The 53652-nt window shown below is 60.5% G+C and carries 66 protein-coding genes (1 of these 66 only partly in view); 44 read left to right on the forward strand and 22 right to left on the reverse strand.

Annotated elements, in window-relative coordinates; translation table 11 throughout:
* The 31 genes from AC07XZ_RS06635 to bfr all read left to right on the forward strand — a co-directional run.
* On the forward strand, window positions 1-102 hold a 102-nt coding region (locus tag AC07XZ_RS06635; protein ID WP_081499938.1), incomplete at its 5' end, for an EF-Tu C-terminal domain-related protein.
* Between the two features lie 157 nt (window positions 103-259).
* On the forward strand, window positions 260-571 hold the full coding sequence (gene rpsJ, locus AC07XZ_RS06640) for a 30S ribosomal protein S10 (RefSeq protein WP_003186070.1): 312 nt from the start codon (window positions 260-262) through the stop codon (window positions 569-571).
* An 80-nt stretch (window positions 572-651) separates the two neighbouring features.
* The gene (rplC, locus tag AC07XZ_RS06645) at window positions 652-1287 is read left to right on the forward strand and encodes a 50S ribosomal protein L3 (protein WP_007955641.1); all 636 of its coding nucleotides are present in this window, start codon (window positions 652-654) and stop codon (window positions 1285-1287) included.
* A 12-nt stretch (window positions 1288-1299) separates the two neighbouring features.
* A complete protein-coding gene (gene rplD, locus AC07XZ_RS06650) occupies window positions 1300-1902 on the forward strand; it encodes a 50S ribosomal protein L4 (protein ID WP_003228735.1) in 603 nt (200 codons plus the stop codon).
* Window positions 1899-2198 carry a 50S ribosomal protein L23 gene (gene rplW / locus AC07XZ_RS06655; protein ID WP_002555488.1) on the forward strand — a complete coding sequence of 100 codons (300 nt, stop codon included), beginning with the start codon at window positions 1899-1901 and terminating at the stop codon, window positions 2196-2198. The genes rplD and rplW overlap by 4 nt, the downstream gene beginning before the upstream one ends.
* Before the next feature lie 14 nt (window positions 2199-2212).
* A complete protein-coding gene (rplB, locus tag AC07XZ_RS06660; RefSeq protein WP_008018194.1) occupies window positions 2213-3037 on the forward strand; it encodes a 50S ribosomal protein L2 in 825 nt (274 codons plus the stop codon).
* A 16-nt stretch (window positions 3038-3053) separates the two neighbouring features.
* The gene (rpsS, locus tag AC07XZ_RS06665; RefSeq protein ID WP_003228731.1) at window positions 3054-3329 is read left to right on the forward strand and encodes a 30S ribosomal protein S19; all 276 of its coding nucleotides are present in this window, start codon (window positions 3054-3056) and stop codon (window positions 3327-3329) included.
* Window positions 3330-3340: 11 nt separating this feature from the next.
* Window positions 3341-3673 (forward strand): 50S ribosomal protein L22, encoded by a 333-nt coding sequence (gene rplV / locus AC07XZ_RS06670; protein WP_003103908.1) that lies wholly within the window; start codon window positions 3341-3343, stop codon window positions 3671-3673.
* Window positions 3674-3686: 13 nt separating this feature from the next.
* Window positions 3687-4373 (forward strand): 30S ribosomal protein S3, encoded by a 687-nt coding sequence (gene rpsC / locus AC07XZ_RS06675; protein ID WP_003176422.1) that lies wholly within the window; start codon window positions 3687-3689, stop codon window positions 4371-4373.
* A gap of 12 nt (window positions 4374-4385) precedes the next feature.
* Window positions 4386-4799, forward strand: a complete 414-nt coding sequence (rplP, locus tag AC07XZ_RS06680; RefSeq protein WP_003228729.1) for a 50S ribosomal protein L16 — start codon at window positions 4386-4388, stop codon at window positions 4797-4799.
* The gene (rpmC, locus tag AC07XZ_RS06685; protein ID WP_002555481.1) at window positions 4799-4990 is read left to right on the forward strand and encodes a 50S ribosomal protein L29; all 192 of its coding nucleotides are present in this window, start codon (window positions 4799-4801) and stop codon (window positions 4988-4990) included. The genes rplP and rpmC overlap by 1 nt, the downstream gene beginning before the upstream one ends.
* Window positions 4991-4992: 2 nt before the next feature.
* Entirely contained in the window at window positions 4993-5259 is a 267-nt protein-coding gene (rpsQ, locus tag AC07XZ_RS06690; RefSeq protein WP_003194644.1) for a 30S ribosomal protein S17, read from the forward strand.
* A gap of 23 nt (window positions 5260-5282) precedes the next feature.
* A complete protein-coding gene (rplN, locus tag AC07XZ_RS06695; RefSeq protein ID WP_002555479.1) occupies window positions 5283-5651 on the forward strand; it encodes a 50S ribosomal protein L14 in 369 nt (122 codons plus the stop codon).
* Between the two features lie 11 nt (window positions 5652-5662).
* The gene (gene rplX / locus AC07XZ_RS06700; protein ID WP_003186046.1) at window positions 5663-5977 is read left to right on the forward strand and encodes a 50S ribosomal protein L24; all 315 of its coding nucleotides are present in this window, start codon (window positions 5663-5665) and stop codon (window positions 5975-5977) included.
* 20 nt (window positions 5978-5997) lie between these two features.
* Window positions 5998-6537 carry a 50S ribosomal protein L5 gene (rplE, locus tag AC07XZ_RS06705; RefSeq protein WP_003210069.1) on the forward strand — a complete coding sequence of 180 codons (540 nt, stop codon included), beginning with the start codon at window positions 5998-6000 and terminating at the stop codon, window positions 6535-6537.
* 13 nt (window positions 6538-6550) lie between these two features.
* Complete coding sequence (gene rpsN, locus AC07XZ_RS06710; protein ID WP_007955639.1) at window positions 6551-6856, forward strand: 30S ribosomal protein S14; 306 nt, start codon at window positions 6551-6553, stop codon at window positions 6854-6856.
* A gap of 209 nt (window positions 6857-7065) precedes the next feature.
* Window positions 7066-7458: a 30S ribosomal protein S8 gene (rpsH, locus tag AC07XZ_RS06715; protein ID WP_011336171.1), complete on the forward strand. Its 393-nt coding sequence runs from the start codon at window positions 7066-7068 to the stop codon at window positions 7456-7458.
* 12 nt (window positions 7459-7470) lie between these two features.
* A complete protein-coding gene (gene rplF / locus AC07XZ_RS06720) occupies window positions 7471-8004 on the forward strand; it encodes a 50S ribosomal protein L6 (RefSeq protein WP_011336170.1) in 534 nt (177 codons plus the stop codon).
* A 10-nt stretch (window positions 8005-8014) separates the two neighbouring features.
* Complete coding sequence (gene rplR, locus AC07XZ_RS06725; protein ID WP_003186037.1) at window positions 8015-8365, forward strand: 50S ribosomal protein L18; 351 nt, start codon at window positions 8015-8017, stop codon at window positions 8363-8365.
* A 3-nt stretch (window positions 8366-8368) separates the two neighbouring features.
* The gene (gene rpsE / locus AC07XZ_RS06730) at window positions 8369-8869 is read left to right on the forward strand and encodes a 30S ribosomal protein S5 (RefSeq protein ID WP_007955637.1); all 501 of its coding nucleotides are present in this window, start codon (window positions 8369-8371) and stop codon (window positions 8867-8869) included.
* A 2-nt stretch (window positions 8870-8871) separates the two neighbouring features.
* Window positions 8872-9048, forward strand: a complete 177-nt coding sequence (rpmD, locus tag AC07XZ_RS06735; RefSeq protein WP_003176408.1) for a 50S ribosomal protein L30 — start codon at window positions 8872-8874, stop codon at window positions 9046-9048.
* 3 nt (window positions 9049-9051) lie between these two features.
* Entirely contained in the window at window positions 9052-9489 is a 438-nt protein-coding gene (rplO, locus tag AC07XZ_RS06740) for a 50S ribosomal protein L15 (protein WP_003228720.1), read from the forward strand.
* The gene (gene secY / locus AC07XZ_RS06745) at window positions 9490-10818 is read left to right on the forward strand and encodes a preprotein translocase subunit SecY (RefSeq protein ID WP_003228718.1); all 1329 of its coding nucleotides are present in this window, start codon (window positions 9490-9492) and stop codon (window positions 10816-10818) included. It abuts the gene before it with no gap.
* A gap of 27 nt (window positions 10819-10845) precedes the next feature.
* Window positions 10846-10962 carry a 50S ribosomal protein L36 gene (gene rpmJ, locus AC07XZ_RS06750; RefSeq protein ID WP_002555468.1) on the forward strand — a complete coding sequence of 39 codons (117 nt, stop codon included), beginning with the start codon at window positions 10846-10848 and terminating at the stop codon, window positions 10960-10962.
* 130 nt (window positions 10963-11092) lie between these two features.
* Window positions 11093-11449: a 30S ribosomal protein S13 gene (gene rpsM, locus AC07XZ_RS06755; protein ID WP_009045849.1), complete on the forward strand. Its 357-nt coding sequence runs from the start codon at window positions 11093-11095 to the stop codon at window positions 11447-11449.
* Between the two features lie 30 nt (window positions 11450-11479).
* Complete coding sequence (gene rpsK, locus AC07XZ_RS06760; protein WP_002555466.1) at window positions 11480-11869, forward strand: 30S ribosomal protein S11; 390 nt, start codon at window positions 11480-11482, stop codon at window positions 11867-11869.
* Between the two features lie 18 nt (window positions 11870-11887).
* A complete protein-coding gene (gene rpsD / locus AC07XZ_RS06765; protein WP_003176404.1) occupies window positions 11888-12508 on the forward strand; it encodes a 30S ribosomal protein S4 in 621 nt (206 codons plus the stop codon).
* A 22-nt stretch (window positions 12509-12530) separates the two neighbouring features.
* Window positions 12531-13532 carry a DNA-directed RNA polymerase subunit alpha gene (locus AC07XZ_RS06770; RefSeq protein WP_003186012.1) on the forward strand — a complete coding sequence of 334 codons (1002 nt, stop codon included), beginning with the start codon at window positions 12531-12533 and terminating at the stop codon, window positions 13530-13532.
* 42 nt (window positions 13533-13574) lie between these two features.
* Window positions 13575-13961, forward strand: a complete 387-nt coding sequence (rplQ, locus tag AC07XZ_RS06775) for a 50S ribosomal protein L17 (RefSeq protein ID WP_007955635.1) — start codon at window positions 13575-13577, stop codon at window positions 13959-13961.
* A gap of 238 nt (window positions 13962-14199) precedes the next feature.
* Entirely contained in the window at window positions 14200-15654 is a 1455-nt protein-coding gene (locus tag AC07XZ_RS06780; RefSeq protein ID WP_102686411.1) for a catalase, read from the forward strand.
* 149 nt (window positions 15655-15803) lie between these two features.
* Window positions 15804-16271: a bacterioferritin gene (bfr, locus tag AC07XZ_RS06785; RefSeq protein WP_102686410.1), complete on the forward strand. Its 468-nt coding sequence runs from the start codon at window positions 15804-15806 to the stop codon at window positions 16269-16271.
* A 64-nt stretch (window positions 16272-16335) separates the two neighbouring features.
* On the opposite strand, the gene uvrA is transcribed toward bfr, so the two are convergent.
* Entirely contained in the window at window positions 16336-19170 is a 2835-nt protein-coding gene (gene uvrA / locus AC07XZ_RS06790; RefSeq protein WP_085747593.1) for an excinuclease ABC subunit UvrA, read from the reverse strand.
* A gap of 191 nt (window positions 19171-19361) precedes the next feature.
* On the opposite strand from uvrA, the gene AC07XZ_RS06795 reads away from it, so the two are divergent.
* Together AC07XZ_RS06795 and AC07XZ_RS06800 are read left to right on the forward strand one after the other, a co-directional pair.
* Window positions 19362-20759, forward strand: coding sequence for an MFS transporter (locus tag AC07XZ_RS06795; RefSeq protein WP_007955631.1), 1398 nt, complete (start codon window positions 19362-19364; stop codon window positions 20757-20759).
* Window positions 20760-20768: 9 nt separating this feature from the next.
* Window positions 20769-21287, forward strand: coding sequence for a single-stranded DNA-binding protein (locus AC07XZ_RS06800; RefSeq protein WP_003228709.1), 519 nt, complete (start codon window positions 20769-20771; stop codon window positions 21285-21287).
* A 76-nt stretch (window positions 21288-21363) separates the two neighbouring features.
* Here the strand turns inward: AC07XZ_RS06800 and AC07XZ_RS06805 are convergent, their stop codons facing one another.
* The 7 genes from AC07XZ_RS06805 to AC07XZ_RS06835 all read right to left on the reverse strand — a co-directional run bounded on the left by AC07XZ_RS06805 (window position 21364) and on the right by AC07XZ_RS06835 (window position 26541).
* Window positions 21364-22521: a glutathionylspermidine synthase family protein gene (locus AC07XZ_RS06805; RefSeq protein WP_085747595.1), complete on the reverse strand. Its 1158-nt coding sequence runs from the start codon at window positions 22519-22521 to the stop codon at window positions 21364-21366.
* A 2-nt stretch (window positions 22522-22523) separates the two neighbouring features.
* The gene (locus AC07XZ_RS06810) at window positions 22524-23216 is read right to left on the reverse strand and encodes a DUF1190 domain-containing protein (protein WP_102686409.1); all 693 of its coding nucleotides are present in this window, start codon (window positions 23214-23216) and stop codon (window positions 22524-22526) included.
* Between the two features lie 17 nt (window positions 23217-23233).
* Window positions 23234-23659 carry a DUF350 domain-containing protein gene (locus AC07XZ_RS06815; RefSeq protein WP_074691674.1) on the reverse strand — a complete coding sequence of 142 codons (426 nt, stop codon included), beginning with the start codon at window positions 23657-23659 and terminating at the stop codon, window positions 23234-23236.
* 13 nt (window positions 23660-23672) lie between these two features.
* The gene (locus AC07XZ_RS06820) at window positions 23673-24323 is read right to left on the reverse strand and encodes a DUF2491 family protein (protein WP_102686408.1); all 651 of its coding nucleotides are present in this window, start codon (window positions 24321-24323) and stop codon (window positions 23673-23675) included.
* Between the two features lie 125 nt (window positions 24324-24448).
* Window positions 24449-25147 carry a PspA/IM30 family protein gene (locus AC07XZ_RS06825; RefSeq protein WP_085747597.1) on the reverse strand — a complete coding sequence of 233 codons (699 nt, stop codon included), beginning with the start codon at window positions 25145-25147 and terminating at the stop codon, window positions 24449-24451.
* 17 nt (window positions 25148-25164) lie between these two features.
* Window positions 25165-25833 (reverse strand): YjfI family protein, encoded by a 669-nt coding sequence (locus tag AC07XZ_RS06830; protein WP_102686407.1) that lies wholly within the window; start codon window positions 25831-25833, stop codon window positions 25165-25167.
* Window positions 25834-25986: 153 nt separating this feature from the next.
* Window positions 25987-26541, reverse strand: coding sequence for a cysteine hydrolase family protein (locus tag AC07XZ_RS06835; protein ID WP_102686406.1), 555 nt, complete (start codon window positions 26539-26541; stop codon window positions 25987-25989).
* Between the two features lie 101 nt (window positions 26542-26642).
* On the opposite strand from AC07XZ_RS06835, the gene AC07XZ_RS06840 reads away from it, so the two are divergent.
* The 3 genes from AC07XZ_RS06840 (at window position 26643) to AC07XZ_RS06850 (ending at window position 29671) form a co-directional block, all read left to right on the forward strand.
* Window positions 26643-27638 (forward strand): GlxA family transcriptional regulator, encoded by a 996-nt coding sequence (locus tag AC07XZ_RS06840; RefSeq protein ID WP_102686405.1) that lies wholly within the window; start codon window positions 26643-26645, stop codon window positions 27636-27638.
* Window positions 27639-27816: 178 nt separating this feature from the next.
* Window positions 27817-28923 (forward strand): DUF3182 family protein, encoded by a 1107-nt coding sequence (locus AC07XZ_RS06845; protein ID WP_102686404.1) that lies wholly within the window; start codon window positions 27817-27819, stop codon window positions 28921-28923.
* On the forward strand, window positions 28913-29671 hold the full coding sequence (locus AC07XZ_RS06850; RefSeq protein WP_007955615.1) for an alpha/beta hydrolase family protein: 759 nt from the start codon (window positions 28913-28915) through the stop codon (window positions 29669-29671). Before AC07XZ_RS06845 ends, AC07XZ_RS06850 begins: the two co-directional genes overlap by 11 nt.
* On the opposite strand, the gene AC07XZ_RS06855 is transcribed toward AC07XZ_RS06850, so the two are convergent.
* The 5 genes from AC07XZ_RS06855 to AC07XZ_RS06875 all read right to left on the reverse strand — a co-directional run bounded on the left by AC07XZ_RS06855 (window position 29672) and on the right by AC07XZ_RS06875 (window position 34975).
* Window positions 29672-30661, reverse strand: coding sequence for a lysylphosphatidylglycerol synthase domain-containing protein (locus AC07XZ_RS06855; RefSeq protein WP_085747602.1), 990 nt, complete (start codon window positions 30659-30661; stop codon window positions 29672-29674). It abuts the gene before it with no gap.
* Window positions 30658-31944: a cardiolipin synthase ClsB gene (gene clsB, locus AC07XZ_RS06860; RefSeq protein WP_102686403.1), complete on the reverse strand. Its 1287-nt coding sequence runs from the start codon at window positions 31942-31944 to the stop codon at window positions 30658-30660. Before clsB ends, AC07XZ_RS06855 begins: the two co-directional genes overlap by 4 nt.
* The gene (locus tag AC07XZ_RS06865) at window positions 31941-32738 is read right to left on the reverse strand and encodes an endonuclease/exonuclease/phosphatase family protein (protein ID WP_102686402.1); all 798 of its coding nucleotides are present in this window, start codon (window positions 32736-32738) and stop codon (window positions 31941-31943) included. The genes clsB and AC07XZ_RS06865 overlap by 4 nt, the downstream gene beginning before the upstream one ends.
* On the reverse strand, window positions 32735-33661 hold the full coding sequence (locus tag AC07XZ_RS06870; RefSeq protein WP_102686401.1) for a DUF72 domain-containing protein: 927 nt from the start codon (window positions 33659-33661) through the stop codon (window positions 32735-32737). Before AC07XZ_RS06870 ends, AC07XZ_RS06865 begins: the two co-directional genes overlap by 4 nt.
* Window positions 33662-33763: 102 nt before the next feature.
* Window positions 33764-34975, reverse strand: a complete 1212-nt coding sequence (locus tag AC07XZ_RS06875) for an MFS transporter (RefSeq protein ID WP_102686400.1) — start codon at window positions 34973-34975, stop codon at window positions 33764-33766.
* 393 nt (window positions 34976-35368) lie between these two features.
* On the opposite strand from AC07XZ_RS06875, the gene AC07XZ_RS06880 reads away from it, so the two are divergent.
* The gene (locus AC07XZ_RS06880) at window positions 35369-37474 is read left to right on the forward strand and encodes a mechanosensitive ion channel family protein (protein WP_102686399.1); all 2106 of its coding nucleotides are present in this window, start codon (window positions 35369-35371) and stop codon (window positions 37472-37474) included.
* On the opposite strand, the gene AC07XZ_RS06885 is transcribed toward AC07XZ_RS06880, so the two are convergent.
* The gene (locus AC07XZ_RS06885) at window positions 37468-41763 is read right to left on the reverse strand and encodes a DEAD/DEAH box helicase (RefSeq protein ID WP_102686398.1); all 4296 of its coding nucleotides are present in this window, start codon (window positions 41761-41763) and stop codon (window positions 37468-37470) included. The genes AC07XZ_RS06880 and AC07XZ_RS06885 overlap by 7 nt on opposite strands.
* A gap of 178 nt (window positions 41764-41941) precedes the next feature.
* Between AC07XZ_RS06885 and AC07XZ_RS06890 the strand changes: the two genes are divergently transcribed.
* Both AC07XZ_RS06890 and AC07XZ_RS06895 read left to right on the forward strand, forming a co-directional pair.
* The gene (locus AC07XZ_RS06890) at window positions 41942-42826 is read left to right on the forward strand and encodes a sugar nucleotide-binding protein (RefSeq protein ID WP_011336149.1); all 885 of its coding nucleotides are present in this window, start codon (window positions 41942-41944) and stop codon (window positions 42824-42826) included.
* On the forward strand, window positions 42819-43748 hold the full coding sequence (locus tag AC07XZ_RS06895; protein WP_102686397.1) for an NAD-dependent epimerase/dehydratase family protein: 930 nt from the start codon (window positions 42819-42821) through the stop codon (window positions 43746-43748). Before AC07XZ_RS06890 ends, AC07XZ_RS06895 begins: the two co-directional genes overlap by 8 nt.
* A gap of 177 nt (window positions 43749-43925) precedes the next feature.
* Here the strand turns inward: AC07XZ_RS06895 and AC07XZ_RS06900 are convergent, their stop codons facing one another.
* The 5 genes from AC07XZ_RS06900 to AC07XZ_RS06920 form a co-directional block, all read right to left on the reverse strand.
* The gene (locus tag AC07XZ_RS06900; RefSeq protein ID WP_074691639.1) at window positions 43926-44624 is read right to left on the reverse strand and encodes an OmpW/AlkL family protein; all 699 of its coding nucleotides are present in this window, start codon (window positions 44622-44624) and stop codon (window positions 43926-43928) included.
* A gap of 158 nt (window positions 44625-44782) precedes the next feature.
* Window positions 44783-45301, reverse strand: a complete 519-nt coding sequence (locus AC07XZ_RS06905; protein ID WP_064384123.1) for a DUF3299 domain-containing protein — start codon at window positions 45299-45301, stop codon at window positions 44783-44785.
* Window positions 45302-45312: 11 nt separating this feature from the next.
* Window positions 45313-46578, reverse strand: coding sequence for an ABC transporter permease (locus AC07XZ_RS06910; RefSeq protein WP_102686396.1), 1266 nt, complete (start codon window positions 46576-46578; stop codon window positions 45313-45315).
* 1 nt (window position 46579) lies between these two features.
* Window positions 46580-47290, reverse strand: coding sequence for an ABC transporter ATP-binding protein (locus AC07XZ_RS06915; RefSeq protein WP_007955587.1), 711 nt, complete (start codon window positions 47288-47290; stop codon window positions 46580-46582).
* A 14-nt stretch (window positions 47291-47304) separates the two neighbouring features.
* On the reverse strand, window positions 47305-47898 hold the full coding sequence (locus tag AC07XZ_RS06920) for a DUF2796 domain-containing protein (RefSeq protein WP_007955585.1): 594 nt from the start codon (window positions 47896-47898) through the stop codon (window positions 47305-47307).
* Window positions 47899-48033: 135 nt separating this feature from the next.
* Between AC07XZ_RS06920 and AC07XZ_RS06925 the strand changes: the two genes are divergently transcribed.
* Window positions 48034-48393: a hypothetical protein gene (locus AC07XZ_RS06925; RefSeq protein ID WP_102686395.1), complete on the forward strand. Its 360-nt coding sequence runs from the start codon at window positions 48034-48036 to the stop codon at window positions 48391-48393.
* A 4-nt stretch (window positions 48394-48397) separates the two neighbouring features.
* On the opposite strand, the gene trxA is transcribed toward AC07XZ_RS06925, so the two are convergent.
* From trxA to AC07XZ_RS06940, 3 genes are read right to left on the reverse strand one after another with little or no spacing between them, the layout of a single operon-like run.
* Window positions 48398-49270, reverse strand: coding sequence for a thioredoxin (trxA, locus tag AC07XZ_RS06930; protein WP_007955581.1), 873 nt, complete (start codon window positions 49268-49270; stop codon window positions 48398-48400).
* A 39-nt stretch (window positions 49271-49309) separates the two neighbouring features.
* Window positions 49310-49966, reverse strand: a complete 657-nt coding sequence (locus AC07XZ_RS06935; protein WP_102686394.1) for a class I SAM-dependent methyltransferase — start codon at window positions 49964-49966, stop codon at window positions 49310-49312.
* On the reverse strand, window positions 49963-50427 hold the full coding sequence (locus tag AC07XZ_RS06940) for a YbaY family lipoprotein (RefSeq protein ID WP_011336139.1): 465 nt from the start codon (window positions 50425-50427) through the stop codon (window positions 49963-49965). The genes AC07XZ_RS06935 and AC07XZ_RS06940 overlap by 4 nt, the downstream gene beginning before the upstream one ends.
* 128 nt (window positions 50428-50555) lie before the next feature.
* Here AC07XZ_RS06940 and nrdR point away from each other — a divergent pair, with 128 nt between their 5' ends.
* The 4 genes in view from nrdR to ribBA are tightly spaced (at most 47 nt apart) and all read left to right on the forward strand, a layout consistent with a single transcriptional unit that may run on beyond the window.
* Window positions 50556-51020 (forward strand): transcriptional regulator NrdR, encoded by a 465-nt coding sequence (gene nrdR, locus AC07XZ_RS06945; protein ID WP_003228656.1) that lies wholly within the window; start codon window positions 50556-50558, stop codon window positions 51018-51020.
* Window positions 51017-52150 (forward strand): bifunctional diaminohydroxyphosphoribosylaminopyrimidine deaminase/5-amino-6-(5-phosphoribosylamino)uracil reductase RibD, encoded by a 1134-nt coding sequence (gene ribD / locus AC07XZ_RS06950; protein ID WP_102686393.1) that lies wholly within the window; start codon window positions 51017-51019, stop codon window positions 52148-52150. Before nrdR ends, ribD begins: the two co-directional genes overlap by 4 nt.
* Window positions 52151-52197: 47 nt before the next feature.
* The gene (locus tag AC07XZ_RS06955; protein WP_102686392.1) at window positions 52198-52875 is read left to right on the forward strand and encodes a riboflavin synthase; all 678 of its coding nucleotides are present in this window, start codon (window positions 52198-52200) and stop codon (window positions 52873-52875) included.
* Window positions 52876-52891: 16 nt separating this feature from the next.
* Window positions 52892-53652, forward strand: partial view of a bifunctional 3,4-dihydroxy-2-butanone-4-phosphate synthase/GTP cyclohydrolase II gene (gene ribBA, locus AC07XZ_RS06960; RefSeq protein WP_007955569.1) — the 5' portion only. The gene runs 331 nt beyond the window's last position; 761 of the gene's 1092 nt are visible here — the first part of the coding sequence; its start codon is at window positions 52892-52894; the stop codon falls past the right edge of the window.

Below are 53652 nucleotides of genomic sequence, written 5' to 3' on the forward strand. Positions count from 1 at the left end.
ACCCTGATCAAAACCATCGCGATGGAAGACGGCCTGCGTTTCGCAATCCGTGAAGGCGGCCGTACCGTTGGTGCTGGTGTCGTAGCTAAAATCATCGAGTGATCTCTTTATTGAGTCAGCTTTGATGAGTTGAAAAAGCCCCCGCTTAGCGGGGGCTTTTTTATTGGGTTGACACCTATCTGGGGCGTCTATAGAATTGCGCCTCCTTTTAACGGGCGTATTGCGCCCGGTGGGAATAGCAGCCGGAGTCTGAAATCCAATGCAAAATCAGCAAATCCGTATCAGGTTGAAGGCTTTTGACCATCGCCTGATCGACCAATCAACCCAGGAAATCGTGGAAACCGCGAAACGTACTGGTGCTCAAGTGCGTGGTCCAATTCCACTGCCTACCCGTAAAGAGCGGTTCACCGTTCTGGTTTCCCCGCACGTCAACAAAGACGCGCGTGACCAGTACGAGATCCGCACTCATAAGCGCGTTCTGGACATCGTCCAGCCAACGGATAAAACCGTTGATGCACTTATGAAGCTTGATCTTGCGGCCGGTGTGGAAGTGCAGATCAGCCTCGGCTAAGACTCGGTCTTGGTCGTGTAACGCTCTGAAATGGGCGGCCATAGCGGGTGAAAGCCCCGTACACTCATGAGGTTTACAACATGACTATTGGTGTAGTCGGTCGTAAAGCGGGTATGACCCGTATTTTCACCGAAGAAGGTGTCTCCATTCCGGTCACGGTCATTGAGATCGAGCCGAATCGCGTCACCCAGTTCAAAACTGAAGAAACCGATGGCTATCGTGCAGTGCAAGTCACTGTCGGCGAGCGTCGTGCTTCCCGTGTAACAGCTGCTCAGGCTGGCCACTTCGCCAAAGCGAACGTTGCCGCTGGTCGTACCGTAATGGAATTCCGCCTTGAAGAAGGCGAGTACCAGGCCGGCGATCTGATCAACGCTGAAATCTTCGCTGCTGGTCAACTGGTTGATGTAACCGGTCAGTCCAAAGGTAAAGGCTTCCAGGGTACGATCAAGCGTTGGAATTTCCGCGGGCAAGATAACACCCACGGTAACTCCGTATCCCACCGCGTCCCAGGCTCTATCGGCCAGTGCCAGACTCCTGGTCGTGTATTCAAGGGCAAAAAAATGTCCGGTCATATGGGCGCTGAGCGCGTGACCGTGCAGTCCCTGGAAGTAGTGCGCGTGGACGCTGAACGCAATCTGTTGTTGGTCAAGGGTGCTGTTCCTGGCGCTACTGGCGGCAACCTGGTTGTACGTCCAGCAGCCAAGGCTCGCGGTTAAGGGGAAGCTGACATGCAATTAAATGTAAATGACGCTCAAGCGATCGAAGTTTCCGAACTGACATTTGGCGGCGAATTCAACGAGACGCTGGTTCACCAAGCAGTCGTGGCCTACATGGCCGGCGGCCGTCAAGGTAGCAAGCAGCAAAAGACCCGTTCCGACGTTCGTGGTGGCGGTAAGCGCCCATGGCGTCAGAAAGGTACTGGCCGTGCTCGTGCCGGTACTATCCGTAGCCCAATCTGGCGCGGCGGCGGCACCACTTTCGCAGCTCGTCCACAGGATCACTCGCAGAAGCTGAACAAGAAGATGTATCGCGCAGCAATGCGTTCCATCCTTGCTGAGCTGGTGCGTACTGATCGTCTGGTCGTGGTTCAGGATTTCGCAGTTGAAACTCCGAAAACCAAAGACCTGCTGGGCAAACTGAACAATATGAGCCTGACCGACGTTCTGATCGTGTCGGACGCTGTTGATCAGAACCTGTACCTGGCTGCTCGCAACCTGCCACACGTAGATGTACGTGACGTGCAAGGTTCCGATCCAGTTAGTCTGATCGCATACGACAAGGTGTTGATCACCGTGTCGGCCGTGAAGAAATTCGAGGAGCTGCTGGGATGAACCAGGAACGCGTATTTAAAGTTCTGCTTGGCCCGCACGTTTCCGAGAAGGCTACGGTTCTGGCAGACAAGAAAGGCCAGTTCGTTTTCAAGGTTGCTACTGACGCAACCAAGCTGGAAATCAAGAAGGCCGTCGAAAGCCTGTTCAGCGTGAAAGTTGAGCGTGTTACTACCCTGAACGTTCTGGGTAAGAGCAAGCGCACCGCTCGCGGTCTGGGCAAGCGTAATGACTGGAAGAAGGCAGTTATCTCCCTTCAGCCAGGCCAAGATCTCGATTTCAGCAGCAGTGCTGAGTAAGGAAGGGGTGCATCATGGCAATCGTTAAATGCAAACCGACTTCCCCTGGCCGCCGTTTTGTGGTCAAGGTGGTCAACCAGGAGCTGCATAAAGGCGCTCCTCACGCACCGCTGCTCGAGAAAAAATCGAAGACTGGTGGTCGTAACAACAATGGCCGTATTACCACTCGTCACATCGGTGGTGGTCATAAGCAGCATTACCGTATGGTCGATTTCCGTCGCAACGACAAAGATGGCATCGTCGCCACTGTTGAGCGTATCGAATACGATCCAAACCGTACTGCTCACATCGCACTGCTCTGCTACGCAGACGGCGAGCGCCGCTACATCATCGCCCCTAAAGGCGTGAGTGCTGGCGACACGCTGATCGCAGGTGCCCTGGCTCCAATCAAGCCAGGTAACGCTCTGCAACTGCGCAACATTCCAGTCGGTTCTACCGTACACGGCATCGAACTGAAGCCAGGTAAAGGCGCACAGATCGCTCGTTCCGCTGGTGCTTCGGCTCAGCTGATCGCTCGTGAAGGCGTTTACGTGACCCTGCGTCTGCGTTCCGGTGAAATGCGTAAAGTATTGGCTGAGTGCCGTGCGACCCTGGGCGAAGTCTCGAACTCCGAGCACAGCCTGCGTTCGCTGGGTAAAGCTGGTGCCAAGCGCTGGCGTGGCGTTCGCCCAACCGTTCGTGGTGTTGCCATGAACCCGGTTGACCACCCACATGGTGGTGGTGAAGGTCGTACCTCTGGTGGTCGTCATCCGGTATCGCCATGGGGCTTCCCGACTAAGGGCGCGAAGACTCGTGGTAATAAGCGTACCGACAAAATGATCGTCCGTCGTCGCAAGTAAATAGAGGGATACGACAGTGCCACGTTCTCTGAAAAAAGGTCCTTTTATTGATCTTCACCTACTGAAGAAGATCGAAGTGGCGGCGGAAAAGAACGATCGCAAACCAATTAAGACTTGGTCGCGTCGTTCGATGATCCTGCCACAAATGGTCGGTTTGACCATCGCTGTACACAACGGTCGTCAGCACGTCCCAGTTCTCGTAAACGAAGACATGGTCGGCCACAAACTGGGCGAGTTCGCCGGTACCCGCACTTATCGCGGGCACGTGGCAGACAAGAAAGCCAAGCGTTAAGGGGTAAGGAAATGGAAGTAGCCGCTAAGTTGTCGGGCGCTCGAATCTCCGCCCAGAAAGCCCGCTTGGTCGCCGACCAGATCCGCGGGAAGAAGGTGGGCGAAGCGCTCAACCTGTTGGCTTTCAGCAGTAAGAAAGCCGCCGAGATCATGAAAAAAGTGCTGGAGTCGGCCGTAGCCAACGCCGAGCATAACGAAGGCGCAGACGTTGATGACCTGAAGGTCAGCACCGTTTTCGTCAACGAAGGGCGTTCGCTGAAGCGCATCATGCCACGTGCCAAAGGCCGTGCTGATCGCATCGTCAAGCGGTCTTGCCATATCACTGTCAAGGTTGCTGACAAGTAACGGAGTCGAAGAGATGGGTCAGAAAGTACATCCCATTGGCATTCGCCTGGGAATCGTCAAGGAGCACACCTCCGTCTGGTACGCAGACGGTCGGACTTATGCGGACTACTTGTTCGCTGATCTGAAGGTGCGTGAATACCTCCAAGACAAACTAAAAAGCGCGTCCGTAAGCCGTATCGATATCCATCGTCCGGCCCAAACTGCACGCATCACCATCCACACCGCTCGTCCAGGTATCGTTATCGGGAAGAAAGGTGAAGATGTTGAGAAGCTGCGTCAGGACCTGACCAAGCAAATGGGTGTGCCTGTGCACATCAATATCGAAGAGATCCGCAAGCCGGAACTCGACGGTATGCTGGTTGCGCAGAGCGTAGCTCAGCAGCTGGAGCGTCGTGTAATGTTCCGTCGCGCCATGAAGCGCGCTGTACAGAACGCCATGCGCATTGGTGCCAAAGGCATCAAAATCCAAGTGAGCGGTCGTCTCGGCGGTGCTGAAATCGCACGTACTGAATGGTATCGCGAAGGTCGTGTGCCACTGCACACCCTGCGTGCCGACATCGACTATGCCAACTACGAAGCTCACACCACTTACGGTGTGATCGGTGTAAAGGTTTGGATCTTCAAAGGCGAAGTAATTGGTGGTCGCCAAGAAGAGCTGAAGCCACAAGCACCAGCGCCTCGTAAAAAAGCTGCTAAGTAAGGGGTACGCCAAATGTTGCAACCTAAGCGTACGAAGTTCCGCAAGCAGATGACCGGCCACAACCGTGGTCTGGCACTGCGCGGTAGCAAAGTCAGCTTCGGCGAGTTCGCGCTGAAGTCTGTAGCTCGTGGTCGTCTCACCGCTCGTCAGATCGAGTCAGCGCGTCGTGCTCTGACCCGTCACGTAAAACGTGGCGGCAAGATCTGGATCCGTGTATTCCCGGACAAGCCGATCTCCAAGAAGCCTCTCGAGGTTCGTATGGGTAAAGGTAAGGGTAACGTGGAGTACTGGGTTGCCCAGATTCAGCCAGGCAAAGTCCTGTATGAAATCGAGGGTGTTTCTGAAGAGCTGGCGCGTGAGGCTTTCGCCCTGGCTGCTGCAAAGCTGCCGCTCGCCACCTCCTTTGTTAAACGGACGGTGATGTGATGAAAGCGAATGAACTTCGTGAAAAATCCGCACAGCAGCTGAACGAGCAACTGCTCGGCTTGCTGCGCGACCAGTTCAATCTGCGCATGCAGAAAGCAACTGGCCAGTTGGGGCAGTCTCATCTGCTCTCGCAAGTTAAGCGTGACATCGCTCGCGTGAAGACTGTGCTCAACCAGCAGGCAGGTAAGTGATCATGGCTGAAGCCGAAAAAACTGTCCGTACGCTGACTGGCCGTGTTGTCAGCGACAAGATGGACAAAACCATCACCGTTCTGATCGAGCGTCGCGTTAAGCACCCGATCTACGGTAAATACGTTAAGCGTTCGACTAAGCTGCACGCGCACGACGAAACCAATCAGTGCCACATCGGCGACAAAGTCACTATTCGTGAAACTCGTCCGATGGCCAAGACCAAGTCTTGGGCGCTGGTTGATGTTCTCGAACGCGCTGTGGAAGTCTAAGGGCTAGGGGTCGGAGAAATTATATGATTCAGACTCAATCCATGCTCGATGTGGCCGATAACAGCGGCGCTCGCCGCGTTATGTGCATCAAGGTGCTGGGTGGCTCCCATCGTCGTTACGCTGGTATCGGTGACATCATCAAAGTTACCGTGAAGGAAGCAATTCCTCGCGGTAAGGTGAAAAAAGGCCAAGTGATGACTGCTGTTGTAGTCCGCACTCGTCACGGCGTACGTCGTGCTGATGGCTCCATTATCCGCTTTGATGGCAACGCTGCTGTTCTTCTGAACAACAAGCAAGAGCCGATCGGCACCCGTATCTTTGGGCCAGTGACCCGTGAACTTCGTACTGAGAAGTTCATGAAGATCGTCTCGCTCGCCCCAGAAGTGCTGTAAGGAGATCCGACATGCAAAAGATTCGTCGTGACGACGAGATCATCGTGATCGCCGGCAAAGACAAAGGTAAGCGCGGTAAGGTGCTGAAGGTTCTTGCTGACAACCGTCTGGTTGTTGGTGGTCTGAACCTGGTCAAGCGTCATACCAAGCCTAACCCGATGTCGGGCGTACAGGGCGGTATCGTCGAGAAAGAAGCGCCACTGCACGCTTCCAACGTCGCCATCTTCAACGGCGAAACCAACAAGGCTGACCGCGTTGGTTTCAAAGTAGAAGACGGTAAGAAAATTCGTGTCTTCAAGTCGACCCAAAAAGCGGTTGATGCTTGAACACTGCTAGGTAGAAGACCATGGCACGACTAAAAGAGATTTACCGGAAGGAAATCGCTCCGAAACTTAAGGAAGAACTTAAGCTTTCGAACGTGATGGAAGTTCCGCGCGTTACCAAAATCACCCTGAACATGGGTCTGGGCGAAGCGATCGGCGACAAAAAAGTCATCGAGCACGCTGTTGCTGACCTGGAAAAGATCACCGGCCAGAAAGTCGTTGTGACCTACGCTCGCAAATCCATCGCTGGCTTTAAAGTCCGTGAAGGTTGGCCGATCGGCGTCAAAGTGACCCTGCGCCGTGAGCGTATGTACGAGTTCCTGGATCGTCTGCTGTCGATCTCCCTGCCTCGGGTTCGCGACTTCCGCGGCCTGAATGCCAAGTCCTTCGATGGTCGTGGCAACTACAGCATGGGCGTGAAAGAGCAGATCATTTTCCCGGAAATCGACTACGACAAGATCGATGCTCTCCGCGGTCTGGACATTACCCTGACCACCACTGCCAAGAACGATGATGAAGGCCGCGCTCTGCTGCGTGCTTTCAAATTCCCGTTCCGCAACTGATTGGAGTAGGAAAATGGCCAAGAAGAGCATGAAAAACCGTGAGCTGAAGCGTCAGCTCACCGTTGCCAAGTACGCCGTCAAGCGTGCAGCGCTGAAAGCTATCATCGTTGATCTGAACGCAAGTCCAGAAGCACGTTGGGAAGCTACCGTAGCTCTGCAGAAGCAGCCACGTGACGCAAGCGCCTCGCGCATGCGTAACCGTTGCCGTCTGACCGGTCGTCCGCACGGCGTTTACCGCAAGTTCGGCCTCGGCCGTAACAAATTGCGTGAAGCGGCAATGCGTGGTGACGTACCAGGTCTGGTTAAAGCCAGCTGGTAATTGCTGTCAAAGCCTTGATGGTCGGGGTCGCAAGAACCTGACCATCGGTGGCCTTGAACTTGAATCAAGCCCCTTTTGGGGCTTGATTCATTTCTGGGGTATGTCTAGAATGACCGGCTCGCCTGAGCCCGTGTTTTTTATGCCCGGAATTTCTCGGCGACAAGTAGTAGCCGCAAGGCTAATTTTTCTGTATTAGGAGCGTCTAGCCCATGAGTATGCAGGACCCGTTAGCGGACATGCTAACTCGAATCCGTAATGCCCAGATGGCTGAAAAGTCCGTCGTAAGCATGCCGTCTTCCACGTTGAAGGTGGCTGTAGCAAAAGTCCTGAAGGACGAAGGTTACATCGCGGGTTATCAGATCAGCAGCGAAACCAAACCACTGCTGTCCATCGAGCTGAAATACTTCGAAGGCCGTCCGGTCATCGAGGAAGTGAAGCGCGTTAGCCGTCCAGGCCTGCGTCAGTACAAGTCCGTCGAAGAACTGCCAAAAGTACGTGGCGGTCTCGGTGTGTCTATCGTCTCCACCAACAAAGGTGTGATGACTGATCGTGCTGCGCGCGCTGCCGGTGTCGGCGGCGAAGTTCTTTGCACTGTGTTCTAAGGGGGGATAAGCATGTCTCGCGTCGCTAAGAACCCCGTTAAGCTGCCAGCCGGTGTCGAAGTAAAATTCGCAGGCCAACAGCTTTCGGTGAAGGGTGCCAAGGGTACTCTTGAACTGAACGTCCATTCGTCCGTTGAAGTCGTTGAAGAAGCCGGTGAGCTGCGTTTTGCTGCTCGCAATGGCGATCAACAGACTCGCGCAATGGCCGGTACCACTCGTGCGTTGGTAAACAACATGGTCCAGGGCGTAAGCCAAGGCTTCGAGCGTAAGCTCCAGCTGGTCGGTGTTGGTTACAAAGCGCAAGCAAAAGGTCAGGTGCTGAACCTGGCTCTTGGCTTCTCGCACCCAGTGGATTACGAACTGCCGGAAGGCATCACCGCTGAGACTCCTAGCCAGACCGATATCCTGATCAAGGGCATCGACAAGCAGCTGGTAGGTCAAGTGGCCGCCGAGATCCGCGACTTCCGTCCACCAGAGCCGTACAAAGGCAAAGGTGTGCGCTACGCGGACGAAGTCGTCCGTCGTAAAGAAGCCAAGAAGAAGTAGGGCATAGCAAATGACCGACAAAAAAGTTACTCGACTGCGTCGCGCTCGCAAAGCACGCCTGAAAATGCACGAACTCGAAGTCGTGCGTCTCTGCGTGTTCCGCTCTTCGCAGCACATCTACGCCCAGGTCATTTCGGCCGACGGCAACAAAGTCCTGGCAAGCGCCTCGACTTTGGATAAAGAACTGCGTGATGGCGCCACTGGCAACATCGACGCGGCCACTAAGGTTGGCCAGCTGGTCGCTACGCGTGCTAAGGCCGCTGGCGTCTCGCAGGTGGCTTTCGACCGCTCTGGCTTCAAGTACCACGGCCGCGTTAAAGCGCTGGCTGATGCTGCTCGTGAAGCTGGGCTGGAGTTCTAAGTTATGTCAAATAACGACCAAAAGCGCGACGAAGGCTACATCGAGAAGCTGGTTCAAGTTAACCGCGTAGCCAAAACCGTTAAAGGCGGCCGTATCTTCACTTTCACCGCGTTGACCGTGGTTGGTGATGGTAAAGGGCGTGTTGGCTTCGGCCGTGGCAAGTCGCGTGAAGTGCCTGCTGCGATCCAGAAGGCAATGGAAGCTGCTCGCCGCAACATGATCCAGGTTGATCTGAACGGCACCACTCTGCAGTACGCAATGAAGTCCGCCCATGGCGCTTCGAAGGTGTACATGCAGCCTGCTTCTGAAGGTACCGGTATCATCGCTGGCGGCGCTATGCGTGCTGTCCTCGAAGTTGCTGGCGTTCAGAACGTTCTGGCCAAGTGCTACGGCTCGACTAACCCTGTAAACGTGGTTCACGCCACTTTCAAGGGTCTGAAGGCTATGCAGTCTCCTGAATCCATTGCAGCCAAACGTGGCCTGCGTGTTGAGGAGATCAAGTAATCATGGCTACCGTTAAAGTTACGCTGATCAAAAGCATGACCGGCCGCATCCCTAACCACAAACTGTGCGTTAAGGGTCTGGGTCTGCGTCGCATCGGTCACACTGTAGAAGTCCAGGATACTCCCGAGAATCGCGGGATGATCAACAAGGCTTACTACATGCTGCGTGTCGAGGGTTAATCGATGAAACTCAATGATCTGAGTCCAGCGCCGGGTTCCCGTCGCGAAAAGCATCGTCCGGGCCGTGGTATCGGTAGTGGTTTGGGTAAGACTGGTGGCCGTGGTCACAAAGGTCAGACTTCCCGCTCCGGTGGCACCATTGCTCCAGGCTTTGAAGGCGGTCAACAGCCGCTGCATCGTCGCCTGCCGAAGTTCGGTTTCGTTTCCCTGAAAGCCATGGACCGCGCAGAAGTGCGTCTGTCCGAGCTGGCTAAAGTGGAAGGCGACATCGTCACCGTGCAGTCCCTGAAAGATGCCAACGTGATCAACGTCAACGTACAGCGTGTGAAAATCATGCTGTCCGGTGAAGTGACTCGCGCTGTCACTATCGGCAAGGGAATCGGCGCCACCAAAGGTGCGCGTGCGGCTATCGAAGCAGCTGGCGGCAAGTTCGAGGAATAAATGGCTAAGCAAGGTGCTCTCTCTGCGCTCGGCAAAGGCGGTATGTCTGAACTCTGGGCTCGTCTGCGTTTTCTATTCCTGGCGATTATCGTCTACCGAATAGGCGCACACATCCCGGTTCCAGGTATCAACCCGGACCGACTCGCAGACCTGTTTCGACAGAATGAGGGGACCATTCTTAGCTTGTTCAACATGTTTTCCGGCGGCGCGCTGGAGCGGATGAGCATCTTTGCACTGGGGATCATGCCGTACATTTCGGCATCGATCATCATGCAGTTGATGACCGCCGTCAGCCCGCAGCTGGAGCAGTTGAAGAAGGAAGGTGAAGCTGGCCGTCGCAAGATCAGCCAGTACACCCGCTACGGCACCGTCGTCCTCGCTCTCGTTCAGGCCATTGGCATGTCCATTGGTCTGGCGGGGCAGGGCGTTGCGTTCACTGGTGACTTTGGCTTCCATTTCGTCGCGGTCTCCACGTTTGTGGCTGGCGCGATGTTCATGATGTGGCTGGGTGAGCAGATTACTGAGCGTGGTGTAGGCAACGGTATCTCGATGTTGATTTTTTCGGGTATCGTCGCCGGTCTTCCGAGAGCAATCGGGCAGTCTTTCGAGTCTGCGCGTCAGGGCGATATCAACATCTTCGCTTTGGTTGCCATCGGTTTGCTGGCAGTAGCGATTATCGGTTTCGTGGTGTTCATTGAGCGTGGTCAGCGTCGTATCGCTGTTCACTACGCCAAGCGTCAGCAGGGCCGCAAGGTTTTTGCTGCGCAGACAAGCCACTTGCCGCTGAAGGTGAACATGGCCGGTGTTATTCCGGCTATTTTCGCGAGCAGCATTTTGCTGTTCCCGGCTTCGTTGGGTGCCTGGTTTGGTCAGTCTGAAGGTATGGGCTGGTTGCAGGACATCTCGCAGTCGATCGCTCCTGGTCAGCCGTTGAATATTCTGCTGTTTAGTGCAGGGATTATTTTCTTCTGCTTCTTCTATACGGCGTTGATGTTCAATCCGAAAGATGTAGCGGAAAACCTGAAGAAGTCCGGTGCCTTTATTCCGGGCATCCGTCCAGGTGAGCAGTCCGCACGCTATATTGATGGCGTTTTGACTCGCTTGACCATGTTCGGTGCTCTTTACATGACGGCCGTGTGCTTGTTGCCCCAGTTCTTGGTGGTTGCAGCAAACGTTCCGTTCTACCTTGGCGGGACCTCGTTGCTGATCGTGGTCGTGGTTGTGATGGACTTCATGTCCCAAGTACAATCGCACCTCGTTTCGCACCAGTACGAATCCCTGATGAAGAAAGCCAACCTGAAGGGTTACGGCAGCGGCATGTTGCGCTGAGTACCCATAAGGTTCGAGGAGTTGGTGATGAAAGTTCGTGCATCGGTGAAAAAGCTGTGCCGTAACTGCAAGATTATTCGCCGCGAAGGTGTTGTTCGAGTAATTTGCAGCGCGGAACCGCGTCACAAACAGCGCCAAGGCTGAGTGTGATTGTGCTTCAAGCCCGGTAGCTAGTGCGCTACCGGGTTGATTATTTGTTATTACAGCGATATTATCTCGCGCCCTATTTCTTGGCTTCCGGGGCGTAGGTAGCTGTCAATTGGAGTCCCACTGAATGGCCCGTATTGCAGGCGTTAACATTCCAGATAACAAGCATACTGTTATCTCGCTGACCTACATCTATGGTGTTGGTCGCACTACTGCACAGAAGATCTGTGCAGAGACTGGGGTAAACCCAGCCGCAAAGATCAAGGATCTGAGCGACGAGCAGATTGAACAGCTGCGTGGCGAAGTGGCGAAGTTCACCACTGAAGGTGACCTGCGTCGCGAAATCAACATGAAAATCAAGCGCTTGATGGACCTCGGTTGCTATCGCGGTCTGCGTCATCGTCGTGGTCTGCCAGTACGCGGTCAGCGTACCAAGACCAACGCGCGTACCCGTAAAGGTCCGCGTAAGCCGATCCGCAAGTAATCGCCCCAGCGAATCGACAGGAATTTAATCATGGCAAAACCTGCTGCTCGTCCTCGTAAAAAAGTTAAAAAGACAGTGGTTGATGGCATCGCCCACATCCATGCTTCTTTTAACAACACCATCGTGACCATCACCGACCGTCAAGGTAACGCTCTTTCCTGGGCTACCTCCGGTGGTTCGGGTTTCCGCGGTTCCCGCAAGTCCACCCCGTTCGCTGCTCAAGTAGCTGCTGAGCGTGCTGGTCAAGCTGCGCTGGAATACGGCCTGAAAAACCTCGACGTGAACGTCAAGGGTCCAGGTCCAGGTCGTGAATCCGCAGTCCGCGCTTTGAACGGCTGTGGCTACAAGATCGCCAGCATCACCGACGTGACGCCAATCCCGCACAACGGGTGCCGTCCGCCGAAGAAGCGCCGCGTGTAATCCAGGAGATTGTAAAGAATGGCTCGTTACATTGGTCCAAAATGCAAACTCGCTCGTCGCGAAGGCACCGATCTCTTCCTGAAGAGCGGCGTGCGCGCGATCGAATCGAAGTGCAACATTGAAGCAGCACCTGGTATCCACGGCCAACGCCGCGGTCGCCAGTCCGACTACGGCACCCAACTGCGTGAAAAGCAGAAGGTCCGTCGTATCTACGGCGTTCTCGAGCGTCAGTTCAGCGGCTACTACAAAGAAGCTGCTGGCAAGAAAGGTGCAACTGGTGAAAACCTGCTGCAACTGCTCGAATGCCGTCTGGACAACGTTGTATACCGTATGGGCTTTGGTTCGACTCGTGCCGAATCCCGTCAGCTGGTATCGCACAAGTCGATCAGCGTTAACGGTCAGACCGTAAACGTTCCGTCCTACCAGGTTCGTGCAGGTGACGTGGTTGCTGTTCGCGAGAAAGCAAAAAACCAACTTCGCATTGTCCAAGCTCTCGATCTGTGTGCCCAACGTGGCCGCGTAGAATGGGTAGAAGTAGACACTGAGAAGAAGTCGGGCGTTTTCAAGAACGTTCCTGCTCGCAGTGATCTGTCCGCCGACATCAACGAAAGCCTGATTGTCGAGCTCTACTCCAAGTAAGGGCTAGAAAATAGGTGCATCCATGCAGATTTCGGTAAATGAGTTCCTGACACCCCGCCACATTGATGTGCAGGTTGTCAGTCCAACCCGCGCCAAGATCACTCTCGAGCCTCTCGAGCGTGGTTTTGGCCACACCCTGGGCAACGCGCTGCGCCGCATCCTGTTGTCCTCAATGCCCGGCTGCGCAGTAGTCGAGGCCGAGATTGACGGTGTGCTCCACGAGTACAGCGCCATCGAAGGTGTACAGGAAGACGTAATTGAAATCCTGTTGAACCTTAAAGGTCTGGCCATCAAGCTGCACGGTCGTGACGAAGTTACGCTGACCTTGTCGAAGAAGGGTTCGGGGGTGGTTACCGCTGCCGATATTCAGCTGGATCATGATGTCGAGATCGTTAATCCCGATCACGTAATCGCTAACCTGGCGTCTAACGGCGCCCTGAACATGAAGCTCACCGTAGCTCGTGGTCGTGGTTATGAACCAGCAGACTCGCGTCAGAGCGATGAAGACGAAAGCCGCAGCATCGGTCGCTTGCAGCTTGACTCTTCGTTCAGCCCGGTTCGCCGTATCGCATACGTGGTGGAAAACGCCCGTGTCGAGCAGCGCACCAACCTGGACAAGCTGGTTATTGATCTGGAAACCAACGGTACTCTGGATCCTGAAGAGGCTATCCGCCGCGCTGCAACCATTCTGCAACAGCAGTTGGCTGCGTTCGTCGACCTCAAAGGTGACAGTGAGCCAGTGGTTGTCGAGCAGGAAGACGAGATCGATCCGATCCTGCTTCGCCCGGTTGACGATCTGGAACTGACTGTACGTTCGGCTAACTGCCTTAAGGCGGAAAACATCTACTACATCGGTGACCTGATTCAGCGTACCGAAGTAGAGCTGTTGAAGACTCCGAACCTGGGCAAGAAATCCTTGACTGAAATCAAGGACGTTCTGGCCTCCCGCGGTCTGTCCCTCGGCATGCGCCTCGACAACTGGCCGCCTGCAAGTCTTAAGAAGGACGACAAGGCGACTGCCTGATCGTCGTAATCACCGAACGTAGTGTTTGGTAAGGAATGAACCATGCGTCATCGTAAAAGTGGGCGTCACCTGAGCCGCACCAGCTCGCACCGCAAGGCCATGTTCCAGAACATGGCGGTGTCGCTGTTCGAGCACGAGCTGATCAAAACTACTCTGCCAAAAGCCAAAGAACTGCGCCGCGTTGCCGAGCCGCTGATCACTCTGGCCAAGACAGACAGCGTTGCTAACCGTCGTCTGGCTTTCGACCGTACTCGTTCGAAAGCTATCGTTGGTAAGCTCTTCAACGACCTGGGCAAGCGTTACGCTACCCGTGAGGGTGGCTACCTGCGCATCCTCAAGTGCGGTTTCCGCGCTGGCGACAACGCGCCTATGGCGTACGTCGAACTGGTTGATCGTGCTGTCGGCGGTGAAGCTGTATCCGCTGAGTAAGACATCAGTCTGAAACAAGGAACCGGGCCTAGTGCCCGGTTTTTTGTGCCTGTAAGAAATGCGCTATTCGTACAAGCTTCTACCCTGTTTGGTTCTGCACTATGTGCCAGGATTTATCGTTAGTTTTTCTCTATTGATGGTCATGAGTTAATGAATTTGTGCCTGTCATATTGATGATCGATACTCCCTGACAAGCCGATTAGCCGGCAGTTCAAGACCGATAGAGGATGAAGATCGCATGAGCCAGAACAAGACGCTTACGACCGCCAGTGGCGCACCTGTCGCTGATAACCAGAATTCTCGCTCCGCTGGCCCTCGTGGCCCGTTGCTGCTCGATGATTTCCATCTGATCGAGAAGCTTGCTCACTTCAACCGGGAAAACATTCCTGAGCGTCGTGTACACGCCAAGGGTTCGGGCGCATACGGTACTTTCACGGTCACTCGCGACATTACGCAGTACACCAGCGCCAAGCTGTTCTCCGCTGTCGGCAAACAGACGCCGACCTTCCTGCGTTTTTCAACGGTCGGTGGCGAGCGTGGCTCGGCCGACACCGAGCGCGATCCACGTGGCTTCGCCCTCAAGTTCTATACCGAAGAAGGCAACTGGGACATCGTCGGCAACAACACGCCGGTGTTCTTCATTCGTGATCCGCTGAAATTCCCTGACTTTATCCACACCCAGAAACGCCTGCCGCAAAGCAACCTGAAAAGCGCGCAGATGATGTGGGACTTCTGGTCGCATTCTCCTGAAGCGCTGCACCAGGTCACGATCCTGTTCTCCGATCGCGGCATTCCGGACGGCTATCGCCACATGCACGGCTTCGGCAGCCACACCTACAGCCTGATCAACGCTCAAGGCGAGCGCCACTGGGTGAAGTGGCATTACAAGACCAAGCAAGGAATCAAGAACCTGGCGCCGGCAGACGCGGCACGTTTGGCAGGCACAGATCCCGACTACGCCCAGCGCGATCTGTTCGAGGCCATCGAACGTGGTGACTTCCCGAAATGGAGCGTGTGCATCCAGATCATGACCGAGGCCCAGGCCGCTGCGCACTACGAGAACCCGTTCGACGTGACCAAGACTTGGTCGCAGAAGGAGTTTCCACTGATTGAAGTGGGTGAGCTGGAACTGAACCGTAATCCGCTCAACTACTTTGCTGAAGTCGAGCAAGCTGCGTTCGGTCCCAGCAACATGGTGCCTGGCGTAGGTCTGTCGCCGGATCGCATGCTGCAAGGTCGTGTGTTCGCATACGCCGACGCTCACCGCTACCGTGTAGGCACCAACCACCAGCAACTGCCGGTGAATGCCCCACGCAGCCCGGTGAATACTTACCAGCGTGATGGTTCGATGGCTTTTGGCAGCAATGGTGGCGCAGCGCCTAACTACGAGCCGAACAGCTATGTAGAGTCGCCGAAGCAAGCGCCGCACTATGCCGAGCCTGCACTGGCCCTGAGCGGCGCGGCTGATCGCTACGATCATCGTGAAGACAGCGACTACTACAGCCACGCAGGTGCGCTGTTCCGTTTGATGAGCGACGAGCAGAAAGCATTGCTGGTCAGCAACATCGCCGGCGCGATGGCGGGTGTATCGAGTGATGTCGTCGACCGTCAGTTGCAGCATTTCCACAAGGCCGATCCGGCGTACGGAGAAGCAATCGCAAAGCTGCTCAACGTACAGCTTAACGAAGTCTAAACGAGAAGCAGAACCGCCCTCATTAGGGCGGTTTTTGCGTTATTTAGGCTGCTTTTCTCAGAATATCTTCGCTTTTATTGCGCGAAGTGAGTGACCTTCCAGTCAGGTTGGTTCAAACTACAGACTTTCAAGCAGGGAGATGTAGGGCGATGCAAGGCCACCCAGACGTTATCGATTACCTCAACACGTTGCTGACCGGCGAACTGGCCGCGCGTGACCAATATTTCGTTCACTCGCGGATGTATGAGGACTGGGGATTCACCAAGCTCTACGAACGAATCAACCACGAGATGGAAGAAGAGGCCGGTCACGCCGATGCGCTGATGCGCCGGATTCTGATGCTCGAAGGCACTCCGCGCATGCGCCCGGATGACCTGGATGTTGGGACCACGGTAGAGACCATGCTCGAAGCGGATTTGCGTCTTGAGTACAAAGTGCGCGCCGCGCTGTGCAAGGGCATCGAACTGTGCGAACAGCACGGCGACTATGTCAGCCGCGAGATCCTGCGGGTTCAGCTCAATGACACCGAAGAAGATCACACCTACTGGCTTGAAAAGCAGTTGGGCCTGATCAAACTGATCGGTATCCAGAACTACCTGCAGTCCCACGCGTCCTGATTGCAGCCGATACAAAAAAGCCCCTGTCACTGATGAAGTGCAGGGGCTTTTTCATGCCCGGCGATCAGGCCCGATCGCGGAGCAACAGCGGCTTGAGGTAATGGCCGGTGTGAGACTGTTTCATCTCGGCCACTTCCTCCGGCGTGCCGGTGGCGATGATCTGCCCACCTTTCGAGCCACCCTCGGGGCCGAGATCCACTAACCAGTCGGCGGTCTTGATCACGTCGAGGTTGTGCTCGATCACCACCACGGTGTTGCCGTGGTCGCGCAGGCGATGCAGTACGTCGAGCAGTTGCTGGATATCCGCGAAGTGCAGACCGGTGGTCGGCTCGTCGAGGATGTACAGGGTCTTGCCGGTATCGCGTTTGGACAGCTCGCGAGACAACTTGACCCGCTGAGCCTCACCACCGGACAGCGTGGTCGCCGACTGCCCGAGCTTGATGTAGGACAGGCCTACATCCATCAGCGTTTGCAGCTTGCGCGCCAGCGCTGGTACCGCATCGAAGAACTCCCGCGCTTCCTCGATGGTCATCTCGAGGGTTTCGTGGATGCTCTTGCCCTTGTATTTGATCTCCAGTGTTTCGCGGTTGTAGCGCTTGCTCTTGCACACGTCGCACGGAACGTAGATGTCCGGCAGGAAGTGCATTTCCACCTTGATCAGACCGTCGCCCTGGCAGGCTTCGCAACGACCACCCTTCACGTTGAACGAGAAACGCCCCGGGCCGTAACCACGGGAGCGGGACTCGGGCACGCCGGCGAACAGTTCGCGGATCGGCGTGAACAGCCCGGTATAGGTTGCCGGGTTGGAGCGTGGTGTACGGCCGATCGGGCTCTGGTCGATGTCGACAACCTTGTCCAGATGTTCCAGGCCTTTGATGCTGTCGTGGGCTGCGGCTTCCAGGGTGGTCGCGCCATTGAGTGCCGTTGCGCTCAGCGGGAACAGCGTGTTGTTGATCAGCGTCGATTTGCCGGAGCCGGAAACGCCGGTCACGCAGGTCAGCAGGCCGATCGGGATTTCCAGGTCAACGTTGCGCAGGTTGTTGCCACGCGCGCCCTTGAGCGCCAGCACCTGTTTCTTGTTGCGCGGCGTGCGCTTGGCCGGCACTTCAATCTTCACCCGGCCCGACAGGTATTTACCGGTCAGCGAGTCCGGGTGTGCCATGACTTCGTCCGGCGTGCCTTCGGCGACGATCTGCCCGCCATGAACCCCGGCGCCCGGGCCGATATCCACTACGTAGTCAGCGAGACGAATCGCGTCTTCGTCATGCTCGACCACGATCACCGTATTGCCGATGTCGCGCAGGTGCTTGAGGGTGCCGAGCAGGCGGTCATTGTCGCGCTGGTGCAGGCCAATGGACGGCTCGTCGAGGATGTACAGAACACCCACCAGGCCCGCGCCGATCTGGCTGGCCAGACGAATCCGCTGTGCCTCGCCGCCAGATAGCGTGTCGGCACTGCGATCCAGCGACAGATAGTCGAGACCGACATTGACCAGGAATTGCAGGCGCTCGCGGATTTCCTTGAGAATCTTGTCGGCGATCTCGCCACGGCGCCCGGTCATCTTCAGCGCGCCGAAGTAATCGCAAGCGTCGCCGATCGGCAGGTTGGTCACCGCCGGCAGGGTTTTCTCGCCGACCCACACGTGCCGCGCTTCGCGACGCAGGCGGGTGCCACGGCAATCCGGGCAGGACTGGGTGCTGAGGAACTTCGCCAGTTCTTCGCGAACGCTCGCCGATTCGGTTTCGCGGTAGCGGCGTTCGAGATTCGGCACGATGCCTTCGAACGGGTGCGAGCGCTTGACGATGTCGCCCCGGTCGTTGAGGTATTTGAAATCGACGTTCTGCGAGCCGCTGCCGTGCAGGATGTACTTCTGCTGGTCGGCCGGCAGCTCGTTGAACGGCTGTTCCAGGCTGAAGCCGTAATGCGCGGCCAGCGAGCCGAGCATCTGGAAGTAATAGACGTTGCGCCGATCCCAGCCACGAATCGCGCCCTCGGCCAGCGTGAGTTCACCGTTGACCAGTCGCTTGATGTCGAAGAACTGCTTCACGCCCAGACCGTCGCAGGTCGGGCAGGCGCCGGCCGGGTTGTTGAAGGAAAACAGCTTGGGTTCCAGCTCGCTGATCGCGTGGCCGCAGATCGGGCAGGCGAAGCGCGCGGAGAAAATCATCTCTTCGCCTGGCTCGTCGTCCATCGGCGCCACCAGCGCGATGCCGTCGGCCAGCTTCAGTGCGGTCTCGAAGGATTCCGCCAGACGCTGCTGCAGATCCGCGCGAACCTTGAAGCGGTCGACCACGACTTCAATCGTGTGCTTCTTCTGTTTATCCAGTTTCGGCAGTTCGTCCAGCTCGCAGAGCCGGCCGTTGACCCGGGCCCGGACGAAGCCCTGGGCGCGCAGTTCTTCGAACACCGACAGATGCTCGCCCTTGCGCTCGCGAATCACCGGCGCCAGCAGCATCAGCTTGCTGCCTTCCGGCTGAGCCAGCACCAGATCGACCATCTGGCTGACGGTCTGCGCTTCCAGCGGAATGTCGTGATCCGGGCAGCGCGGTGTACCGACGCGCGCATAGAGCAGGCGCAGGTAGTCGTAGATTTCGGTGATGGTGCCGACCGTGGAGCGCGGGTTGTGCGAGGTCGACTTCTGTTCTATGGAGATCGCCGGCGACAGGCCTTCGATGGTGTCGACGTCGGGTTTTTCCATCATCGACAGGAACTGTCGGGCATAGGCCGACAGGGATTCGACATAGCGGCGCTGACCTTCGGCGTACAGCGTGTCGAAGGCCAGGGACGACTTGCCGGATCCGGACAGGCCGGTGATGACGATCAGTTTGTCCCGTGGCAGGGTCAGGTCGATGTTCTTCAGGTTGTGGGTGCGGGCCCCACGAATCAGGATCTTGTCCAAAATGGCCTCGCTCGGCGGGCGTCGAAAACACAGGAGTATACGGCCAAATACTGGATGGATGCACACTATCAAGTGATGGGTTTTTTGCCTTACATGAAGAGAGTTTCATCTGTACGCGTCAAAGCGTCGCGATATACCCCGTCTCTCGATGGGACTGGTAGAATCGCCGCCGGTTCACACGAGGTTTTTCCATGCACGATCCCCACAGCGAACGCATGAGTGGCAGCGAGACCCGCGCGGCGAGCGGTCTGGCCCTGGTGTTCGCCTTCCGTATGCTTGGCATGTTCATGGTGTTGCCGGTACTGGCGACCTACGGCATGGATCTGGCGGGAGCGACCCCGGCCCTGATCGGGCTGGCGATCGGCGCTTACGGCCTGACCCAGGCGATTTTCCAGATTCCGTTCGGGATCATTTCCGACCGCATCGGTCGCCGTCCGGTGATTTACCTGGGGCTGATCGTCTTCGCCCTCGGCAGCGTGCTGGCGGCTCAGGCCGATTCGATCTGGGGCGTGATTGCCGGGCGGATCCTGCAGGGCGCCGGCGCTATTTCTGCGGCGGTCATGGCCTTGCTCTCCGACCTGACCCGCGAGCAGCACCGCACCAAGGCCATGGCCATGATCGGCATGACCATCGGCCTGTCGTTCGCCGTGGCGATGGTGGTCGGCCCGCTGCTGACCCGTGCATTCGGCTTGTCCGGCCTGTTCCTCGCCACCGGTGGCATGGCACTGGTCGGGATCGTGATTGTGATGTTCATGGTGCCGAAATCCACCGGGCCGTTGAGCCACCGCGAGTCTGGCGTTGCACGTCAGGCGTTGATGCCGACGCTCAAGCACCCGGACCTGCTGCGGCTGGACCTGGGCATTTTTGTGTTACATGCGATGTTGATGTCGAGCTTCGTCGCACTGCCCCTGGCGCTGGTCGAAAAAGCCGGTCTGCCCAAGGAACAGCACTGGTGGGTCTACCTCACCGCACTGCTGATTTCTTTCTTCGCCATGATCCCGTTCATTATCTACGGCGAGAAGAAACGCAAAATGAAACGAGTTTTGCTCGGCGCCGTGATGACGCTGATGCTCACTGAGCTATTCTTCTGGCAGTTCGGTGACAGCCTGCGGGCTCTGGTGATCGGGACGGTGGTGTTCTTCACCGCGTTCAATCTGCTGGAAGCTTCGCTGCCGTCTCTGATCAGCAAGGTTTCACCGGCAGGTGGCAAAGGCACGGCCATGGGCGTGTACTCCACCAGTCAGTTCCTCGGTTCGGCACTCGGCGGTATTCTCGGCGGCTGGATGTTCCAGCATGGCGGTCTGTCGGTTGTGTTCCTCGGATGTGCCGGGCTGGCTGCACTTTGGCTGGCCTTTGCTGTTACCATGCGCGAACCTCCCTACGTGACGAGCCTGCGCCTGCCGTTGTCGCCCGAAGCGATCCGCGAAGCGGGTCTGGTCGAGCGTCTCAAGGCCCTCGTAGGGGTAACTGATGCAGTGATAGTCGCTGATGAAGCGGCGATCTACATCAAACTGGACACCGAATTAATGGATCGCACCACTCTCGAACGCCTGGTGAACAATCCGGCGCAGACTGCGTGCGAAGCCTAGGAGAACGTTATGGCCCGTGGGGTTAACAAAGTCATTCTGGTCGGTACTTGCGGCCAGGATCCCGAAGTACGCTACCTGCCCAACGGTAACGCCGTGACCAACCTGAGTCTGGCGACCAGCGAGCAGTGGACCGACAAGCAGACCGGTCAGAAGGTCGAGAAGACCGAGTGGCACCGCGTATCGATGTTCGGCAAGGTTGCCGAAATCGCCGGCGAATACCTGCGCAAGGGTTCGCAGGTTTACATCGAAGGCAAGCTGCAGACCCGTGAGTGGGAAAAAGACGGTATCAAGCGTTATACCACTGAAATCGTGGTCGACATGCAAGGCACCATGCAACTGCTCGGCGGCCGTCCACAACAGGGCGACCAACAAGGCGGTGGCAACAACTACCAGCAGCAGGCGCCACGCCAGCAGGCTCCGCGTCCGCAGCAGTCGGCACCTCAGCAGCGTTCGGCCCCGGCTCCACAGCAGGCCGCACCGCAACCGGCTCCGGATTTCGACAGCTTCGATGACGACATTCCGTTCTGATTCGCTGCTGTATCCGCGCTAAACAAAAAAGGCCCGTCGCTGAATGCGACGGGCCTTTTTCATGCACGCAGGTTTTTCAATCAAGAATCAGATGTGGCAGAAACCGGCTCGAATCCTTGGTGATAAGGCTGTTGTCTTCGCGTACGCCAATCCCCGCCGCCTGATCACCGATTACCCACGAACCGATCAACGTGTAGCTGTCGTCGAACTTCGGCAAAGGGGCAAACTCCTGCAGGATGAAGGGCGCGTCGGTGTAGGGCCCATCCTCTTTGACGATCAGACCTTCGGCGGTCTGCAGCTCGATGTTGGCGCCTTCCCGAGAGAAGTACGGTTTGCGTACCCAACCCTTTGGCACCGCGCTGCCCGGGTTCGGGTCGAGGTGCGCGGCGAGCAGATTCGGGTGGCCCTTGTGAAACTCCCATAGCAGGGGCAGGGCGCCCTTGTTGGAGAGGATCGACTTCCACGCCGGTTCGAAAAACTGCGTGTCGCACTCGGCAATCGCCGCGCCGAACGGCTCGTGGAAGATGAATTCCCAGGCGTGCAGTTTGAACAGGTGCGGGATCCAGCGATCTTCGAGATCCACGAAGCGGCCGTCAGCGCTCAGGCCGATGTCTTCAATATCGATGTGCCGCGATTCGATGCCGACCTTCTCTGCGATCAGCCGCAGATAATCCGTGGTGCCCTTGTCTTCGACCGAGTCTTTCATCGAGGCGAAGTAAAACGGCCGCTTCAGTTTCAGTTGAGCAAAGGCTTCGTGCAGCCGGGTGTCGATGCTGTTGAACTGGTCGGCATGGCGCGGCAGCATTCCGCGCTCGATGCATTGCTCCAGCCAGCCCCACTGGAACGCCGCTGCTTCATAAAGGCTGGTGGGCGTGTCGTAGTTGAGTTCGAGCAGCTTCGCAGGGCCGTTGCCGCTGTAGGAGAAGTCCATGCGCCCGTACAGATGCGGATGACCTTCCAGCCAGGACGTTCGGATCATGTCGTAGTACGGTGCCGGAATGCTCAGACGATCCAGCAGTTCTTCGCTGTGCACGACGCGGTCGACCAGATCCATGCACATCTCGTGCAACTCGGTGGTCGGATCCTCCAGATCGTTTTCGATCTGCGCGAGCGTGAACTGGTAGTAGGCGCGCTCGTCCCAGTACGGCTCGTCGTCGATGGTATGAAACAGAAAACCGAGGCTTTCGGCGGTCTGTTTCCAGTCGTGGCGCTCGGCGCAGTGGATCTTCTTCATGGTCAGCTGCTCGAACGGCCCCAGCCGCCCCAACCGCTGCGTGCGCTGGACTGGCTGCCGAAACCGCCACGGGAAGTGGACGAGGCGACGTTGACCGGTTTGCGGTAATCGCTGTCGTAGTCCCGCTGGCTGCGGCTCGGTGCCGACTCGATTCGACGGTTCAGCGTCGAGGTGTCGTAGGTCTGGCGGGTATTGCGCTCACGATAAACCGGCCGCGAGTCGCTCGCGCGGTTGTTGCTCATGGCATTGCCGATCAGCCATCCGGTGAGCCAGCCGTTGCCTGCACCGCTGGATGAGTGCGAGGTACTTGTCTGATTGCTCTGCACGGCAGCCGCATCACCCGCCGGCATCTGTGCATTGGCGATCGCATCGAGGTTCTGCGCCGGCTCACCGTCCTGCGGCACCTTGAAGCCACCGAGTTTCGGCACGAAACGGCCGGCGGAATTTTTCTGACACCAGTCAGCAGCAAAGTCCGCGTCGCAGGCAGCTTTGTCGTCGTAGGCCGGGGAGATCCGCCGGTGTTCGGCCAGGGCCGCGACGTAGGCATTCGAGCAGACATCCGGCGCCAGTTCGGCGTCGACGCATTGTTCGACGCTCTGGAAGTTGCGTTGCTGCTCCTGGGCGGCCACTTCAGCGGAAATCGCCAGGGCCACCGAAGCGGCCAGCGACAGTTGAACGTACTTGCTTCGTTTCATCTCAGGCTTCCTGCCGATCAGTAGGACGGGGTCATGCACGCGGCGTTGAGCATGCCGACGCTGATCGCCACCGCCGCCACATAGATGCCCGCGGCGATTTCACCGTTGGCGATGCGCTGGGACGTGCCCTTGAGCACCAGCCCGGTCGCCAGGAAAGCCAGCAATTGCACCGCTGCCGCGATTACCGCCCAGAGAACGAAGTCGAGGACGTTGATCGAATGGGCGATCACGTTGCTGGCCGGAATCGCGAAGCCGATGATCGCGCCGGACAGGGCAATGGCGGCGGCGACGTTGCCGGAACGGATCAGCTCGAATTCCTTGTGCGGCGTGACGCGGGTGTAGACGAACTGAAACAGCATGAACAGCAGCACGGCGCCGATCAGGTAGGCAACGAAACCGACCAGCGCGGCTTTGTTCAGGGAAATGGACAACGCTTCCAGCATGGAAAACTTCCTTTTAGATAGTGCTCAAATCGGTGGTGTACAGCGAGATGCCCAGCGAGGTGCTCAGGCTGACGGTGCCTTCTTCGTCCTGTTCGACGGAGAACAGCAAGAGCTCGCGGCGATCGGTCAGGCCGGTCTCGCGGGCGTAGAGCATCGAGTGATGGTTGATGGTGTAGGACTCGTCGGGGTTGATCACCTGTTCGGTGAGCGGCACCAGTTCGGTCTGGCCACGTTCGGTGCCCCATTCACGAGTGTATTCGACACCTTCGTGGCGGTAGGTCGGCAGGCCGATCAGGCTGTTCGGGCCGGCCAGGCGCTGCAATTCGGCGTCACTGTTGACCGTCACATAGCTGAGGTAGTTGAACAGCGTCACCGACTCGATCTGGTCGTCGCCGGTGACATGGACTTGTACCCAGAACTCTTCATCGTTCAGATAGTAGCGATGCAGTTTGTTCGACTGACCGAGGTCGATCCAGCCGGCGCTCCAGATGGCCTGGGCGTCGGGAACACTTACCGAGGTGCTGCCGTCGAGCAACAGGCCGAGGGTCGTGTCGAAGCGGATCGCCTTGCCCTGCGCCAGTCCGAGCGGGCCACCGGCAGACTCGGAGGTCGACGCCGCCGACTGCCGGTTGCTGGTGCCGAGCAAATCTTTGAACCATCCCATGGGTACATTCCTTGAAGCGGGTGGAGGTATTCGTTGGCAAAACGCCGCTAGTGTACCGGGCCGCGCGGCGAACGAGCAGGCAAAAAAAAGAAGGGCACGCGGTGCCCTTCTTTTTCTGGCCGCCGTTACTGGGCGGACTTCTGCTTCAGACGCTCGAGGATGGCGTTGGCGCTGCCTTCGTTCGGCGTGATGCCGGCTTCGCGCAGCTTGCGGTCCAGGTCGTTGCCGGTCGTGGCATCGGCCAGTTCGTCCTGAGCATTCAGCTCGGCGGCACGTTGCTTTTGCTTTTCCTGCAGACGGTTCAGGGTGCCGACGGCGGTTTCCAGTTTGCCGTTGGCGCCGCCGCTGGCGATCGAAGCGCTGACCTGAGCCTTCTGCACGCTTTCGCGGGCCTTGGCCATGTCCACTTGCTGGCGCAGGCTCTTGATCCGCGCTTCGGCCTTGTTGATGTCCTTGCGCATGTTGTCGGCGTAGGTGCCGAACTCGTCGCTCTGGGCCTTCTCGGTGGTCAGGTCGTTGGTCAGGGTCGAAATTGCTTCGGCCACTTCCATCGCCAGATCTTCGCGGCCGGCGTTCAGGGCGGAAACAGCCTTGGCTTCCAGGTCCTTGATCTTGGCGTCGTACTCGCTCACGCGGTCGGCGGACAGCTTGTGCTTGGCCATGATGGTGACCAGTTCGCGACGGGCGTTGGACAGGGCGCTGTCGGCGTCACGGATTTCCTGATCGAGGATGCGCAGGGCCTGTTGGTCAACGATCGCTTCGCCGACTTCATTGGCACCGCCGCGCAGCGCGGTGAACAACTTGTTCCAGATGGACTGAGTCATTGGATTTTCCCTGTTGATTACTTGAAGAAGTGTTCGAAGGCTTCGCTGGCGCGCTGCACGTTGTCGACCAGGGTTTTCACCTCGGTGACTACGTTGGTCAGGCTCGAATCGGCACTCAGTGCACCGAACATGTTGTAGACGGTCTGGCCATTGGGCATGGTTTCGATGCCGATCGACGACAGCGGGAACATTTCCCGGCTGCGCAGCACGGCGTCGTTGAACGCGCGTACGTCGGTGATCGAATCAATGTCCACCAGCACGGTGTCGACGATGATCTGCTGGCCGGCGATGGCGATGTGAATCGGCAGACCGCCGAATTCGTTCATTTCCAGCTTGAGGCTGGGTTCGGAGCTCTGGATCAGAGACAGCGTGATTTCTTGCGAAGCCACCTCGTCCAGCGCCTTGAAAGCGTTGTAGAGGCTATCGATGTTCCAGTTGTTGCCTGCGCTCATGTAATTCTCCGACATGAAAGAGCCAGCCAGAATCGGTTGGCGTAGCTGTTGCTCCATTTGCTTGAGCAAGCTTCGGTTTTCCGGAAGCACCCAAGTTTCGTGTTTCACATAACCGGCGGCAGCCAGGCCCGCGCGCATCTGCTTCATGTAGAAGCTCGACGGTTTTTTCGCGGACGCTGTCGAGCGCACTCCCTTTGGGCTCTCTGACTTAGTGGCGGGGGAGCGGCTTTTCATGGCGATGACTCCGTTATGAACATCTCACGCGTGAGCAACACTACAACCAAATCAAAATGCCATCAATGGCTCACGCGTGAGATTTTCATGACACGCGAAAAAACGCCCGCAACGAGGCGGGCGCAGGTTTTTCTGGTTGTATCAGAGCAGGGCTCAGTGGCTGGCGACGAGGAACTCGTCGGTGGACACCACGCTGGCGTAGGCAAACCCCAGCGCCGACATGAACGCCGCATGCACGTGGGCGGCGGGAACGGTCAGGCCGTTGAATTCCAGATCGCGGCTGGCGCAGGCATCGTGGATCACCGTGACGGTGTAACCCAGATCTGCCGCTGCGCGGGTGATGCCGTCGACGCACATGTGGCTCATGCTGCCGACTACTACCAACTCCTTGATGCCCTGTTCGTCGAGGATCGATTGCAGTTCGGTTTCGCGGAACGAGTTGACGAAGTGCTTGAGTACCACCGGCTCGTCGGCGCGGTTGAGCACTTTCGGATGCAGCTTCGCGCCTTCGGAGCCCGGAGTGAAAAACGGTGCCTCGGGCGAGGTGAATTCGTGGCGGATGTGCACCACCGAATCACCGGCCTCGCGGAACGCCGCGATCAACCGGGCGGCGTTGTCCGCTGCGGCGTCGGCACCGGCCAGCGGCCACTTGCCTTGGGGGAAGTAGTCGTTCTGGATATCGACTACGATGAGCGCTTGCTTGGCCATGGGTGTGTCCTCGAAGTGAACGTTGGGTGTGGGCTCAGTATTGGCGCTGGCCACGTTTTCGAGGATTGGCCGCACCGACAATACACAGGGGAAAACTGACAATGGACGCGAAACCGGCAGTCGTCGAACTGGGTGTGCTGATCTATCCCGGCGCGCAGCTGGCGGCGGTGCATGGGTTGACCGACCTGTTCGCGGTGGCCAACCGGGTCGCTGCCGAGCACCAGAGTGCGCAGTTGCCGCGCTTGCGCGTCAGCCATTGGCAGGTTGAGGGCGATCAGCCGCCGGTACGGGTCCACGACAGCGACCCCGGCGCCGAAGCGGGTCTGGTGGCGGTCGTGATTCCGCCGTCCATTGGTGGTTTCTCGGCGGCCCAGGTGTCCGTCGGGTTGATTCACTGGCTGCGCGAGCAACACGCCCGCGGCGCCACCCTCGGCGGGGTGTGCGTGGGTTCTCTGCTGCTGGCCGAAAGCGGTCTGCTCGACGGTCGCAGCGCCACCACGCACTGGACGTCAGCCAAGGCGTTCGCCGAGCGTTATCCGCACATCAAACTCAAGGCCGACACACCGATTGTCGATGACGGCGACCTGATCACCACGGCCGGATTGATGGCCTGGTCGGAGCTGGGATTGCGGCTGGTCGATCGTCTGCTCGGGCCGAGCATTGCCAGCGCGACCGCGCGGTTCCTGGTGGTGGAACACAGCGACAGCGCCAGTGCCTGCGGCAGCAATTTCGCCCCGATCCTCAATCATGGCGACGCGGCGATTCTCAGGGTTCAACACTGGCTGCAAGGCAATGGCGCGACCGATGTCTCACTGACGGCGATGGCCGAGCGCGCGGGCCTGGAAGAACGTACTTTCCTGCGCCGTTTCCGCGCGGCGACCGGCCTGAAACCCACCGAATACTGCCAGCACCTGCGGGTCGGCAAGGCCCGGGAAATGCTCGAGTTCACCAATGGCACTATTGACCACATCGCGTGGACGGTGGGCTATCAGGATCCGGGAGCCTTTCGCGCGACGTTCAAGAAAATCACCGGGCTGGCGCCGAGTGAATACCGCACGCGATTCGGCGTGAGTCCGCCGCCGGCCGTGGCGAAGTAGTAAGCACCTGTCGTGCAAAATGCCGGAGCCCACAGCGCAGTCGTGCAGATTGAAACAGGCGCGGTGCCAGCACGGGTTTTTCAAGTGGCTGATTTGCAGGGCGTTTCCGGCGAACCCCGGTTGGCCTGATCTCTGCACCCTCTGACCTACATTCAACCCGCCGTTGGAAGGGGGACGCATGACCCCGACATCCCGCAGGAAAGTGGTCGTCGCCCACTCGGTTCGGCCCGGCGCGCCACAACATGAAGTGCAGACCAACAAAGCCCTCGCGCGATGGCTGGCGCAGATCCTCGGTCTCAAGTTCGGCGGCAGTTACGACGCCGAAAAACATCGCGGCCGGGATATTTATCTGCTGCCGACCCAGACCCTCGTCGGCGCCGCGGCCCGCGAACTGGGTGTGAGCGGCCCGGACGATCTGTGGGGCGGTTTCGTCGAGCACGATTTCATCTGCACCAAAGCCATCAGCCACGGTTTGCGCAGCCATCAGGCCCACGCGCCGCAAGGCTGGTCGCCATTGTTTTCCGAGCGGGTGCGCACCGTGGTGCTGGACGGGCTCAGCGTCTTTGCGCTGGAAGATGCCCGGCCTGCCGCTGAACATCTGTTGTACAGCGGACCGATCCGGATCAAGCCGATTCACGCCTGTGCCGGGCGCGGACAGGAAGTGATCAAGAGCCTGGATGCGTTCGACGAAATTCTCGCCCGACCCGAGGCCGGAGCACTGTTCAGCGATGGCGTGGTGCTGGAGCAGGATTTGAGTCAGGTGGTTACCCACAGCGTCGGTCAGTCGTTCATCGGCGGCAGGGTGCTGAGTTACTGCGGTGATCAATACTTGACCAAGGACGCCCACGGCGAAGAGGTGTACGGAGGCTCGAACCTGCTGGTGGTGCAAGGTGGTTACGAGGATCTGCTGGCGCTGGATCTGCCCGACGACGTGCGTCTGGCCATTCAGCAGGCGCAGGTGTTCGACCGGGCGGCGGACGAAGCCTATCCGCGTTTCTATGCCTCGCGGCGCAATTACGACATCGCCCAAGGCCTGGACAGCGAAGGTCGGCCGCGCAGTGGCGTACTCGAACAGTCCTGGCGCATGGGCGGCGCCAGCAGCGCTGAAGTGGCGGCGCTGCAAAGTTTCGTCAACGATCCCTCGATGCGCGCGATCCGCGTGTCGTCGGTGGAAACCTATTCCGATCAGGCCCTGCCGGCGGATGCCATCGAGGTGTATCGCGGGCCGGCCGAGAACAGCGACTTTCTCCTCAAATACGTAACGGTCAAATCCTATGACGGCTAGAAGCGAAAGCATTCAAATCGACATTGATGATGAACAGATGAGCGGGACGTTCCTCAGTCCCAAATCGAAAGTCCCCGGCGTGTTGTTCGTGCACGGCTGGGGCGGCAGTCAGGAGCGGGATCTGGAACGGGCCAAAGGCATCGCCGGCCTGGGTTGTGTGTGCCTGACGTTCGACCTGCGCGGGCACACCGGCGGCACCGGCATTCCGCTGAGCCGGGTCACCCGCGAAGACAATCTGCGTGACCTGCTGGCGGCCTATGATCGGCTGCTCGCCCATCCGGCGCTGGACACCTCGGCCATAGCGGTAGTGGGCACCAGCTACGGCGGTTATCTCGCCTCGATCCTCACCTCGCTGCGCCCGGTGCGCTGGCTGGCGCTGCGGGTGCCGGCGCTGTACCGCGACGAACAATGGCATACGCCAAAGCGCGATCTGGACAAGGCCGACCTGCGCGATTATCGCGGCACCCTGGTGCGCGCCGACAGCAACCGCGCCTTGCACGCCTGCTCGCAATTCACCGGGGACGTGCTGCTGGTGCAGTCGGAAACCGATGACTACGTGCCCCACGCGACGATCATGAGTTACCGCGCCGCATGCCAGCAGACTCACTCGCTGACGCACCGCATCATCGACGGCGCCGACCATGCCCTGAGCGATCCGACCTCGCAGCAGGCCTACACCTCGATCCTGGTCGACTGGATCACCGAGATGGTGGTGGGCGAGCGGTTGAGCATCATTCAGTCGCGCTGATCAGGACTTGGGTTTCTTCTCGATCCGCAACGCCTTGGCCTTGGCTTCCACCACCAGATACATCAGCACGGTGATCAGCAGCGGCAGCAGGAAATAGATCGCCCGATAGGCCAGCAGCCCCGCCACCAGACTGCCGCGCGAAGCCTCGTGTTGCAGCAGCGCCACGAACACCGCTTCCAGCACGCCGAGCCCAGCGGGAATGTGGGTGATGACCCCGGCAATCGCGCTGATCAACAGCACCCCGAGCACCAGCGGATAGTCGAGCTTGCTCGGCAGCAAGGTGAAAATCACCGCCGCCATCAGCGACCAGTTCAGCGCCCCGAGCAGCAATTGCAGGACCGCCATGCGCAGCGACGGCAGGTTGATCTCCACCCCGCGAATCGACCACTCGCGCCGCCGGGAAAACTGGCAGGCGACCAGATAGCCGACACTGACCAACAGCAGCAACACGCCAATGCCCTGCAACGCACCGCTGCTGATTTTCCAGCCCGGTGGCATCCGCACCAGCCCGCTGGCGAACACCACGCCGGCGATGGTCATGTAGCCGAACCAGTTGGTCGCCAGGCTCAGGCCGAGGATCTTGGCGATGTTGCTTTTGCTCACCCCGAGCCGCGAATACAGGCGATAGCGCATGGCGATTCCGCCGACCCACGCGCTGAGGTTGAGGTTGAACGCATAGCTGATGACGCCCACCGGCAGGATCTGTTTCCACGTCAGGTCCTGACGAATGTAAGTGCGACCGATCAGGTCGAAACTGGCATACACCAGAAAACTCAGCAAGGTCAGGCTGGAGGCGATGATCAGCGTGCGCACCTTGAAGTCGGCGAGGGTTTGCAGCACCTCGGCCCATTCGATACGGCTGGCGAACATCGTCAGCAAAACGATCAGCGCAAGGAAAAACAGCAGGGTCAGCGGACGTTTCCAGCGGCTCCAGCGGGACTTGCCCGCCGGTGCCGGATGCACCGCCGCGTGGGCTTCGGAATGGCTCATGACGGATCGCTCCCGGCGGCGTGGGTGAAGGGTTTGAGCCGTGGCTTGTGCGCCGGCAGCCAGCCGGCCATCGCCGGGAAATGCCGCAGGAAGTGAAACACCAGAAAGCCCACGGTCATGTGCCAGATCCGCCCGCGCGGCGACTTCGCGGCGTCCATCGCCTTGCAGTGGTTGTGGCTGAGGTCTTCGAGGCGTTCGAACAAGTGGCGATTGAAGGCGCGGTCTCGGATCAGCACGTTGGCTTCCAGGTTCAGCGACAGGCTCAGCGGGTCGAGATTGCTCGAGCCGACGGTGCTCCATTCCTCGTCCACCAGCGCCACCTTGCCGTGCAGCGGCCGCTCGCAATATTCGTGAATCTGCACCCCGGCCTTGAGCAGGTAGTCGTAGGTCATGCGCGCGGCGAGTTTGGCCACTAGCATGTCCGGCTGCCCCTGCAGAATCAGCCGCACCTCAACCCCGCGCCGGGCTGCGTTGCGAATCTCGCGCAGCAGGCGATAGCCGGGAAAGAAGTAGGCGTTGGCGATCACCACCCGCCGTTGGGCGCGGCGCAGTACCTGCAAATAAACGTCTTCGATATCCGTGTGGTGCCGGTCGTTGTCGCGGAACACCAGCCGCACCTGACCGTCGTGATCGTCGAACGCCATCTCGGCACGCCGTTGCCGGCGACGCTGCCACCAGAATCTCGCCCGTCCCGGTCGGCCGCTTTGCAGCAAAGCGAAATGATGGATGTCGGCCACCGCCGGGCCCTGAATCTCCACCGAATAATCCTGCTTCGCTTCAGGACCGAAATCGGCCAGGTGATCGCCGGAAAAATTGATCCCGCCGATGAACGCAATCAGTCCGTCGACCACCACGATCTTGCGATGCAACCGCCGGAACCAGTTGGTGCGAATCCCCAGATGCTTGGGGGCCGGATCGAAGATTTGCAGATGCACGCCGGCTTCACTCAGCGCGGCGAGATAGCCGGTGCTCAGTTCGCCACAACCGAAGCCGTCGAGGCTGACGGTGGTGCGCACGCCACGCCGGGCGGCATCAATCAGGATCTCCTGCAATTTCTTGCCGACCTTGTCTTCGAAGACGATGAAGGTCTCCAGCAGGATTTCGCTTTTCGCCGCGCGCATCGCTTCGAACACCCGGGGAAAATATTCCTCGCCGTTTTCCAGCAGCTCGAGCCGATTGTTGCCCTGCCAGCGGTACTCGACATCGACGGTGCCCGGCTCGCGCACGGGCGGGGTGATGCTGACGGGCTCCACAGCGGATTTCTCCAACGGTGCACTGCTCATAGTTCAATCTCCACCGATAGCGGTGCGTGGTCGGAAAGGTGTGACCAGGGACGGTTCGCCAGCACTTTTGGCTGACTGGCCTTGAGGTTGCGCACGTAGATCCGGTCCAGGCGCAGCAATGGCAGACGTGCGGGAAAGCTGCGCGCCGACCGGCCGTGATGCGCCGCAAACACTTCACGCAGGCCACAGGGTTCAAGCAAGGCATCGGCGCGCTGGCGCCAGTCGTTGAAATCGCCGGCGACGATCACCGGTGCATCGTCAGGCAATTCGGCCAGGCGCTCCCGCAGCAGGCGCAACTGATCGTTGCGATGGCTTTCGCGCAGGCCCAGGTGGACGCAGATCGCGTGCACTTCACGGTCGTCTCCCGGCAGGCGCAGCACGCAGTGCAACAGGCCGCGGTTTTCGTGGCCGCTGATCGAAACGTCGAGGTTGTCATGGCGCACGATCTGGAATTTCGACAGCACTGCATTGCCATGATCGCCCTCCGGGTATACCGCGTTGCGCCCGTAGGCGAACTGAGGCCAGAGACTGTCCGCGAGAAATTCGTACTGCGGCATCGTCGGCCAATTGTTGTAGCGCTTGGGATGATGTTCGTGAGTGCCGTGGACTTCCTGGAGAAACACTACATCGGCGGACACGCTGCGCACCGCTTCGCGCAATTCCGGCAGGATGAAACGCCGGTTCAGTGCGGTGAAACCCTTGTGGGTGTTGACCGTCAGCACGGTGAAACGGCGCTCGGTGGTGATGACCGTGGACTGCTCGTCGGTGAATCCGAGCGGTTCGGGAATGCTCATGCGAGTACCCCTTCGGCGGCCGGTTCACCGGGCTCGGTTTCGAGGTTTTTATCCAGATCGAAACGCTGCAGGAGACTGCGGGCATCGAAAGGCGCGCGGACCTTGATGTCGTTGTCGAAGTAGCAGAACACCTCGCGGGATTTACGGGTCCGAGGCTTCAGGCGCGGCGCGATCAAATGGGCGTCGCCCGGTTGCCGGCCGTGGTGCCAGGCGTCGATCCGCTCGGCCCAGCGTTGCAGGGCGGCACGGGTGTAACCGCTGGCGTAAAGTTCTTCGGCACCGTGCAGGCGCAGGTAGACGAAATCGCTGGTGAGGTCTTCGCGGTACGGCCATTTCCCGGCGGTGTCGGCAATCACCAGCGCGGTGTTGTAGCGTTTGAGCAGGCGCACGAAGTCGGGGTCGATGAAACTGTCGTTGCGGATTTCCACGGCATGGCGCAGTGGTTTTTTGCCGTAGGCCTTCAAGCTCGCGTGGCCGTGCAGGTGTGAGTCGTGCTGACGGGCGAGCTCGGCGGCAGCCTGGGTGTCGTGGGGCAACTGGTCGAGAAAGGCTTCGAAACGTTCGGGGTCGAACGTGAAGTTGGGCGGGAACTGCCAGAGGACCGGACCGAATTTTTCCTTCAGCTCCAGCACCCCGGAGGCGAAGAAATTGGCCAAGGGTTTTTCGATATCGCGCAGGCGGCGGATGTGGGTGATGAAGCGGGGCGCCTTGATGCTGAACACGAAGTCATCCGGCGTCTCGGCGTACCACTGGGCGTAGCGTTCCGGCCGTTGCAGGGCGTAGAACGATCCGTTGATTTCGATGCTGTTGACCGCCCGTGAGGCGAACTGCAATTCGCGTTTCTGCGCCAGCCCCTTCGGGTAAAAGTCCCCGCGCCACGGGGCGTAACGCCAGCCTGAAATACCGATGTGAATCGTTGCCATGCCGCCCTCCCGTCGAAAGTCCCCGTACGGCCTCTGTCTGTGGATGACTGCGGGCGGTCGCGGAAAGTTTCGACGGGATTACGGACGGTCGGGCTGGCTTGATCAATGCCCGGTGACGATCCGGGCCGAGCCTTCGGCGGGTTCGGCGTACACCGGGCCCAGGCGATCGAGGCGACCGCTCAAGGCTGTCAGGGCCAATGCCACCAGTACCACCAGGCCGCCGATCCACGCGGTGTGAATCAGGCCGATGTGCTCGACGATCAAACCGCCACCCCACGCACCGCCGGCAATCCCGAGGTTGAACGCGGCAATGTTCAGGCCCGATGCGACGTCCACGGCTTGTGGTGTGTGATGTTCAGCCTGACGCACCACATACACCTGCAAGCCCGGCACGTTGCCGAAGGCGACTGCGCCCCAGACCAGCACGGTGGCCAGCGCCAGCCATGGATTTCCTGCGGTGAAAGTAAGCACGAGCAGCACGGCGGCGAGCAGGGCGAAGATGATTTTCAGCGCGCTGATCGGCCCGCGTTTGTCCGCCAGTTTGCCGCCCCAGATGTTGCCGACTGCCACTGACACGCCGTACACCAGCAACACCAGGCTGACGGTGCCGGCGCTGAAGCCGGAGATGTCCTGAAGGATCGGCGCCAGGAACGTGAAGGCGATGAACGAGCCGCCGTAACCGATGGCGGTCATGGCGTACACCAGCAACAGGCGCGGTTGCTTGAGCACCTGCAATTGCTGCAACAGCGAGGCTGGTTTGCTGTGGGCGATGTTTTTCGGCACGTACAGCAAGCTGCCGATGAACGCGATCACGCCGAGTGCCGACACGGCGAGGAAGGTTTCACGCCAGCCGAAATGCTGACCGATGAACGTGCCCAGCGGCACGCCGGTGACCAGCGCCACGGTCAGGCCGGTGAACATGATCGCAATCGCACTGGCGGCTTTTTCCTTGGGCACCAGGCTGGTCGCGATGGTCGAGCCGATGGAGAAGAACACGCCATGGGCCAGACCCGTGACGATCCGCGCCACTACCAGCGATTCATAACTCGGCGCCAGCCAGGCCAGCAGGTTGCCGAGGGTGAACAGCACCATCAGCGACAGCAGCAACAGTTTGCGCGGGACTTTGCCGGTGAGGGCGGTCAGCACCGGCGCACCGATGGCTACGCCGAGGGCATAGAGACTGACCAGCAGACCGGCGGACGGCAGGCTGACGCCGAGATCGGCGCCGATGGTAGGAAGCAGGCCAACGATGACGAACTCGGTCGTCCCGATGGCGAAAGCGCTGAGGGTCAGCGCGAGCAGGGCAATGGGCATCACGGCACTCCGGTGGGGGATTGAATGAAGCGCAGTGTCGGGGTTTGGTGGGGGTGAAAAAATACAGGGATGGGCATTTGATATTTGACCTGAGAGCAAAGATCAAAAGCACGCCCTCACCCTAACCCTCTCCCGAGGGGAGAGGGGACTGATCGATGTGTCCTTTTGAGTTACGCCGACGTGATACACCGAGCCGTACTCAGGTTCCGACGCAGCATAGGCCGGCTCTCGGACTTGAGATCAAAACGAACCTTTCAGGTCGATGTAACTATTGAAAACAACTCAGTCGGCTCCCTCTCCCTCTGAGAGAGGGCTGGGGTGAGGGGGCTCTTGAACTTTGCCGGCCAAATGTCGATCAGTTCCATACAGGTTCAACCAAGGGAGCTCTGCGTTTTGACCAGGTTCAGGATCGCGATTCTATTGGGGGCATTGCTGTTGTTCGGCGGCAATGCAGTGCAAGCCGCCAGCTTGCCGGGCGTTCCGGCGGCCAGTGAAGAGCCGGCAAAACCGGAGCCGATCGTGCAGGGAGGACTGCTCGGCGCCATCAGTTCCGGCATCGACGACGTGCAGGACAAACTCGATCTCAACGAGCATCTGGTCGACGCCTGGCGCCTGCGCGCCGACCGGGCGGCGGATGAAGTCGACAGGCTGGTCAACCAACCCTCGAACCGCTCCGGCTGGAGCGTGGCGGGGGATTTCCTGATGCTCTCCGGCGTGTGGTTGGGCACGTTTGCCGTGTTGACGGTGCTCGGCAGCGTGCTGGGCAAACGCCTACGGGAAGGGCGCTGGCTGCGCACCCGGCAGCGCAGTCAGGACCTGCTCGGTTACCTGTTGCCCTACACGCTGCCCGCACTGATCTGTCTGCCGCTGACCCTGTACGTCAGCCATTTTTTGTCGGCTTCGGTCGGCCGGGCGCTGGCGCTGTGTTTTGCCTACGCCACCAGCAGCGGGATATTTTCCACGTCGATGCTGTTGTGTGTGGTGGTGATGTTCAACACCGGCCACAAGCGCCGCGCCGTGCAGATCATTCGCGACTACTGCCCGAAACCGCTGTTCCTGATCGGTTTTCTCGCCGCGTTGAGTGATGCCCTGACCAGCCCGCAGATCGCCCGCCAACTGGGCGGCAACATCACCAGCAGCATTGCGGTGTTCACCGGTCTGCTGGCGTCGATCATCTTCGGTCTGCTGGTGATTCGCCTGCGTCGGCCGGTGGCGCACCTGATCCGCAATCGCCCGCTGGCCCAGCGTCTGAAACAGCCGTCGCTGCAGGAGTCGCTACGGATTTTTTCCGGGCTCTGGTACTGGCCGATCGTGCTGATGGTGCTGGTCTCGGCGGTCAATCTGATCGGCATCGGCGAGGACAACCAGAAAGCCCTGCGCTGCGCGTTGCTCACCACGGTGCTGCTGATCGGCACGGTGTTTCTCAGCACTGTGCTGCAACACCTGTTCAAGTCGCGCAGGGCCGAGGCGATCCAGCGCAGCAGTGCCTACAAGGAACGTTTCCTCAGCCTGTTGCACGCCTTGCTGCGGATCGTCGTTGCGATTGCGTTCATCGATATTCTCGGGCGGATCTGGGGTGTGTCGCTGCTCGACTTCGCGCAAAGCAGCACGGTCGGTCGGGCGATCAGCAATGCCCTGAGCAGCATCGGCCTGATCTTCCTCGTGACGTGGCTGCTGTGGGTGGTGCTCGACACGGCGATCCAGGAAGCACTGAAACCACCGGTCAGCAAACGCTCGGCGCGCCAGCCCAGCACCCGGGTGAAAACCATCCTGCCGCTGCTGCGCAACGCGATCAAAATCATCCTGGTGGTGATCTGCGCGATCACCACCATGGCCAATCTTGGGATCAACGTCGCGCCGTTGCTGGCCGGTGCCGGGGTGGTCGGTCTGGCCATCGGTTTCGGCTCGCAGCAACTGGTGCAGGACGTGATCACCGGGCTGTTCATCATCATCGAAGACACCCTCTCGATCGGCGACTGGGTGGTGCTCGATTCCGGGCATGCCGGCACGGTCGAGGGCCTGACCATTCGCACCCTGCGCCTGCGCGACGGCAAGGGCTTCGTGCACTCGGTGCCGTTCGGTCAGATCAAGGCGGTGACCAACCAATCGCGGCAGTTTGCGTTCGCGTTTTTCTCGGTGCAGTTCACCTACGACACCGATGTCGACAAGGCTATCGAGCTGATCCGCGAAGCGGGCGATTCGATTCGCGAAGACCCGTTCCTGAAGTACAACCTGCAAGGGCCGCTGGATGTGTTCGGTGTGGACAAGATGGACCTGAACGGCGTCGTGCTGACCGCGCAATTTCGCACGGTTTCCGGTGGGCAATATGCGGTGAGCCGCGCATTCAACCAGCGTCTGAAAAAGCTTGTGGATAACAGCCCGTGGGTGCATTTCGCGCAGACTTATCCACAGCAGGTTTTGCTGCCCGAGCGACAGGAAGAAGAGGTGGCGCCGGCGCATTCGTCGGTGGTGTTGCCGGAGCAGGCGCGCACTCAGTGACGGGTCAGCCTGTTGCGGATTTCGCTCATGGCGGCGGAGTCCAGCTCCACCCAGAATTGCGGCTTGCCCGCGACCTCGGCAGCGACCGGCAACCCATCGCGATACACCAGCCGATTGCTCGCCAGCGCCGGCACTTTCGCCCCCGGCAGCAAGGTGCCGGCGAGGTTCAGCGGGTCGACACCGCACACCGCGATCAGGCTGCCGTCATGGGGCCGACGGCGGACTTCACGCAACAGCGGAATCGCCTCGGGCAGGGCGAATTGCTCGCCCGCCAGACCGCTGACAAACCGCCCGCCACGAATCTCGCCGCGCGCCTCCAGTCGATGGAACGTGCGCAGCAGTTCGCGCCAGCTCGGCAGCCAATCGGCTTCGCGCTCCAACAGGCGCCAGAACACCACGCCATAGCGACGCAACAAGGTAATGGCGATGTGTTCGAGGGTTTCGGGCGACGCTGTTTGACGGTTTTCCACAACCGGCCCGCGACGCAATAACGCCCAGCGCCCGGCATCGTCCATGCCACCGACAAACGCCCCGCGTCCGCGTCGACTGCTGCGCTGCTGGCGCTTGCTCGCCGGGGTGATCAGCGCCCGCAATCCGGCAAAGCTGTCGGCATTCACCAGCCCGGCGCCGACCAGTTCCTGCAAGGCGATTTCCAGCTCGGTGCGCAGCAGGTGCGCTTCATGAATCAGCTCATCGAAAAACAGCGCGCCGTGCTGGCTCAGCGCGTCGAAAACCTTGCGGGTCTTGGGCGAGAGTTCGCTCACCGGCGTCTGCTCGGCCAGCGCACTCCACAAGCCGACCTGACTGCGCGGCAGCAACACGATCGGTGTGCTGCGCAACGCCGTGCCGCTGATGTTTTGCCGGGCGCTGAGGCGCGTCCACACCAGCTTTCCGCTGCGGCACAGATCGTCCAGCCAGCTCGGTGAATAGTCCTTGAGCCGCGCGGGAAGGAGGTCGCTGTCCCACGCCGAAGCGGCAGCCGGGTAGCCTTCGAACTGACCGACAATCGCCGGCAACACACCGCTGCCCTGACCACGGGTAGACGGAGACAAGTGCTGCCAGTCGAACAGGAAACGCATGAAATCCTGCAACGCCACCGGCTCGATTTCCCGGCGCAGACGCTTGACGGTGTAGCGGTGAATGCGCGCCAGCAGATGGCGCTCGCACCATTCCTCAACGGGCGATCCCGGCGTGAACTGGCCGCGCAGTACGTAACCTTCGCGCTCCAGATGAGCGAGGGCTTGATGGACAGAGGCCGGCATCAGGGCCAGCGGCTCGGCAATCGCCGCCAGCGGTAGCGGGCCGAATGCGCCGAGCCGCGCGCGGATCACTTCGATCAGTGCGTCATCGGCTGTCCATGGTTCGTCGAAACCGGGCAGCGCGGGGAGTGCCGACTGTGCCTGTGGATACAGCGCTTGCAGACAGGTCAGGCGTTCTCTTGCCAGCCACAGTGAATGCTCGGGGTCGATCTGCAATCGGCAGGCTCGCCCGGTCTCGGCCAAGGCATTCAGCCAGTCGCGCCACTGCGGATTGGCCTCGACTTCGCGGTCGCTGATGCAGGCCAGGCTCATCAGCGCTTCGTGCATTTCATCGGCACTGTTCGGCGTCGGCCACGCTTCTTCGCGCACGGCGTCGATCGCATCGGCGTCCAGCGCGCCGAGGTCATCGGTGGATTGCGGATCGCTCCAGCGGCGGTTGAGTACGGCCTGGGTTCGACGCTCTTCCAGCGGTGCATCGTCGAGAAAGGTGTAGGGCCGGGCACTGAGGATTTCCGCCGCCAGCGGCGAGGGCGCCGGAAGGTCACGGGCGATCAGGCGCACTTCGCCGCGCTCCATGCGCCGCAGGAGTTCGAGCCAGCCTTCGCTGTCCATCGCCTCGTGCAGGCAGTCGTCGAGGGTCTGCTCCACCAGCGGATGCTCGGGAATTTCCCGTTCGCCGGCGAGGTTTTCCAGGCAGGCGATCTGATCGGGAAACACGCTGGCGATCAGGTCTTCGCTTTTCATCCGCTGCAATTGCGGTGCGACCTTGCGTCCGCCGGTGTAGCGCGGCAGGGCCAGCGCCACCCCGGCATTCCAGCGCCAGCGCACACCGAACAGCGGCGCATCCAGCACGGCTTGAATCAGGATGTGCTCGGCGCTGTTGCTGTGCAGGTAACGCCAGACCTCGTCGAGTTCGAAACTGTGGCTGGTGGACAGCGACAGGACGATCGCGTCTTCGCTGGCGGCGGCCTGCAATTCGAAGTTGAAGGTGCGGCAGAAACGCTTGCGCAGGGCCAGGCCCCAGGCGCGGTTGATACGACTGCCGAACGGCGAGTGAATGATCAGCTGGGTGCCGCCGGACTCGTCGAAAAAACGCTCCATCAGCAGTGTGTCCCGGGACGGCAAGGCGCCGAGGGCGAGGCGGGCGCGGGCCAGATAATCCACCAGCTGTTCGGCGCTGGCCAGATCCAGACCGAGGGTTTCGGTCAGCCAGTCGGTGGCCGGTTGCAGGTTGCCGGGGCTGGCGCTGAGCAATTGGTCGAGCTGCGCGTGCAGGCGCGCTACGGCCGCCGACAGTTCATCGCTGCGCCCCGGCGCCTCGCCGAGCCAGAACGGAATGGTCGGCGACTGACCCTGGGCGTCCTCGACCCGAACCTTGCCGGTTTCCACCCGCAGGATGCGATAGGAGGCGTTGCCGAGCTGGAACACGTCGCCGGCAATGCTTTCCACGGCGAAGTCTTCGTTGACGCTGCCGATGTTCAGGCCCTGGGGTTCGAGCAATACGCTGTAGTCGGCGTTGTCGGGGATGGTGCCGCCGCTGGTGACTGCGGTCAGCCGAGCGCCGCGTCGTCCGCGCAGGGTTCGGCTGACGGCGTCGCGGTGCAGGTAGGCGCTGCGGATGCCCTGACGGCCGTTGTAACCCTCGGCGAGGATGCTCAGCAGCGCCTGATAATGTGTTTCGTCGAGGCGGGCATAGGGTTCGGCCCGGCGGAACAGCGCGAGCAAATCGTCCTCGGCCCATTCCTGGCAACTGACCTCGGCGATGATCTGCTGCGCCAGCACATCCAGCGGCGCCTCGGGGATGTGCAGTGTATCGAGTTCACCCCGGCGCACGCAGTCGAGCAGCGCGGCGCATTCGATCAGGTCGTCGCGAGTGGTGGCGAACAGGCGCCCCTTGGGCGTGCCGCCGACCTGGTGCCCGGAGCGGCCAACTCTTTGCAGAAAACCGGCAATCGAGCGCGGTGAAGCGATCTGACAGACGAGGTCGACTTCGCCGATATCGATGCCCAGCTCCAGCGAGGCGGTGGCGATCAGCACTTGCAGCTCGCCGCGTTTAAGCCTTTGCTCGGCGTCGAGGCGAAACTCCTTCGCCAGACTGCCGTGGTGCGCGGCCACCGCGTGTTTGCCGAGGCGTTCGCTCAGGTGCCGGCTCAGGCGTTCGGCCAGGCGTCGGGTGTTGACGAAAATCAACGTGGTGCGGTGTTCACGGGCCAGTGCGGCGAGGCGGTCGTAGACCAGTTCCCAGACGTCATTGGCCATCACCGCCGACAACGGCACCGGCGGCACTTCGATGCCCAGATCCCGTGGGCGGGCGTGGCCGATGTCGATGATTTCGCACGGGCGGTCATGGCCGACCAGAAAACGCGCAACCGCATCGATCGGTTTTTGCGTGGCTGACAGACCGATGCGGGTCAGTGGTTCAGGACACAGCGACTGCAAGCGTTCGAGGCTCAAGGCCAGGTGACTGCCGCGTTTGCCGGCGGCGATGGCGTGGATTTCATCGACGATCACCGTGCGCGTGGTACCGAGCATTTTTCGGCCGGACTCGGAGCCGAGCAGCACGTAGAGCGATTCCGGGGTGGTCACCAATATGTGCGGCGCGCTCTTGCGCATGGCGGCGCGGTCTTTCTGCGGGGTGTCGCCGGTGCGCACGGCGGTGGTGATTTCCAGCGCCGGCAGATCCATTTGGCGCAGCTGGTCGGTAATCCCGGCCAGCGGGTTCTGCAGATTGATGCGGATGTCGTTGGACAGCGCCTTGAGCGGCGAAACGTAGACCACCAGGGTTTCGTCCGGCAGACCGTCCGGGGTTTCCAGGCCACGGTGGACCAGTTCGTCGAGCACCGCGAGGAACGCGGTGAGGGTCTTGCCGGAGCCGGTGGGCGCGGCGATCAGCGTCGAGCGGCGTTGGCGGATCAACGGCCATGCGCGGGCCTGGGCGGCCGTTACCGTCGGGAAGGTGCTGCTGAACCAGGCGCTGACGGCGGGGTGGAAGCCTGCCAGGGCCGCGTCCTTGGGGAGGGGCAGATTCATGCCTTCAGTTATGCGGGTGGGCGGGCGAAGTTGCAAGTACCGCTCGGGATCTACACTTTACGGGTGACGGTTGCGCACTAAACCCGCAAAATGCAACGATTCCGGCAATTATCGACGACGCTGCCACGAGCATCGTCGCCAAAGCCATCGTTCCAATCAGACTGGGCCTGCTGACTCTATGCGAATGCGCCTTATGTTACTGGGCGGCGGAAATGCCCTTGGGCAGGCGCTGATTCGCCTCGGTGCGGAGGAAGACATCGGTTTCCTCGCCCCCCGCCCGCCCGAAGACGGCTGGGATGCCGCGAGCCTGACCCAATTGCTCGACGACACCCGTCCCGATGCATTGATCAACCTTGCCTACTATTTCGACTGGTTCCAGGCCGAGGCCGTCAGCGAAAGCCGTCTGGCCGGACAGGAACGCGCGATCGAGCGTCTGGCCGAACTGTGCCAGCACCACAACATCGTGCTGGTGCAGCCGTCCAGTTATCGGGTGTTCGACGGTTCTCGTGCCACTGCCTACAGCGAAAAGGACGAGCCAGTGCCGCTGGGCCTGCGCGGTCAGGCGCTGTGGCGGATCGAGCAGAGCGTACGTGCCACCTGTCCGCAACACGTGCTGCTGCGCTTCGGCTGGCTGCTCGACGACAGCCCGGAGGGGATCCTCGGGCGCTTCCTGGCCCGTGCCGAACAGCCTGAAGAACTGCTGCTGGCCGATGACCGCCGTGGCAATCCGACACCGGTCGACGATGCGGCGCGGGTGATCATTTCGGTGCTCAAGCAACTCGATTGCGCCGCGCCGCTGTGGGGCACTTACCACTACGCCGGCCACGAGGCGACCACGCCGCTGGCACTGGGCCAGGCGATTCTCTCCGAGGCGCGCAGTCTGCACCCGCTGGCCATCGAAGCGCCGACCGCCCAGGCCCACGCCGCGCGGCCGGATGCCGCTGAAGAACCGCAACACGCGGTGCTCGCCTGCAAGAAAATTCTGCACACTTTCGGGATCAAGCCGCGCGCCTGGCGTGCCGCGCTCCCGGGCTTACTGGATAGGTTTTATCGTCATGGCTGAAGGCCCTGTTCTCATCACCGGCGGCGCCGGTTTCATCGGCTCGCACCTGACTGACGCGCTGCTTGCCAAGGGCCATTCGGTGCGGATCCTCGATGATCTGTCGACCGGCAAGCGCAGCAATCTGCCGCTGGATAATCCCAGGGTCGAACTGATCGTCGGCGATGTGGCCGATGCTGCTCTGGTCGCACAGGCAATGCAGGGTTGCAGCGCGGTCGCCCATCTGGCCGCCGTAGCGTCGGTGCAGGCGTCGGTGGATGATCCGGTGAAAACCCACCAGAGCAATTTCATCGGCACGCTGAACGTCTGCGAAGCCATGCGCGAGGCTGGCGTGAAACGTGTGCTGTACGCATCCAGTGCGGCGGTCTACGGCAACAATGGCGAAGGCGAGTCGATTGACGAAGACACGCCCAAGGCGCCGTTGACGCCTTACGCGTCGGACAAACTGGCCGGCGAGCAGTACTTCGATTTCTACCGTCGCCAGCACGGTCTGGAACCGGCGATCTTCCGCTTCTTCAACATCTTCGGCCCGCGTCAGGATCCGTCCTCGCCGTACTCCGGGGTGATCAGCATTTTCAGCGAACGCGCGCAGAAAGGCCTGCCGATCACTGTGTTCGGCGATGGCGAGCAGACCCGGGATTTCATGTACGTCGAAGATCTGGTCGACGTGCTGGTGCAGGCGATCGAAAAGCCGCGAGTGGACGTCGGTGCGGTGAACGTCGGCTGGAATCAGGCGACCAATCTCAAGCAGATGCTGGCCGCGCTCGAAGCGGTGGTCGGCGAGTTGCCGCCCGTCAGCTACGGCCCGGCGCGCTCCGGTGACATCCGTCATTCGCGGGCGAACAACAGTCGGTTGCTTGAGCGATTCAAATGCCCGGCGCCAACACCGATGAACGTCGGCCTGGCCCGTCTGCTCGGCCGCTGAGCTTCTTGCGGACATGAAAAAGGCGCCTTTTGACAGGCGCCTTTTTCACGGCCGGAATTCGGCTTTCAAACCGGTTTCCTGTAGCGAGGGAGCTTGCTCCCCGGTCGATGGCGTAACATCGCCGCCAGTTCTGAGCTGCCCGCCACCAAGCCTCATTCACCACCACGTGAACGTTCTTTAGAACTTGTAGCCTAGACCAACCATGTAGATGAAGGGATCAACGTCCACATTCACCCGTGCACGGGTGCCCGGGGCCACGGCGTTGTTTTCGACGGTGGCGCGGGTATCGATGTCGATGTAGCGCACCTGGGCGTTGAGCATGATGTTGTCGGTCAGCATGTAGTCGGCGCCGACCTGCCAGGCCAGGCCCCAGGAGTTTTTCGCCTTGAAGTTGCTGAAACCGTTGGACTGGGCTTCGCTGCCGACGTGCTCGTCGTAGATCCAGGTGTAGTTGATGCCGCCGCCGATGTACGGCTGGAACGGCGACTTCGCGTCCAGCGGGTAGTAGACGACGCTCAGGGTCGGCGGCAGGTGTTTCAGGGTGCCGAGCTTGCCGTTGGCGGCTGGCAGGGCAGTGCCCTTGAGCTTCACGTCATGTTCGAACGGGGACGCGGCCAACAGCTCGATACCGATGTTGTTGGTCAGCATGTAGGCGAAGTTCAGACCCAGTTGGGTGTCGCTGCTCATGGTCGCCTTGCCGCCCAGGTTGGTGCCGCTCAACGGACCCTGATCGACCTTGACGCTGGAGCTGTCGGCCTTCGGGTTGACGGTGATCGCACCGGCACGAACGATGATGTCGCCGGCTTCGTGGGCGTGGGCGAGCGGGGCTGCGAGCGCGAGGGCAAACAGCGAGGCGCTGAGCAAGGACTTGTTCATGGAAGCTCCCAAAGGACGTTAAAAATGTTTGATGTCCTATGGTACGAATCCGTCTGATACGGTCTTTTGACTCAGCTCAATGAAACAGTGATGGGCAGTTTTTTTGTGGAACCTTTGCTCGCAAAGCCAGTGGAGAGGGCTATAACTGACTGCCGGACTTACTCCGGCAGCTCGTACACATAAATCTTGTCCGCTTCCATCTGATACCCGGCGTCTGCCAGTTCGCTGGTGGACTGCTTGACCTGCAACGGCCCCTCGACCCAGTACGGCTGATACAGCTCGTCGAGCTTCACGCCGAGTTCGCTTTTTACGTGCACGATCTGGTTCGACGGTGGCGGCGGCACGTGGATGCAGGCGCCGAAGTACGGCACCAGCAGGAAGTCCGTGGTGCGACCTTCCTCGCTGACTTCCAGCGGCACGATGTAACCCGGCAGGCGAATGTTCTGGCCGTCGAGGCTTTGCACCACGGGGGCGTTGGGCATGTCCTGCTTGGCCGCTGGCGCGGACTCGGCAGACAGTGCATCGCTCATCTTCGAGAGGTCGTGCAGCGGCGTCATGTTCGGCACTTCCGGCGCCGCGTCCGGCGGGATCATCTCCGACCAGGTCAGGTCTTTCGGCGCCGCCGCCCACACGGGCAGGGCGACCAGCAACAGCAGCGCAAGCACGGCGCGGGGCATGGTGAACATCCTCATAAACGGATCGACAGGCCATCGGCCAGGGATTGGCGATACGCGCGCCAGGCCGGCACGCTGCCCATCAGCAGCGCGGCAGCCAGAATGCCACCGAGCAGCGTCCATTCATACTCGCTTGGCCAGGCCAGCGGCAGATACAGCCCGTAATTGGCCTGCACATAACCTTGTGCCGCAGCGATGCCGAGGTACAGCAACGCCAGCCCGGCGATCACCCCGGTCAATGCCAGCGCAAAGGCTTCCAGCACCAGCAGGCTCGCGATATGCCACGGCCGCGCGCCCACCGAACGCAGGATCGCCATCTCGCGGCGGCGTTCGTTGAGGCTGGTGAGAATCGCCGTGAGCATGCCGATCAACCCGGTCAGCACCACGAACAGCGAGACCACGAACAGCGCTTTTTCGGCGGTGCTCATCAGGCTCCACAACTCCTGCAAGGCCACACCCGGCAGGATCGCCAGCATCGGCTCGCCACGGAATTCGTTGATCTCCCGTTGCAGGGCGAAGGTCGAAATCTTGCTGTTGAGGCCGAGCATGAACGCAGTGATCGCTTGCGGCGTCAGGTCCATGTTGCGCGCCTGATCGGCGCTGATCCGGCCGTTGCCACGGGCCGGCACACCGTTGTGCCAGTCGATGTGGATCGCCTCCATGCCGCCGAGGCTGATGTGCAACGTGCGATCCACCGGGGTGCCGGTGCGCTTGAGAATGCCGACCACGGTGAACGGCTTGTCATCGTGCTTGACCAGACTGATCGCCGCCACGCCATGGGCCAGCACCAGTTTGTCGCCGAGCTTGTAGTGCAGCGCCTCGGCCACTTCGGCACCGAGCACCACTTCGAACGGATCGGTGGCGAAGGCGCGGCCGTCCGCCAGTTCCAGGTGCTTCTGGCGACCGTACTGGTAATGCTCGAAATAGGCTTCGGTGGTGCCCATCACCCGGTAGCCGCGATGGGAATCGCCGAGGGACATCGGGATCGCCCACTTCACCTTCGGGTTGCTGGCGAAGTGTTCGAAGCTGTCCCAGCGAATGTTGTTGGTGGCGTTGCCGATGCGGAATACCGAGTACAGCAACAGGTTCACCGAACCGGAACGGGCGCCGACGATCAGGTCGGTGCCGCTGATGGTGCTGGCGAAACTGGCCTTGGCTTCGGTGCGCACCCGCTCCACCGCCAGCAGCAGGCAGACGGAAAGCGCGATGGCGAAAGCGGTGAGCAGGGCGGTGAAACGCCGGTTGGCGAGGCTGGCCATGGCCAGACGGAACAGATACATCTCAAACCTCGGCAGACGTGGCGGCGCGATTGAGTTCGGCCAGGGACAGGTGACGGTCGAACAGCGGCGCCAGGCTCTGGTCGTGGCTGACGAACAACAGGCTCGAGCCGGCTTCGCGGCACTCGGCGAACAGCAGGCGAATGAAGTTTTCCCGGGCGTCGTAATCCAGCGCCGAGGTCGGTTCGTCGGCGATCACCAGTTCCGGTTGACCGATCAACGCACGGGCCGCAGCGACCCGCTGTTGCTGACCGATCGACAGCGAATCGGCGCGGCGACTCAGGATGCTTTCGTCCTTCAGACCCAGGTGGGCGAGCAAGGTGGCGGCGGCCTGATCGACGCTGCCGTGACGCTGCTTCGCACGTTCGGCACGCAGCTTCGAGAAGTGGCACGGCAGCTCGACGTTCTCGCGCACCGAGAGAAACGGCAGCAGGTTGAACTGCTGGAAAATGTAGCCGGTGTGATCGACGCGAAAGCGATCACGGGCGCCGGCACCCAGTTCGGTCAGCTCCTGGCCGAGCAGGCGAATGCTGCCGCGGCCGGGTTTCTGCACCCCGCCGAGCAGGCCGAGCAGGGTGGTCTTGCCGCTGCCGCTGGGGCCCTTGAGGAACAGGGTTTCGCCGGCTTCCAGACGAAACGCCGGGATGTCCAGCAGCGGCGGGTGACCGGGCCAGTTGAAGCCCAGGTCGGACAGTTCGATGAGTGCTTGGGTCATGGCGCCGTTTCGTGTCAGAACTTCAGGGCGGCGGCCTTGGCCGTCACTTCCGTGCCTTGCTGGCCGCTCGGGCTGATCAGTTGTACCTGAATTTTCTGAGTGGCCGGGAAGGTATTGAACAGGTTCGCCAGATCCAGGGTTTTCAACGCACCCGGCGCCGCGCAGCTGAATTGGTAGTGGGCGTGGATTTCGCTGTGGTCGTGATGATGCTCGTGACCGTCCTTGCCGGCTTCCTCTTCGTCGTGGTCGTCGGCATCCGGTTTGTCGCCGAACAGCGGGCTTTCCAGTTCCTGGCTGGTGACCTTGCAACCGGCGGCGGCCGGCAGGCTGAACAGCGCCAGCGGTTTTTCCAGCTGAGCACGCGCGGCTGCGACCTTGGCCTTGTCGGCATCGCTGGTGGCGACGTGTTCGAAACCGACGAGGTTCATCGCCGGGCTTTCCAGCTCCAGCTCCAGGGTCTGGCCGTCGAGCGCGGCGTTCAGGCGACCGACGCCATGTTCGTGGGCACCGAGGCTGCCGTGCTCATGGTCGTGATCATGCTCATCGGCGGCATGGGCGATGGCCAGCGGCAACAGGGCAAACGGCAAAGCGAGCAGCAGACGACGCATGGCGGTCTCCGGGAAGTAAAGTGAAGAGTTTGTTATGTAATCTTATAACGAAAGTGCGCAGAGTTTGCCCCCCCGCTTGGCGTTACACAAGTCCCATGGGAGCATGCAGGTCAGAAATGTGCGGGAGCGAAGCTTATGTTGCGGATACGCGGAACCGTCGGCGAATTGCCGGTGGATTTGACCCTGGAACTGGATGAAAGCGACTGGGCGCGGCTCGGTGCGCAGTTTGGCGTGCAGGTGCAGACGGCCCAGCCGCAGACAGCAGCGGCGGCGCCGGTGGCGAAACCGGTGAATCAGGATGACGCGTTGTGGCAGGTCGCCAGGGATTTGTTGCGCAAGGCCGGGCAACTCAGCGGCCCGGAGTTGCTGGATCAGCTCGAAGGGCTGACCGGCAGCGCAGCGGCGGGCAAGCGCTTGCTGGTGCGCCTGCGTCATTCATCCGATGTGAAAGTGGCGAGCGGCGGGGACACGCCGCTCTACAGCTGGGTCGAGTAAGCGCTTAGTACAGCGCGGCAAACACCTTGCGCCGGTAAGCGGTCACCAGCGGGTGATCGTTGCCCAGCAGTTCGAACACTTGCAGCAAGGTCTTGTGCGGCAGGCCTTCGCCGTAGCTGCGGTTGCGGATGAACAGCTTGAGCAGCGCGTCCAGCGCCGCTTCGTATTGCTGACGGGCCAGTTGCTGGATCGCCAGTTGATACACCGCTTCGTCGTCCTGCGGGTTTTGCGCCAGACGGCTCTTCAGGTCGGCGGCGTCCGGCAGGTCGCGGGCCAGACCAAGGAACTTGATCTGCGCCTTGGCGCCGGCCAGTGCGGCTTTGTGCTCGTCGCTCTTGACCGCGTCGAGCACGGTTTGCGCTTCGCCCAGCTCACCGCGTTCGGTCAGGCAGCGAGCGTAGAGGATCAGCGCCTTGGCGTTGGTGTTGTCTTCGCCCAGCAGCGTAACCAGTGTCGCTTCCGCGTCGGCGTAACGGCCTTCATCGAACAGTGCCTGAGCCTGTTCGAACGGATCGGCGGCGGACGGCGCCGGCATCTGCACATGCGGTTCGAGCAGGGCGCGCACGGCGGATTCCGGTTGCGCACCGGCAAAGCCGTCCACCGGTTGACCGTCCTTGAACAGCACCACGGTCGGCAGGCTACGGATGCCGAAGCGGGCGACGATGTCCTGCTCGATATCGCAATTGACCTTGGCCAGCAGCAACTCGCCCTGATAGCTCTCGGCGATCCCTTGCAACATCGGCATCAGCGCCTTGCACGGTGCACACCATTCGGCCCAGAAATCCACCAGCACCGGTTTTTGAAAGGAAGCCTCGATCACCGACTGGTCGAAGTCGGCCGTCGTGGCGTCGAAGATGTACGGCGTTTGCTGACTCATGGGGTATCTCGTAAAAGCGTGAATGGGGCAACTATACGGTCAGGCGCGGGCCGCATGGTAGAGGCTGACATGGCGAAACTCTTCGGGCTCGGCCAGATCCGGCAGAGTCATGGCTTCGAGCATTTCGATGCGCCGGTACAACGGATGGCGGAAATCGCGAACCCGCGAATCCGCCACCAGCGCTTCGCGTCCACGGCTCAGGAAGGCGTCGAGCAGCGGCAGGTTTTCCCGGTCGTACAAGACGTCGGCCACCAGGATCAGATCGAAGCGATCCGCCTCGGCGAAGAAATCCGTGGAATAGCTCATCTGCACAGCATTGAGTTCGGCATTCGCCCGACAGGCGGCAATCGCCAGCGGATCCAGGTCGCAGGCCACCACCTCCAGCGCACCGGCTTTCACCGCGGCGATGCCGGCGATTCCGGAACCGGCGCCGAAATCCAGCACCCGTTTGCCCCGAACCCACTCGGGAAACTCCGCCAGATAGCGCGCCACCGCCAGACCGCTGGCCCAGCAGAAACTCCAGTACGGCGGTTCATGCAGGATTCGTTGGGTTTCCTCCTGGCTGAATTCGCGCGCCATGTTGTCGCCGTCGATCAGCCACAGCTGCAAATCGGTGTCCGGCAACGCACAGGCCTTCAGTCGGGCGTCGCCGAGCAACTCGCCCAGCGACTGTTGCAGGTCTAGCGGTGCATTCATGGTGCTTTGACAAATTGCAGCTGGCCCAGCGCCTGGGTGGTCGGCTGAGTGATGGTCTGCGACGGCAGGTGCAGGATCAACTGGCCGGACTGGCTGGCGCGGCCGCGCAATTCAACCCGCGCGCCAACCGGGAAGGATTCGGGGTTGAAGCGCAGGTGAAACGGCAGAATCTGGTTGTTGCCGATCAGGCTGGAACTGGCGAGCAATTGTTGCGGGCGATCCTTTTCGTCGATCACCAGCAGCGCCAGTTCGACTTCGGCGCCGGCCGGCACGCCTTGCAGGGTGCCGCTCAGTTCCCGTTGATACGCGGGCAGCGGGCCGAGGTCGGCGGCTTCCCGGGCTTTTTTCTGCGCCTGTTGCGGCGCCGGGCCCGGCGTGGGCGGCTGAGGCTTGGGCGCATCGCTGCCACAGGCAACCAGCAGGCTGAAAACACTGAGCAAAACGAGCGGTCGTAGGGACATTGGCGGCTCCAGCAAAATGAAATCCATGGATCAAACGATCATGGCAGTCTGTATACCGCAAAGCCTATGGCTTGTCTTGCCACCGGGATGCGCTACCATGGCCCTCCCTTTTTTTGTTGCCAGCCACCATGCACTGTCCCTTCTGCGGTGCCAACGACACCAAGGTCATCGACTCGCGTCTGGTCGCCGAGGGCGAACAGGTGCGCCGCCGGCGTGAATGCCTGGCCTGCGGCGAACGTTTCACGACGTTCGAGACGGCCGAACTGGTGTTGCCGCGCCTGATCAAAACCGACGGCAGCCGCCAACCGTTCGACGAAGAAAAACTCCGCGCCGGCATGCAGCGCGCCCTGGAGAAACGTCCGGTGAGCGTCGAGCGCCTCGAATCCTCTCTGGTCCATATCAAACACAAGCTGCGTGCCACCGGCGAGCGCGAGGTCAAGTCCCTCGTGGTCGGCGAACTGGTGATGGCCGAGCTGCAGAAGCTCGATGAAGTGGCCTACATCCGTTTCGCTTCCGTGTACCGCCGCTTCCAGGACCTCAACGAATTTCGCGAAGAGATCGACCGCCTCGCCCGTGAACCGGTGAAAGAATGACCGCCGCCGCCGAGCAGGCCATCCTCGACGCCCACTTCATGGCCCGGGCCCTGGAGCTGGCGCGCAAGGGGCATTACACGACGCATCCCAATCCACGGGTTGGCTGCGTGATCGTGCGCGACGGGCAGATTGTCGGCGAAGGCTGGCATGAACGCGCCGGCGAACCCCACGCCGAAGTCCACGCCCTGCGCGCCGCCGGTGAACGGGCCCGGGGCGCCACGGCTTACGTCACCCTCGAACCTTGCAGCCACCACGGCCGTACGCCGCCGTGCGCCGATGCGCTGGTGAATGCCGGTGTCGGTCGGGTGGTCGCGGCGATGCGTGATCCGAATCCACAAGTCGCCGGACGCGGTCTGCAGCGCTTGAGCGATGCCGGCATCGCCAGCGCAAGCGGCGTGCTGGAAACTGAGGCGCGCAAGCTCAATCAAGGTTTTCTGAAGCGCATGGAACATGGCTTGCCGTTCGTGCGGGTGAAGTTGGCCATGAGTCTCGATGGCCGCACAGCGATGGAAAGCGGCGAGAGCCAATGGATCACCGGCCCTGCCGCGCGTTCGGCAGTGCAGCGTCTGCGCGCCCAGGCCAGCGTGGTGCTGACCGGCGCCGACACGGTGCTGGCCGATGGCGCACGCCTGACCGTTCGCGGCGATGAGCTGGGGCTGGATGCCGAACAAACCGCGCTCGCCCTGAGCCGTCCGCCGCTGCGGGTGCTGATCGACGGGCGTCTGCGGGTGCCGCTGGATGCGCCGTTCTTCAAGGCCGGTCCGGCGCTGGTTGCCACCTGCGTGGCCATCGAAGAACAGTACGCCCACGGCCCGGAATGCCTGATCGTGCCGGGCGATGACGGTCAGGTCGATCTGCATCAATTGCTGATCGAACTGGCCAACCGTGGCGTCAACGAAGTGCTGGTCGAGGCCGGTCCGCGACTGGCCGGCGCGTTTGCCCAGCTCGGTCTGGTCGACGAGTTCGTGATCTTCATTGCCGGCAAGTTCCTCGGCTCCACGGCGCGTCCGCTTCTGGACTGGCCGCTGGCCTATATGAAGGATGCGCCGGAGCTGAAAATCACTGAAATTCGCGCGGTTGGCGATGACTGGCGAGTCACTGCAATCCCTGTCTCATCGGCGAGCGTATAATTCCCGGCCATCGCGTTAGCGCTGGCTTCGTTCTCAAGGAGAACCCCATGTTTACCGGCATCATCGAATCCATCGGCAGTATCCGCGCACTGACCCCAAAGGGCGGTGATGTGCGGGTGCATGTCGAAACCGGCAAGCTCGACCTGAGCGACGTCAAACTCGGCGACAGCATCGCGGTCAACGGCGTGTGCCTGACCGCGGTTGAACTGCCGGGCAACGGCTTCGCCGCCGACGTCAGTCGCGAAACCCTCGACTGCACCGCCATGAATGACCTGAAAAGCGGCAGCCCGGTCAACCTGGAAAAAGCCCTGACCCCGACCACCCGTCTCGGCGGCCATCTGGTCAGCGGTCACGTCGACGGTGTCGGCGAAGTGGTATCGCGCAGTGACAATGCCCGCGCCGTGGAATTTCGCATCCGCGCGCCGAAAGAGCTGGCCAAGTACATCGCCCACAAAGGCTCGATCACCGTCGACGGCACCAGCCTGACCGTGAATGCGGTCGATGGCGCCGAATTCCTGCTGACGATCATTCCGCACACCCTGAGCGAAACCATCATGGCGTCCTACAAGCCAGGTCGCCGGGTGAATCTGGAGGTCGACTTGCTGGCGCGTTATCTGGAGCGTCTGCTTCTGGGCGACAGGGCCGCTGAGCCTGACTCTTCACAAAAGCCTGGCGGTGGCATCACTGAAAGCTTTCTGACCGCCAACGGCTACCTCAAATCCTGACTGAAGGGGGTGCCTTGTGGCGCTCAATAGCATCGAAGAACTGGTTGAAGACATCCGCCAAGGCAAGATGGTCATCCTCATGGATGACGAAGACCGCGAAAACGAAGGCGACCTGATCATGGCCGCCGAATGCTGCAAGGCCGAGCACATCAACTTCATGGCCAAGCACGCCCGTGGCCTGATCTGCATGCCGATGAGCCGCGAGCGCTGCGAAACCCTGAAGCTGCCGCTGATGGCTCCGCGCAACGGTTCCGGTTTCGGCACCAAGTTCACCGTCTCGATCGAAGCCGCCGAAGGCGTGACCACCGGCATTTCCGCCGCTGACCGTGCGCGCACCGTGCAAGCGGCCGCTGCGAAAGACGCGAAAGCCGAAGACATCGTCAGCCCGGGCCACATTTTCCCGCTGATGGCTCAGGCCGGTGGCACCCTGGCCCGCGCCGGTCACACCGAAGCCGCCTGCGACCTGGCGCGCATGGCCGGTTTCGAGCCGAGCGGTGTGATCTGCGAAGTGATGAACGACGACGGCACCATGTCCCGTCGCGCCGAGCTGGAAGCCTTCGCGGCCGAACACGACATCAAGATCGGCACCATCGCCGACCTGATTCACTACCGGATGATCCACGAACGTACCGTTCAGCGGATTGCCGAGCAGCCGCTGGACAGCGAACTGGGCCAATTCAACCTGGTGACCTATCGTGATTCCGTGGAAGGCGACGTGCACATGGCACTGACCCTGGGCACCGTTTGCGCCGAAGAACCGACCCTGGTTCGCGTGCA

It is taken from the genome of Pseudomonas sp. GW458-11-26-14-LB4 (assembly GCF_059423925.1).

Coding starts and splice junctions, on each gene's coding strand:
- rpmJ (WP_002555468.1), top strand. CDS start 10,846: ATGAAAGTTCGTGCATCGGTGAAAAAGCTGTGCCGTAACTGCAAGATT.
- rplN (WP_002555479.1), top strand. CDS start 5,283: ATGATTCAGACTCAATCCATGCTCGATGTGGCCGATAACAGCGGCGCT.
- AC07XZ_RS06850 (WP_007955615.1), top strand. CDS start 28,913: ATGACGGCTAGAAGCGAAAGCATTCAAATCGACATTGATGATGAACAG.
- AC07XZ_RS06820 (WP_102686408.1), bottom strand. CDS start 24,323: ATGGGATGGTTCAAAGATTTGCTCGGCACCAGCAACCGGCAGTCGGCG.
- rplO (WP_003228720.1), top strand. CDS start 9,052: ATGAAACTCAATGATCTGAGTCCAGCGCCGGGTTCCCGTCGCGAAAAG.
- rpmC (WP_002555481.1), top strand. CDS start 4,799: ATGAAAGCGAATGAACTTCGTGAAAAATCCGCACAGCAGCTGAACGAG.
- AC07XZ_RS06900 (WP_074691639.1), bottom strand. CDS start 44,624: ATGAACAAGTCCTTGCTCAGCGCCTCGCTGTTTGCCCTCGCGCTCGCA.
- AC07XZ_RS06925 (WP_102686395.1), top strand. CDS start 48,034: ATGTTGCGGATACGCGGAACCGTCGGCGAATTGCCGGTGGATTTGACC.
- rpsH (WP_011336171.1), top strand. CDS start 7,066: ATGAGTATGCAGGACCCGTTAGCGGACATGCTAACTCGAATCCGTAAT.
- AC07XZ_RS06830 (WP_102686407.1), bottom strand. CDS start 25,833: ATGAAAAGCCGCTCCCCCGCCACTAAGTCAGAGAGCCCAAAGGGAGTG.
- AC07XZ_RS06825 (WP_085747597.1), bottom strand. CDS start 25,147: ATGACTCAGTCCATCTGGAACAAGTTGTTCACCGCGCTGCGCGGCGGT.
- AC07XZ_RS06810 (WP_102686409.1), bottom strand. CDS start 23,216: ATGAAACGAAGCAAGTACGTTCAACTGTCGCTGGCCGCTTCGGTGGCC.
- rpsC (WP_003176422.1), top strand. CDS start 3,687: ATGGGTCAGAAAGTACATCCCATTGGCATTCGCCTGGGAATCGTCAAG.
- AC07XZ_RS06890 (WP_011336149.1), top strand. CDS start 41,942: ATGCGAATGCGCCTTATGTTACTGGGCGGCGGAAATGCCCTTGGGCAG.
- rplV (WP_003103908.1), top strand. CDS start 3,341: ATGGAAGTAGCCGCTAAGTTGTCGGGCGCTCGAATCTCCGCCCAGAAA.
- rplQ (WP_007955635.1), top strand. CDS start 13,575: ATGCGTCATCGTAAAAGTGGGCGTCACCTGAGCCGCACCAGCTCGCAC.
- AC07XZ_RS06770 (WP_003186012.1), top strand. CDS start 12,531: ATGCAGATTTCGGTAAATGAGTTCCTGACACCCCGCCACATTGATGTG.
- rplD (WP_003228735.1), top strand. CDS start 1,300: ATGCAATTAAATGTAAATGACGCTCAAGCGATCGAAGTTTCCGAACTG.
- rpsN (WP_007955639.1), top strand. CDS start 6,551: ATGGCCAAGAAGAGCATGAAAAACCGTGAGCTGAAGCGTCAGCTCACC.
- AC07XZ_RS06910 (WP_102686396.1), bottom strand. CDS start 46,578: ATGTATCTGTTCCGTCTGGCCATGGCCAGCCTCGCCAACCGGCGTTTC.
- AC07XZ_RS06895 (WP_102686397.1), top strand. CDS start 42,819: ATGGCTGAAGGCCCTGTTCTCATCACCGGCGGCGCCGGTTTCATCGGC.
- AC07XZ_RS06870 (WP_102686401.1), bottom strand. CDS start 33,661: ATGGCAACGATTCACATCGGTATTTCAGGCTGGCGTTACGCCCCGTGG.
- AC07XZ_RS06885 (WP_102686398.1), bottom strand. CDS start 41,763: ATGAATCTGCCCCTCCCCAAGGACGCGGCCCTGGCAGGCTTCCACCCC.
- AC07XZ_RS06800 (WP_003228709.1), top strand. CDS start 20,769: ATGGCCCGTGGGGTTAACAAAGTCATTCTGGTCGGTACTTGCGGCCAG.
- rpsQ (WP_003194644.1), top strand. CDS start 4,993: ATGGCTGAAGCCGAAAAAACTGTCCGTACGCTGACTGGCCGTGTTGTC.
- AC07XZ_RS06815 (WP_074691674.1), bottom strand. CDS start 23,659: ATGCTGGAAGCGTTGTCCATTTCCCTGAACAAAGCCGCGCTGGTCGGT.
- rpsJ (WP_003186070.1), top strand. CDS start 260: ATGCAAAATCAGCAAATCCGTATCAGGTTGAAGGCTTTTGACCATCGC.
- AC07XZ_RS06835 (WP_102686406.1), bottom strand. CDS start 26,541: ATGGCCAAGCAAGCGCTCATCGTAGTCGATATCCAGAACGACTACTTC.
- rplF (WP_011336170.1), top strand. CDS start 7,471: ATGTCTCGCGTCGCTAAGAACCCCGTTAAGCTGCCAGCCGGTGTCGAA.
- bfr (WP_102686410.1), top strand. CDS start 15,804: ATGCAAGGCCACCCAGACGTTATCGATTACCTCAACACGTTGCTGACC.
- rpmD (WP_003176408.1), top strand. CDS start 8,872: ATGGCTACCGTTAAAGTTACGCTGATCAAAAGCATGACCGGCCGCATC.
- AC07XZ_RS06920 (WP_007955585.1), bottom strand. CDS start 47,898: ATGCGTCGTCTGCTGCTCGCTTTGCCGTTTGCCCTGTTGCCGCTGGCC.
- rplW (WP_002555488.1), top strand. CDS start 1,899: ATGAACCAGGAACGCGTATTTAAAGTTCTGCTTGGCCCGCACGTTTCC.
- AC07XZ_RS06855 (WP_085747602.1), bottom strand. CDS start 30,661: ATGAGCCATTCCGAAGCCCACGCGGCGGTGCATCCGGCACCGGCGGGC.
- AC07XZ_RS06865 (WP_102686402.1), bottom strand. CDS start 32,738: ATGAGCATTCCCGAACCGCTCGGATTCACCGACGAGCAGTCCACGGTC.
- AC07XZ_RS06935 (WP_102686394.1), bottom strand. CDS start 49,966: ATGAATGCACCGCTAGACCTGCAACAGTCGCTGGGCGAGTTGCTCGGC.
- rpsE (WP_007955637.1), top strand. CDS start 8,369: ATGTCAAATAACGACCAAAAGCGCGACGAAGGCTACATCGAGAAGCTG.
- AC07XZ_RS06840 (WP_102686405.1), top strand. CDS start 26,643: ATGGACGCGAAACCGGCAGTCGTCGAACTGGGTGTGCTGATCTATCCC.
- rplX (WP_003186046.1), top strand. CDS start 5,663: ATGCAAAAGATTCGTCGTGACGACGAGATCATCGTGATCGCCGGCAAA.
- ribD (WP_102686393.1), top strand. CDS start 51,017: ATGACCGCCGCCGCCGAGCAGGCCATCCTCGACGCCCACTTCATGGCC.
- nrdR (WP_003228656.1), top strand. CDS start 50,556: ATGCACTGTCCCTTCTGCGGTGCCAACGACACCAAGGTCATCGACTCG.
- AC07XZ_RS06875 (WP_102686400.1), bottom strand. CDS start 34,975: ATGCCCATTGCCCTGCTCGCGCTGACCCTCAGCGCTTTCGCCATCGGG.
- rpsK (WP_002555466.1), top strand. CDS start 11,480: ATGGCAAAACCTGCTGCTCGTCCTCGTAAAAAAGTTAAAAAGACAGTG.
- secY (WP_003228718.1), top strand. CDS start 9,490: ATGGCTAAGCAAGGTGCTCTCTCTGCGCTCGGCAAAGGCGGTATGTCT.
- AC07XZ_RS06915 (WP_007955587.1), bottom strand. CDS start 47,290: ATGACCCAAGCACTCATCGAACTGTCCGACCTGGGCTTCAACTGGCCC.
- rpsD (WP_003176404.1), top strand. CDS start 11,888: ATGGCTCGTTACATTGGTCCAAAATGCAAACTCGCTCGTCGCGAAGGC.
- AC07XZ_RS06845 (WP_102686404.1), top strand. CDS start 27,817: ATGACCCCGACATCCCGCAGGAAAGTGGTCGTCGCCCACTCGGTTCGG.
- trxA (WP_007955581.1), bottom strand. CDS start 49,270: ATGAGTCAGCAAACGCCGTACATCTTCGACGCCACGACGGCCGACTTC.
- clsB (WP_102686403.1), bottom strand. CDS start 31,944: ATGAGCAGTGCACCGTTGGAGAAATCCGCTGTGGAGCCCGTCAGCATC.
- rplC (WP_007955641.1), top strand. CDS start 652: ATGACTATTGGTGTAGTCGGTCGTAAAGCGGGTATGACCCGTATTTTC.
- AC07XZ_RS06780 (WP_102686411.1), top strand. CDS start 14,200: ATGAGCCAGAACAAGACGCTTACGACCGCCAGTGGCGCACCTGTCGCT.
- rplE (WP_003210069.1), top strand. CDS start 5,998: ATGGCACGACTAAAAGAGATTTACCGGAAGGAAATCGCTCCGAAACTT.
- AC07XZ_RS06940 (WP_011336139.1), bottom strand. CDS start 50,427: ATGTCCCTACGACCGCTCGTTTTGCTCAGTGTTTTCAGCCTGCTGGTT.
- AC07XZ_RS06955 (WP_102686392.1), top strand. CDS start 52,198: ATGTTTACCGGCATCATCGAATCCATCGGCAGTATCCGCGCACTGACC.
- AC07XZ_RS06795 (WP_007955631.1), top strand. CDS start 19,362: ATGCACGATCCCCACAGCGAACGCATGAGTGGCAGCGAGACCCGCGCG.
- AC07XZ_RS06905 (WP_064384123.1), bottom strand. CDS start 45,301: ATGCCCCGCGCCGTGCTTGCGCTGCTGTTGCTGGTCGCCCTGCCCGTG.
- rplR (WP_003186037.1), top strand. CDS start 8,015: ATGACCGACAAAAAAGTTACTCGACTGCGTCGCGCTCGCAAAGCACGC.
- rpsM (WP_009045849.1), top strand. CDS start 11,093: ATGGCCCGTATTGCAGGCGTTAACATTCCAGATAACAAGCATACTGTT.
- rplP (WP_003228729.1), top strand. CDS start 4,386: ATGTTGCAACCTAAGCGTACGAAGTTCCGCAAGCAGATGACCGGCCAC.
- AC07XZ_RS06805 (WP_085747595.1), bottom strand. CDS start 22,521: ATGAAGAAGATCCACTGCGCCGAGCGCCACGACTGGAAACAGACCGCC.
- rplB (WP_008018194.1), top strand. CDS start 2,213: ATGGCAATCGTTAAATGCAAACCGACTTCCCCTGGCCGCCGTTTTGTG.